Consider the following 56,425-nt stretch of genomic DNA (forward strand, 5'->3'; position numbering starts at 1 on the left):
CGAGTTTCCCAATCTTCGTTGGTTTCACGACCTCCATGAGTGGGTGCGCGGTCTGGACAACATCGATCCCGGCATTTGGTCAGTGGCGAAAGCTCATGAGAATCAGTTCGTCGAGGCTGCCGACGTGCTGTTTACCGTGGGCGACGAAATTGCGGACATCTATCGGGAGGACTTTAACTTACCTGTCGGCCCGACCGTGATTCACAATGCTCCATATCGCAAAGTCCAAAAAACCGGTGATGAAGACATAAGGTCTGCGCTCAAGTTAGGTGGTGACGATAAGCTCGCCGTATATTGTGGGCAAGTAAAGGAGACGCGGGGAGTACACCAATTCATCCCGGTTCTAGAAGAGTTTCCAGACCTGCATATTGCTTTTGTGACGAACAATGGCGGTGCTTATGTGGATAGCTTGCGTGAAGAAGCCAAAAAGCACGGAGCGGAAGGCAGGATCCATTTTCACCCATATGTTTCTCCTGAAAAGCTTCCCCACTTTCTAAGCAGTGCAGACTTTGGCTTCCATACTATGCCCATCTATGGCAATGGCGATGTGGCGCTGCCGAACAAGCTTTTCGAGTATGTGCAGGCGGGAATACCAGTTGCGGTGTCCAATGCTCGAGTGATGCGAGAGTTTGTAGAACACCAGGGAATCGGAACGTGCTTTGATTCCGAAAATGTTGAGACGATCATCGCTGCGATTGGGGAGATCTTGGCATCACCGAACCGTTTCAAGCCGAACCAAAAGCTTCGCGATAAGTTCTGTTGGGAGAACGAAGAGAAGAAGATATTAGGCCATTATGCGAGCGCGCTGTCTGTCGGGAAAATTATCGGGCGGGGCGAGTTCAGGTCCGCTTCTCGACGGTTAAATGCGGGCGGCGTTCGTTCGCGCCAGCGAAAACGAATATGTCATGGCCCGTTGGGATCCGCTGGCCAGCCCTCAGCGATTGCTAAGGCTCTTCGCTCTTCTAGCAAGCGGTACACCGGAGAGAGCTTGCTGAGTGTGATTCCCAAATTTGGGTACTCAAGCGACCTCTATCTCTCTCTACGTAACCTTTCGAATGCAGATAGGGTGGCGGCGCTCGACTATCTTGTCGCTCGGTATGACGCTTTCCATTTTCACAGCGCGTCACAACTATGGTCACCTCCCGACTGGATTCACCCTAGTTTTCTTGACTTGTTCTATTTGAAAGCACGCGGGGCAAAGATAGTTTTTCATTTTCGCGGCACGGAGGTTCGTTCTCCAGAATTATTCGCGAAGTTGAATAAGTACTCGTATTCAGATTCGGATCCCTATGGTTTCAAGAAAAAATACAACGCAGAAAGCCAAGAGAAAATGCTCGCGGCGATCCGCGGCGTTGCTGACGAAATATGCGTTGTTGATCCGGAATTGCAGACTTATGTTCCGGACTCGGTGATCTTGCCGAGGCTGCTCTCTGGCAACTGGAAGGCAACAACCAAAAATGGTTCAAGTGCCCCCCCTCTGATCGTGCACGCTCCGTCTCGTTCTGAGATTAAGGGAACCAATTTTCTACTGAAAGCCGTTGAGGAGCTAAAGGCTGAAGGTCTCGATTTCGAGTTCGAGCTTGTCGAGGGCAAACAGCATGTGGAAGCGCTCGAAATTTACCGACGCGCGGATATCATCGTGGATCAGCTCTGCATAGGCTGGTACGGCGTTCTTGCTATTGAAGCCATGGCGCTTCAAAAGGCCACCGTAGTCTATATTCGTGATGATCTTAAAGCATCGTTTGGAAGCCAGCTGCCCATTATTGATGCAAATCCTGACAACATTAGGGATCGCCTGCGACTGGCTATATCGGACCGTAGGTTTCGCGAAGAGATGGCTGCGCGTGGACGAGAGTTCTATGAGAATTGGCATTCGACGGGTGCGATCGTGCCGCAGCTCGAAGGTATATATGACCGAGTGTTTAGTCAGCCAGCTTCAAGTGACCCGTTGATGATTGCTCAACTCGCTCTTTCTGCGCCGATCAACAACAAACCAGCGGGAGGAGGTGGTGGCAAACCAACTGTTGCGATCTCTGCTCTTACGGCCAAAGTAAAGGAGTTGAAGGCTGAGAAGGTCGCGCGTGATGTGCGCCTCAAACGATCGAAGCAAATAGCTGAAAGGGTCATAACTGACGTTGTGGCTGGCAACGTTGTCACGGGGCGAAGTCGAGCTGCTAGTGATCTTGTGAAGCTGGGAACGATATTAGAAGCGAACAGTAAGGTTGTTTCTCGCCTGAAGAAGACCCATGTCAAAAGCCGGACTGGAAGCCAAACGCTGCAGCCTGGGCGCCTCGGCCCATTGGTCGCGACGCCCGAGAGTGATCTTGATTCACCTCGCGCTCGGGTGGGTGACGACAAGAATAGGAGCTCAGTTTCGATCCGTTACTTGATTAACCAACTCGTATGCGAAATCGGCCACAGATTCGGACTGAAATTTGAACCTAGCAACGTGAACTCGAATCCGGTTACTCGAACTCGAAGCTCCGGATCATTGCCGGGTATATGCGAGGAAATTGGCCTGAAGCGAGACTGGCGTGTACTCGATGTTGGGGGGGCTGCATCCGGCGGCGAGCAAACGCTTGGGCCACTTGAGGGGCTGCTCGATCAGATTAGGGTGGCTGGAGTAGATGAGAAGGTCATTGATGCCCTAAATATCGCCTACCCTGGATACCAGCGTGTTCTGCCTGAAAGTGACGATCTCAACGAGAAACACGAACTGATTATCTTGTCACCTGTAACAGCCAAAATACCTGACCTGCTGAACGCTGATCATCTGAATTCCTGGTCCGATAGATTGGCTCAGGGCGGCTACTTAGTCGCGCACTTTGTCAGAGATGATTGTTCGTTGGAACGCATTCCTCGCCATTTGCACGGTTTGAGAGGCGAGTGCATTTTTGATGAGAATGGCAAACTTGTTAGCCTACCAGATGTCATAGCAACTAAGTTCGATCTAATTTCCAACACTGCACGTCGATTTGGGTCTTCCTCGTTTATCAGCTGGCTGGTTTTGCGATCTCGTAGCTCGAAATGAAGGTTAGCAGAGCATTCAGCAACACTCTCGGAGTGCCACTATTTGGCCATCTATTGCCGAAAAAGTCGTCTCTCAATTAGGGCTCAGGCGTTAAGTGCATTCGCGGCTATTGACACCTTCGCGCCAGGGATGGGGTTCGATAAGTACAGTCCCAGTGTGCCAGTTAACCATGCTATGGGGTATGGCCTTCTCGCGTCTGCTGCGTCTGCGCTTCGGCTCGCTGATGAAGCTGAGCACGCCAGTCGTTGGTTGGTCCTCAATGATTCCCCTCGTGCCGGTGTGTGCGGCTGGGGGCTTCCGTTTGAGTGGGACGCGTTCCAAAATGGACAACTGAATTCTGCCGATACAGTGTATGGAATAACCACCGCGCTGTGCGTAAACGGTTTGCTTGATGCTTTTGAGTTGCTCGGCGTTTCGCAGTATCTGGATCATGCTACCAGAGCCTTGGAGTACTATTCTCAATTTCGGTACTCGGGCCCAGACGGTTATTGCTTCTACTATTCGGATCAAGCACCTGACAGATATCGAGTGCACAATGTGTCAATGATGCTTGCGGGTCAATATGCCCGACTGGGGCATCTGACAGGTCGCGCTGACTTTCTTGAGGTGGCCGTGCAATGCGCCAATTTCTCACTCACGGAACTCAAGCATTGTAGGAATGGCGACTACTGGAATTATGCTGTAGAATTTCCGCGCCCCAATGATCTTGTTCATGCTGCGTATTCCGTGTTCGGGCTTCTTTTGGTGCAGAAGCATGCAAATAGAAATGTCGAATTAGGCGCAACCTTAAGTTATTTGCGCAAGTTTCTGAGGGCGGGAAAGCTGTATGAATATGTCAGGCACCGGGAGCTTGACCCCATGCTTCTGCCGATTAAGGCAAGGGCTTGGGGGCGGGAATGCTCCTGTGGGTTTCGTGTTTGTCAGGTGATGAAGCCGTGGCAAAAGGCGTTCGAGGTGCATTACCGCGATATAGTAACGGTTCCTCAAGGTACTACGTGGAAACAACGCAGAAGTCGTTCGAGATGCGGCATCACCTGCATATAGTCGCCGGACTGGCGTTCTGGGCGAAGTTTGTATCGCCCAGCTCAGGAAATGCGTTTGGTTTTGAAACGAGCTAATAGACGGTTAGGGGGGCAGATGAAGCTTATTCGGGAACTGGCGGATGCTCGCCGGCGTTGGGGGTATTGGCTATTCTTGGGCGCGCGCGATGTTTTTTCCCCTTACCGCAGAAGTTCGTTGGGTATTGCGTGGCTATACATCCAAAATGCTCTTTGGTTTTCGCTGATAGGTGTGATTTTCGTTCCGATGTTTCGGGATGTCGAGCCCAACTATCTGAGTTACTTTTCAACTGGGTATGTGCTTTTTCAATACATCTCGGCAAGTTTGTCGGGGGCGGCAAACTTGTTCGTAGCAAACCGATCTTTGTTGTTAAGCGTACCTATTTCACCTCTAAGTGTATTGCTTCGCCACTCTGTATCGAACGCCATCAATATGGTGATGACAGCGCCGTTATTGTTTGTTGTGTTTTTTATTGACGGCATTAATCTTGATGCAGTTCTAATCTGGTCATTGATTGGGCTTGTTCCCTTGATACTTGCAACTCTTCTCTCTAGCATTGTTTTTTCTTATATTGGCGCGATCTGGGGAGACTTTTCATTTTTGGTCCAGTCAGCGATGAGAATTTTGTTTTTCGGCACACCGATAATTTGGTTGGTAGAGCAAAGGAGCGGTCTGCGCCGGATGATCGCGGAGGTGAATCCGATCAATCATATGATCAACCTCGCGCGGCAGCCTATAGTCGATCAGTCAGTTGCGGTGGACTCCTATATAGTCGTGGCTGGCGTTAGCGTGGGCCTCGTTGTGTTGTCGATCACCGTGGTCGAGTTGCTGCGAGACAAAATTATGATGAAGATCTGATGAGCGGAATTTTTCTGCAAAATGCCTGCCTTTGGATACCGGTTCCGAAGACAAAGACGAAGTCCAAAGCGGGTGAAGTTGGTGCTCCTATCGTTTCTCGAGGAGCAAGTGATTTTGCATCAATCCTTGAGGATGTGAACCTTGAGCTTGGCCACGGAGATCGAGTTGGGCTGATCGGCCACAACGGATCCGGTAAGACTAGTCTATTGCGAATGATGGCTGGAATTTACCCGCCAACTTCGGGCAGCGTTAGGATTGATGGAAGCGTTGCCCCGATGCTGACGAGTGGAGTGGGGCTCTCTCAAGACTTGTCGGGAATTGAGAATATCCTAGTCGCTTCTCGTATTTTTGGGGTCCCTCATTCGCGGTTTCAAGATTTAGTTGAGGATGTGAGTGAATTTAGTGAGTTGGGGCCGTATCTCGATAGGCCTTTGCGCACTTACTCAGCCGGAATGAAGGCTCGCCTCAGTTTTGGCCTGATAACTGCAATCGATGCCTCAATTTTGCTGATCGACGAAGTTATTGGTGCGGGTGATCCCAGTTTTCGAAAGCGATCCGCTGCTCGGCTGCAGAAAAGAATGAAGTCGGCAAGTTTGATGGTGCTGGCGACCCATTCTTATAGTCTTCTGGAGGCATTTTGCGATCAGCTTATTTGGTTGGACCGGGGGCGGATCCGCCGTTTTGGCGGGCTTCGAGATATCTACGGCGAATATCTTGAACACCAGGACAAGAAAAACAAAGCTGAGCTGGCTGCTCGTAAGGTGTCAGAGGAGGAATCCAGAATTCGAAATGAAATTCGTAACGAACGAAAGGCCCGAAAACGCATAGCTGAAGAATCAGGAGAAGACAGTTGAGCGCGCGGAGGCCCCCATTCACCCTGCATCGCAGTTGGTGAATTCAGCCAATCTGTGTGCAATCAATTTCGGGCTTCTCTCTAACCGGGGGCTATGACCTAGCGATTACGTTTGCGATTAGCTGTGCTGCTGTACCATCACCATAGTCCAGAATTTCGCTCCTTCTGGGGCGGTCCGAGTTGGACGTCCAGAGCTGGTTCCAGCCTGATGAAACTGTTTCAACCCACTCCGTTTCGTCACGTAACGTCGTACAAGGTACCTTGTGGAAATAGGCTTCTTTCTGCAAGCCACCGGAATCTGTGTAGATGTGTTCGGCATTATTAGCCAACCAGCACATATCGATGTAGCCGAGTGGTTCGATAAGTTGAATACCACGTGGAGCTATATTGTGGCGTTCCATTGTTTTGCGGGTTCGTGGATGAACCGCCATTATAATTTCGGTCTTCTCAGACCTTTCTTCCAAATAGGCGATAATTCTCTTAAAACGCGCAAGGTCATCCGTGTTTTCAGCACGATGGATTGTTGCAACTGCATAAGTTTTAGGTTTCAGGGCGAGTTGGTCAAGCACTCGAGAGTGCAATGCTGCCCTTCGGGTGGCGGCAATTGTTGCATCAAACATGACGTCGCCTGAGAGGTGTACACCATCTGTAATTCCCTCGCGATGGAGATTGTTTATCGATTCTTTGGTGGGGCAGAATAATGCGGAGCTCAAATGGTCCGTCAAAATTCTGTTTGTCTCTTCTGGCATGGCGCGATTGAACGACCGTAAGCCGCTCTCGACGTGCGCGATGGGTATGCCTAGTTTGGAGGCGCTCAGGGCTCCTGCCAAAGTTGAGTTCGTATCACCGTACACCAGCATCATATCCGGGGTGTCCTCGAGAAGCAGATGCTCGATCTGCTCCATCATCCGTCCGGTCATCGCCCCGTGAGGTAGGTTGTTAACTTCTAGATGAAAATGAGGTTTCGGAACGTTGAGCTCTTCGAAGAACACTTGCGACATGTTGGTGTCAAAGTGTTGGCCTGTATGAATAATTTTTTCCTCGATGCCAGAAGCTTCCAATGCTGAGCTGAGAGGCGCCGCCTTTATGAATTGTGGTCTTGTTCCAATTACGGTCATGACGCGCTTTGACATTGATCGACAATCCTAGATCTGTTTTGTGGAAGTGGGCGCGGTCTAACAGCAATGTCGTCCCGGTCCGTTGAGATGCCTTAGGTAGACCACTAGCAGGAACTTGGGTTTTTAAGCGTCTGGTTGTGCCTGATCAAGTGCAGCTCGATGAATTGGTGTGGGTTTTGGCCTGTCAGTGAGCGGTAGGGGTGCTGCGCTCGCCTGCTTCTGGATGAGCAGAGAGATGAACGCTCGGATCTATGGTTTCGGACGAACTATAGTTGACGCTTGATCTGACCCGGGGGGCAGAACGCCAGAAGTTCCTCGTGCTAACGTGTGGAAGAAATCAATATTCATATTCAGGTGTATAGATTGCATATCGCATTGAGGATATTGCACACAAAGCCGATTATGGTGACCAGATCAAAAACGTGAAGAGCTTCTGCTTTTAGGCCTTACATATTCGGGTGCCGAGGCTCATAGTGGTGTAAATGGTCCGGTCGGCTACGGGCTACAGTTTGATAAATATGCGTGATGGGTTTAGGGCACTTGGAGCGCATAAACGAAGAGTAGCCAAATCGTGACCGGATCAATCCAGTCTTCAGTGAAAAGCTATGCCGCTCGCTTCAAGCCGAGTGGCCAGTATGCGCGTTCGCGCGCACAGAGTGCGCATCTGCGCGCCCTGGAAGCCGAAAGTATCCACATCATGCGTGAGGTGGTCGCCGAGTTCGATCATCCCGTCATGCTCTATTCCATTGGCAAGGACAGTGCAGTGATGCTGCACCTGGCGCTGAAGGCTTTTTATCCTTCGGCCCTGCCATTCCCGCTCCAGCACGTCGACACGACGTTCAAGTTTCGCGAGATGATCGAGTTCCGCGATGCGCTGACCGAGGCGCTGGGGCTGGAAATGCGTGTCGAGATCAATGAGGACGGCCTGGCGCGCGGTATCAATCCGTTCGAGCACGGCTCCCAGTTGCACACCCAGGTCATGAAGACCGAGGCGCTGCGCCATGCGATGGAGCGCCACGGTTATGACGCCGCCTTCGGTGGCGCGCGCAGGGACGAGGAAAAATCGCGAGCCAAGGAACGTGTCTTCTCCTTCCGAGATGCCAGGCAGGTCTGGGACCCGAAAAACCAGCGGCCCGAGCTCTGGCGCAATTACAACACGCGTATCACCAAGGGGGAGTCGATCCGCGTCTTCCCGCTCTCCAACTGGACCGAGCTGGATATCTGGCAATACATCCAGGAAGAGGACATCCCGATCGTGCCGCTCTATTTCGCCGACGAGCGCCCGGTCGTGGAACGTGATGGCCAGCTGATCATGGTTGATGATGACCGCCTGCCGCTGCAGCCGGGCGAGACGCCGCATCGGCGTATGGTGCGTTTCAGAACTCTGGGCTGTTACCCGTTGACGGCAGGTATCGAGTCCTCCGCGCAATCCCTCGATGAAATCGTGCTGGAAATGCTGACTGCCCGCACCTCCGAACGCTCCGGTCGTCTGATCGATCATGACGAGGCCGGATCGATGGAGAAGAAAAAGCGTGAGGGGTATTTCTGATGACGCACCAGGAAAGAACCTCGCGGGCGGTCGAAAATGGCTCGGCTGCAGGCACACGAGGTGTGCTGCGCTTTTTGACCTGCGGCTCGGTTGATGATGGCAAGTCCACCCTGATCGGTCGTCTGCTCTATGATTCCAAGCTGTTGTTCGAGGACCAGGTCAACACGCTGGAACGTGACAGCCGCAAACATGGCACCACGGGCGAGGAGATCGATTTCGCGCTGCTGCTCGACGGGCTTGAGGCTGAGCGCGAGCAGGGCATCACAATCGATGTGGCCTACCGCTTCTTTGCGACCAGTAAGCGCAAGTTCGTCGTCGCCGACACGCCCGGCCACGAGCAGTACACGCGTAATATGGCCACCGGTGCTTCGACTGCCGATGTCGCCGTAATCCTGGTGGATTCCCGCAAAGGTGTGCTGACGCAGACGCTGCGTCATACCTATATCGCGCGCATGATGGGCATTCGCCATGTCGTGCTGGCGGTTAACAAGATGGATCTGGCCGGACATTCCAGCGGTCGTTTCCACGAGATCGTCGCCGCCTATCTGAAGATTGCTGAAGGTCTCGGCTTCGACAGCATCATCCCGATCCCCATGTCGGCGCGTTATGGCGACAACCTGACCCGCAAGACCGAATCGATGACCTGGTATACCGGCCCGACACTGCTGGAATACTTGGAAGAACTGGACGTCTCCAGCAGCGTGTCGGCGGAGGCCTTCCGCATGCCGGTGCAATGGGTGAACCGTCCAGATCTTAATTTCCGGGGGTATTCCGGATTGATTGTTGCCGGCACGGTTCGGGTCGGAGACGAGATTATCGTCGCTGCCTCCGGCACGCCGGCGCGAGTGGAGCGGATTGTCACCGCCGACGGGGACCTCGACCAGGCCGAAGCTGGCGAAAGTATCACCCTGGTCCTGGACCGCGAAATTGATGTGTCACGCGGTGATGTGCTGGCGTCCGCGGAAGACCGGCCGGAAGTGTCCGACCAGTTCGCCGCCGAAATGTTGTGGATGAATGAGGATCACCTCCTGCCGGGGCGGAGTTACCTGCTCAAGATCGGCGCCACGACGACACCGGCCTCGGTCTCTGCTCTCAAGCACAAGATAGACATCAATACGTTCGAGAAACAGCCCTGCACCAAGCTCGAGATCAACGAGATCGGGCTCTGCAATATCGCCTGTGCCCGGTCTGTGGTGTTTGATCCCTATCACCAGATCCGTGACATGGGGGCCTTCATCCTGATCGACCGCTTCAGCAACCAGACGGTGGGTGCGGGCATGATCCGCTTCGGCCTTCGCCGGGCCTCGAACATTCACCGCCACGCCATGGATGTGGACAAGGAGGCACGCGCCCGCATCAAGGGGCAGACGCCGTCTGTCTTGTGGTTCACCGGGTTGTCCGGTGCCGGCAAGTCGACGGTGGCCAATATTGTCGAACGCAAGCTGACCGAGGCGGGCCTCCACACCTATTCGCTGGACGGGGACAATGTCCGCCACGGCCTCAACCGGGATCTGGGTTTCACTGATGTGGACCGGGTGGAGAACATCCGACGGATCGGCGAGGTCGCCAAGCTCTTTGTCGATGCCGGTCTGATCGTCACCTGTTCCTTCATTTCGCCCTTCCGTTCCGAACGCCAGATGGTGCGCGAGCTGCTGGACGAGGGCGAGTTCGTCGAGGTCTTCGTCGATACGCCTATCGAAGTGTGTATGGAGCGCGATCCGAAGGGGCTCTACAAGAAGGCCAGGTCGGGTGAGATCAAGAATTTCACCGGCATGGACAGCCCCTATGAAGCACCACAGGAGCCGGAAATCCGCGTCGACACATCGCGTGTCTCGGCCGAGGAAGCGGCGGATGAAGTAATTGCGTATCTCCTCGAGAGACACCGGGCAGGATAGGGCATGACATCAATGCGCAAGTTGGATCAGAGCCGGGACGAGCTCGCCCTGGCGTTCGGGCAGTTGTGCAGTGACGCTGCCGTGCCGGTGATGGAGATCTACGCCTCCGATTTCGAAGTGCGTTTCAAGGGTGACAATTCTCCGGTTTCAGCCGCTGACGAAGCGGCCGAGCTGGTAATCCTGAAAGGACTCAAAACCCTTTTGCCGGATGTTCCGGTGATCGCGGAGGAGAGCTATGACGAGCGGACCGCCCCCCAGATCGGTTCGCGCTTCCTGCTTGTCGACCCCGTCGACGGAACGCGGGAATTCATCAAGCGCAATGGCGAGTTCACGATCAATATCGCCTTGGTCGAGGATGGTGTTCCGGTGGTCGGGGCGGTCTATGCCCCGGCGATTGGCAAGCTGTTTATCGGCGGGGATACGGCGAGCATTTTCTCGGTCTCGGCCGGTGAGGCCGTTCAGCCGTCGGAAGCGAAAACCCTGCAAGGTCGTCCGCGCCCCGACACCGGCCTGACAGCGGTGACCAGCCGCTCGCATCAGGATGAGCAAACGTTGAAGTTCCTCGATGAGCTGGCCATTGAGGAAGCTATCAGCGCCGGTTCGTCCCTGAAATTCTGCCTGCTGGCCCAGGGGCTGGCGGATGTCTATCCGCGTTTCGGGCCTACCAAGGAGTGGGATGTGGCAGCCGGGCACGCTGTCCTGCGCGCTGCGGGTGGCGATATGACCCTGCCGTGCGGCGAAGCCTTTCCCTATGGCAAACAGGCGGACGCCTATCTCAATGGCGCGTTCATCGCCTGGGGTGCTGCATCAAGTTGAGGCGACGGGCATTACATCCTTGATTGCGCGGGCATCTGCCGATAACGGGTGAACGTGACGAGGGAGACAAAGATGAGTTACTGGAAACACGAGACCGCTGTTGTTGACGAAGGGGCCGAGATTGGTGAGGGCACCAAGGTCTGGCACTTCGCACACGTGCTCCCCAACACCACCATCGGTCGCAACTGCTCGCTGGGGCAGAATGTCATGGCCGGGCCGGGCGTGACCATTGGCGACAAGGTGAAGGTCCAGAACAATGTCTCCCTCTACAAGGGTGTGCACCTGGAAGACGGTGTCTTTTGCGGCCCGTCCTGTGTTTTCACCAATGTCCTGACGCCGCGCGGTTTTGTCGAGCGCAAGTCCGAATTTGGTGAGACCATTGTGCGCCGCGGCGCGACGATTGGCGCGAACTCGACGATCGTCTGCGGTAATCCGAACGGCAGGACCGAGTTGGGTGAATATTGTTTCATCGCTGCTGGCGCGACAGTGACCAAGGACGTCAAGGCGTTCGCCCTCATGGCGGGTGTGCCGGCGCGCCGGATCGGCTGGGTCAGCCGAGCTGGTGAAGTCCTTCGCGAGGACCTGGTTTGCCCACGCACCGGCGAAGCATATGAAGAAGTCGATGGCGAACTGCGCATTGTCAGCGAAGTCGCACAGGACGAGCCGCACCTCGTCTGATCTGGATCGGCAGCTGCGAGACCCGGGGTGAGGATGGCAAACGCTGAGTATTCTGTTCTCATTGTCGCCTATCGCAGTCGCGAAACAATTCAGCGCTGTCTGGATGCGCTCGCACAGCAGACATTGAAGCCCATCCAGGTTCTATTGTTGGAGAACGGGTCTCCGGAAGGGGAGCGTCTGATAGCTGATGACGTGCCCGACTGGGTGAGTTTTGTTGCGTCCGACAAAAACCTGGGGTTCGCCGCTGGAAACAATAAACTCGCACGCGAAGTAAAATCCGACTGGGTGGTTCTGCTCAATCCCGATGCCTTTGCACATCCGGACTGGCTGGAGCGTATCGACGACGCTGTTGGTTTGTACCCGGAAACCAGTTTCTTCGGGTGCGCACAATTTGCGGCCGACCAGGACGGCATTCTTGACGGCACTGGCGATGTCTATCACGCATTCGGCCTGGCCTATAGATCCGGTTATGGAAAGCCGTTTAAACGTCCGCTGGAAACCGGGCAGGTCTTTGGCGCCTGCGGTGCTGCCATGGCGGTTCGTACCTCGACCTGGCGGAAGCTGGGTGGGCTGGATGAAGGCCTGTTCTGTTATAATGAGGACGTTGACCTGGCATATCGCGCACGATTGCGGGGTTGGGGAACGATCCAGTTGGCCGACGCTCGGGTTGATCATCTTGGCTATGGTTCGTCGGGGCGGCGGTCGGAGTTTGCGACATATTACGGCGTGCGCAACCGGCTCTGGGTCTTTCTGCGCAATACGCCGGGATGGGCCTTTCCTATGCTGCTACCCTTCCATTTAGCAGTGACTCTGGTGCTTTGGTTTTCGGCAGCGCGGTTCGGGCATTTCACGCTTTTTGCCCGCGCGATCTGGGCGGCGCTGCGCAAATGGCCCCAAATAATGGAGCAGCGCAAGGCGTTACAGGCAGAGCGTACCGTGTCGGTGAGAGCGATACTCGCTGCTATGACCTGGAATCCGCTGGCACTGTTGACCCGGGCTTCGGATACCCGACCGCTCTAGCTGCAATCGGCCGGGGCGCCCACGATCACTTCGATACGCACGACATCGATCGAATTGCCGCCATCATCCCAGTCCGGCCACATGCCGGCCCAGCCGAAATCCCACGCACAGGCAGGCGGAGTCAGCTCGAAATCGACATCCTGAAACGCACCGTCCACCTCGGTGTACTGCCAGTCATTCTGACTCATCCCGGGCACAAAAAATGCCGTTCGCAGCCCCGCGGCACCATCGGTCGGAGAGCGGCGGACGCGGTATCGGATCGTCAGATTGTAACCTTGAAGTGCTTCCAGCTCGTTCGGCGCCAAGGTGATGAAAGCACCGGCAGATTGCGGACCGTCCAGCGGCCCGCGGTCAGCGATGATGCGCGCGATGGTCCGGTTTCCGTCATCCAGGAAAGTGGCGGCTAGTCCCGGGCCGGTAACAATGCCTTGCAACAGGTCGCCCTCGACGACAATGCCCTCGGCCAGGATCTCCTCGGTAGAGCGCTGGCTGTCGCTGCCGAATTGCAGCGCGGAGTAGACCATTGCTGCAATGACCAATGCAGACAGGGGAAAGAAGGCCCAGTCGGGCAGGCTCGGAAGCTTCACGGTGCACTCGCTTTCTGGATGCTTGGACTGTTTGGCCGAGTGCGCGCAGGGCGTCAACCATGAGCCTTGGCTGCAAGACGTGACAATCCTGCCCAATTTATGCCGAAGATCTGGCTAAGCTGGTTTTCAAACGCGGTTGAGATTCAGCAGGAAGGCTCCTGATCCTGCCGCTCCACTTGAACTTTTGTGCGACGCAGTTGATTTTATGCGCATGAACAATGCCCGCAGCCCCGATCACGATACGCTTGTACTGGCGCTTTCACGCTTTGACGGTGCGATGACGCGTGTCGAAGGTTTGGCCGCCAAGCTTGTAGATCGTGTCGAGCGAGCCGAGAACGCGATCGGTGACAGCGCTGATGCGGATCTGGACCGGGCGCGACTGGCCGAGGCGCTCGATCATGCCAAGTCCCGCGAGGCGGACCTTCAGATGGCGGCGCAGGAAGCGGCCGCAGCGCTTGACATGGCCATCGACGACCTGCGCACCCTGGTGACGGAGGAATAGATGTCCAAGGTCACTGTGTTTCTGAATGGGCGAGAATTCACCATCGGCTGCGAGGAAGGCCAGGAAGCTTATCTCAAATCGCTTGCATCCTATCTTGATGAAAAGGTTCAGGGGATCACCGAACAGGTTGGTCAGATAGGCGATCTTCGCCTATTGCTGATGGCGTCCCTGGTGGTGGTCGACGAGCTCAAGGAAGCCGAGCGCCAGTCGGAAACGCTCGAGGCGCATGTCGATCAGCTGCGCTCTCGTTCGGTCGGCGAAAACACGCACAATGAGCAGCAACGCGAGCAGTTGGCCCGGACCATCACGGCACTGGCCGATCGCATGGAAATGCTGGCGGACAAGCTCGACGGCAAGCCTGACACTCCGGCCAGTTCGGCTGAGGAGAAAACGTCTCTTGAGCAGGTACAGGCTTGAGCTTGAGCGCATTTGTCGCCACATAGGTGGCGGCGGTTATCTGCAGCGTGCGATGAGACGTTCATCCTACCGACCGTACATCACCACTCGGGAACTGCCTCTGTTCGGGACCGTGGTCCCTTATACGCGGTGCCCACCTGACTTGTCGGGTCTGTGGGGATACACACGCCTTGCCGGCGCAGGCGGAGCCGCCACATGACCCCTTCTTCCGACAGGCTGTGCGAAAGCAAACAGGTCCTGCGCCAGCGCGCGGGCCAGTTGCGCGACATGGCGGCGGCCGGGAATGCACAGCGCGATCTGGCGGAAATGACTGAAGCGCTGGGCGCGATCCTTCGCCGTAACGACTGCCGTGTGTTGGGCGGCTATCATCCCATCCGCAGTGAGTTTGATGTCCTGCCGCTGGTGGACATGGCCTGGCAAGCAGGCCTCCAAACGGCTTTGCCGGTTGTGACCTCGCGAGATCAGCCGCTGGAGTTCCGGCGGTGGCGTGTTGGCGAGCCAGTGCGGCAGGGGCGTTTTGGCGTCGCTGAGCCACTGGGGGATGCGCCGGTCATTGTTCCGGATGTGCTCCTGGTCCCCGGCTTGGCGTTTGACAGCCACGGTGGGCGATTGGGATATGGTGGCGGTTTCTATGATCGGACGATTGCCGCATTCGACGAGCAGGGGCGAACGGCGCTGACCATCGGGGTCTGTTTCAAGGAACAGTTGTTTGAGGCAGTGCCCCGGGAGACTCACGACAGGCGTATGGATTGCATTTTGTTCGCCTAGTTCACAAAATGCGCGTGCCCAGAGTTCACATCGATGCGAGTGTAGTGGTATAACAAAACCAACGGCGATCAGAGCCTTGTGAGGATGATTTGACGTATCGGGTTGAGTTCGAGGCCGAACATGGATCGGCAGAACTGACGCATTTCGAGACCGTGGACCTTGCTGAGATCCACGCTTCGAGGCTTGATCTGGCACGCAAGGCGAATGAGAAAGCTGCCCGCGGGGCCATTATAAATATCGTCGGTTCCGAGATCCTGGCGTCGCCTGCGCAGATTATCGATGAAGTGAAGGGGCTCATCAATGACCTCCGACCCGGCTGTAAGTTGGCTTTTGTTGCGCGTCCCGAGGCGCAGGACGTTGTATCAATGATCGTGACGACTGTTGCTCATGGCGAAGGCGCCAAGGTTTCCGGCTTTGCGGACCTCGACGTCGCGCGATGCTGGATCAGGGAGCCCAAGGCCGTGGCCCGTAGATGCGGCTGCGAACCAAGGGAAGCTGGATAAAAAAAACGCCCAGTCAATGACAGGGCGTTTTTGTTTGTTGGGCCAGCCCTAGTAGCGGTAATGCTCGGCCTTGTACGGACCCTGTTGCGGCACGCCGATATAGTCAGCCTGTTCCTCCGAGAGTACGGTCAGCTTGGCGCCCAGCTTGTCCAGGTGCAGGGCAGCGACTTTCTCGTCGAGATGTTTCGGCAGGATGTATACTTCGTTTGCGTACTTATCGCCATCCGTCCACAGCTCGATCTGCGCCAGAGTCTGGTTGGTGAAGGACGAGGACATCACGAAGCTCGGGTGGCCCGTCGCATTGCCGAGGTTCACCAGACGACCTTCGGAGAGCAGGATGATGCGGTGTCCTTCCGGGAAATTCACCAGGTCGACCTGCGGCTTCACATTCGTCCACTGGTAGTTCTTCAGGCTTTCGACCTGAATTTCGTTGTCGAAGTGGCCGATGTTGCAGACGATCGCCATGTCCTTCATGCCGCGCATGTGGTCCACGGTGATGATATCCTTGTTACCGGTTGCGGTAACGAAGATGTCCATCTCGCCAATCACGTCCTCGATGCGGACAACCTCGAAACCGTCCATACAGGCCTGAAGGGCACAGATGGGGTCGATTTCGGTGACATACACACGCGCACCGGCGCCTGCCAGGGACTCCGCGGAACCCTTGCCCACATCGCCATAACCCAGCACGAGGGCTTTTTTGCCGGACATCATCACATCGGTGCCGCGGCGGATGGCGTCGACCAGGCTTTCGCGACAGCCATAGCGATTGTCGAACTTGGACTTGGTGACGCTGTCATTGACGTTGATGGCCGGGAAGGGCAGTTCGCCGCGCTTCTGCATCTGATAAAGACGCATGACGCCGGTGGTGGTTTCCTCGGACACGCCCTTGATGGACGCCTTGGCCTTGGCGAACCAGCCCGGCGTTGCGGCAATACGCTTCTTGATCTGCGCGTACAGAGCGGTTTCCTCTTCCGATTTCGGGTAGTCGAGAATGGACGGGTCATTCTCGGCCTTTTCGCCGAGGATAAGGTAGAGGGTCGCGTCGCCACCATCGTCCAGGATCATGTTGGCGGTCTCGCCGTCTGCCCAATGGAAGATCGCGTCGGCGTAGTCCCAGTACTCTTCCAGCGTCTCGCCCTTGGTCGCGAAGACCGGAACGCCGGTTTCAGCGATCGCGGCAGCGGCCTGGTCCTGGGTGGAGAAGATGTTGCACGACGCCCAGCGGACTTCCGCGCCCAGCGCCGTCAGCGTTTCGATGAGCACGGCGGTCTGGATGGTCATGTGCAGGGAGCCGGCGATGCGTGCGCCCTTGAGCGGCTGGGCGTCCTTGTATTCTTCACGCAGAGCCATCAGGCCCGGCATTTCGATCTCGGCCATGTCGAGCTCTGTGCGGCCCCATTTGGCGAGCGACAGGTCTTTGACGACGTACGGTTTGTTGGCGGATTCCGTCATGATCTTTCGATCCTTCTTGCGGTCTGTGTATGTGCGAGGGGCCGGATAACCGGCCCCTGGATTTCTTGTTTGGTTTAGATGAGCGATTTCAGCTCATCGACCAGATCTGTCTTCTCCCAGGAGAAGCCGCCATCGTTATCCGGCGTCCGGCCGAAATGACCGTAGGCGGCCGTGCGAGCATAGATCGGGCGATTGAGTTGCAGGCGTGTGCGGATGCCTCGCGGGGAGAGGTCGGCGATCTGCATCAGCGCGTCTTCCAGCGTTGCTTCCGCGATATTGCCTGTGCCGTGCAGGTCGACATAGAGCGAGAGCGGCTTGGCCACGCCAATCGCATAGGAGACTTGGATGGTACATTTCTTGGAGAGCCCGGCAGCAACGACATTCTTGGCCAGCCAGCGGCACGCATAGGCAGCAGAGCGGTCAACCTTGGTCGGATCCTTGCCGGAGAAGGCACCGCCACCGTGCGGTGCAGCACCGCCATAGGTGTCGACAATGATCTTGCGACCGGTCAGGCCGGCATCACCGTCGGGTCCGCCGATCACAAAATTGCCGGTCGGGTTCACGTAGAATTCCTCTTCCGGCGGGAACCAGCCCTCGGGCAGGACGTCCGCGACGATCGGACGAACCAGTTCGCGGATATCGGCAGGAGAGTAGCCGTCCTTGTGCTGGGTGGATACGACCACCGAGGTCGCCCCGACAGGTACACCGTTTTCATAACGCAGGGTGACCTGGGACTTGGCGTCCGGCTCGAACTCCGGGCGATCGCCGGATTTGCGGACCGCGGCCATGCGCTTGAGGATCTCGTGAGAGAACTGGATCGGCGCCGGCATCAATTCCGGCGTCTCGTCCGTGGCATAGCCAAACATGATGCCCTGGTCGCCAGCACCTTCCTCGGTGAACGTGCCGGTGCCTGCATCAACACCCGCAGCGATGTCGGTGGATTGTTCGTGCAGGAAGTTCTGCAGCGCGGATTTTTCCCAGTGGAAGCCGGCCTGTTCGTAGCCGATATCGCGCACCGCATTGCGGGCGGCGGCCTCGATCTCGTCATCCGAGATTGCGCCGGCACAGCGCACTTCGCCGGCCAGAACGATCTGGTTGGTTGTCGTCAGGGTCTCACAGGCGACGCGTGCTTCCGGGTCCTTGGACAGAAAGAGGTCGACGATGGCGTCCGAAACGCGATCGCAGACCTTGTCGGGATGGCCTTCGGAAACGCTTTCGGAGGTGAAGATGTAGGACGTACGGCTCACTACAAGATCCTCATATAAAGATTGCTTTATGTGGCGCGGGATAGATCAGACATCTACCCAAGATGCAAGTTTTTAATTTCATGCAGCGACCATATTAACGGATCATCAAAGATGGTATATAAAGATATCTTTATGTCGTAATAATCAATGAAGCCGAGGCCTCCCCGTGGCTAATAAACGAATTTCATTCGAGTTTTTTCCGCCAAAGAGCGAGGCAATGGAGCAAACCCTGTGGGATTCCATTTCCCGACTTGAGGCTCTGGCGCCCGAATTCGTCTCTGTGACCTATGGCGCAGGCGGGTCTACCCGGGACCGCACCCACCGGACGGTGAGGCGTATTGCCCAGGAGACGGGCATTGCCCCGGCGGCGCATCTGACCTGCGTCGGTGCATCCCGGGCTGAAGTCGACGAGGTGATCGAGGATTACTGGAGTAGCGGGGTTCGCCACATCGTTGCCTTGCGTGGCGATCCGCCGGACGGCATTGGCGAGCGCTATGTACCGCACCCGGATGGTTACGCAAATGCGGCGGAGTTGGCGGCGGGTATTCGAAATATTGCTGATTTCGAGATCTCGGTCGGTTGCTATCCGGAAAATCACCCTGAAAGCCCGAGCCAGCAGCACGACTTTGATTTGCTCAAAGCGAAGATCGATGCGGGGGCCACGCGTGCGATCACGCAGTTCTTCTTTTATCCCGACGTGTTCTTCCGGTTCAGGGATGAAGCCGTCCGCGCGGGTATAACTGTGCCAATTATCCCCGGCATCATGCTGCAGCCGAACTTTGTCGGTCTGAAGCGCATCGCGGGACTGTGCGGAACAACGCTGCCTGCCTGGTTGCATGAATTGTATGAAGGCCTCGAGGATGACGCGTCCACGCGTCAGCTGGTTACAGCGCATGTGGCGGCCAACCTGGTTGAAAAATTGTCTGAAGGCGGTGTGGACGGGTTCCATTTCTACACGCTCAATCGTGCCGAGCTCGCATTGTCGACCTGCCGCTTGTTGGGGGTTCGCCCAAAGGCTCAAACCGCTCGGGAGATATCAGTATGAGCAATGCAGACCAACTCGCCCGTATCGGCCAGGATCGGGTTCTGATCCTGGACGGTGCCATGGGCACGCAGATCCAGGATCTGAAGCTGGATGAAAACGGGTATCGCGCGGAGCGTTTCGCGGACTGGCCCGTGCCGATCCAGGGCAATAACGACATTCTCAACCTGACGGCCCCGGATGCTGTGCGCGCCATTCATGCTGCCTATTTTGCAGCAGGCGCAGACATTATTGAGACCAATACCTTCTCTGCCACCCGCATTGCCCAGGCTGACTACCGGATGGAAGAACTGGCCGCAGAGATTGCCAGGGACGGCGCGCGATTGGCCCGCGAGGCGGCTGACGCTGCAGCCGAGGCCACGGGGATTGCCAAGGGTGTGGCCGGCGCGATTGGCCCGACGAACAAAACACTGTCGATTTCGCCGGACGTCAACGATCCAGGCTATCGGGACACCAATTTTGGCAAAGTCCGCGATGCTTACCTGGAACAGGCTCGAGCGATGCAGCCATTTGTTGATTTCTTCCTCGTCGAGACGATCTTTGACACGCTGAACGCGAAAGCCGCGATCAAGGCCGTGCTGGATCTGCGTGATGAGACGGGGCAGGACGTTCCAATCATGATCTCCGGCACGATCACCGACCGCTCCGGCCGCACACTATCCGGACAGACTGCCGAGGCCTTCTGGTATTCCGTGCGCCACGCCAAGCCTTGGGCGATCGGATTGAACTGTGCCCTTGGCGCGGCCGACATGCGTCAGTATATCGCTGAGATTTCTCGCGTCGCGGACACTCGCGTGCTGGCCTATCCCAATGCGGGCCTGCCCAATGATATGGGCGAGTATGACGAACAACCTCACGAGACGGCCAGCCACTTGTCCGACTGGGCGCAATCGGGGCTGGTCAATATTGTCGGTGGGTGTTGCGGCACCACGCCTGCGCACATCGCCGAGATTGCGCGCCAGGCGCGAGACGCCGCGCCACGCCAGGTCCGGGCGGCGTCTGCGAGCATGCGATTGTCCGGTCTCGAACCGTTCGAACTATCGGCCTGAGTGAAACGACGATGACCTTACTCGTCTCCACCTTCGTCAATATTGGCGAACGCACCAATGTGACCGGCTCGGCTCGTTTTCGACGGCTGATCACCGAAGGCGACTATTCCGAAGCGGTATCCGTTGCGCGCCAGCAAGTCGAGAATGGCGCCCAGATCATCGATGTGAACATGGATGAGGGCCTGCTCGACAGTGTCGAGGCCATGACCACATTCCTGCGTATGATCGCTGGTGAGCCGGATGTCGCGCGGGTCCCGGTCATGGTCGACAGTTCCAAATGGGAGGTCATCGAGGCCGGATTGCAAAACGTCCAGGGCAAGGCCGTGGTCAATTCGATCAGCCTGAAGGAAGGCGAGGCGCCCTTCCTCGAACAGGCACGCGCCTGTCTGTCCTATGGCGCCGCCGTGGTCGTCATGGCGTTTGACGAAACCGGTCAGGCCGAGACGGCGGACCGCAAGTTCGAGATCTGCCAGCGGGCCTATCGCCTGCTTGTCGATACGGTCGGTTTCCCGCCGGAAGACATCATTTTCGACCCGAACATCTTCGCGGTTGCCACCGGTATTGAAGAACACAACGACTACGCTGTCGCCTTCATCGACGCGACGCGCCGTATCCGCGCGGAACTGCCCGGCTGTCATGTCTCCGGCGGCCTCTCCAACATCTCCTTCTCTTTCCGCGGCAATGAGCCGGTGCGCCGTGCCATGCACTCGGTCTTCCTGTTCCACGCCGTGCGTGCGGGCATGGATATGGGCATCGTCAATGCCGGCCAGCTGGATATTTATGACGACATCGATCCGGAGCTGCGCGAGCTGGTCGAGGATGTGATCCTCAATCGCCGCGACGATGCGACGGACCGACTGTTGGAGACAGCCGAGAAGTATCGCGGGCAGGGCAAGGGCGCCGAGATGACGCGCGATCTGTCCTGGCGCGAGCAGGATGTTGGCCTGCGTCTGAAACACGCGCTGGTGCACGGCATCAATGAGTTCATCGTCGAGGATACCGAAGAGGCACGCCTCTCGTTTGAACGTCCGCTGCATGTCATCGAGGGCCCGTTGATGGACGGGATGAATGTCGTTGGCGACCTGTTCGGCGAGGGCAAGATGTTCCTGCCACAGGTGGTGAAGTCGGCGCGAGTGATGAAACAGGCAGTCGCACACCTCATCCCCTTCATGGAGAAGGAAAAGGCCGAAAGTGGCCAGGCCTCCAAATCTGCCGGCAAGGTCATCATGGCGACGGTGAAGGGGGATGTGCACGATATCGGCAAGAATATCGTTGGCGTCGTTCTCCAGTGTAACGGTTATGAGGTCGTCGACATGGGCGTGATGGTGCCTTGCGAGAAAATCCTGGAAACCGCGCTCGACGAGGAAGCCGATATTATCGGCCTGTCAGGCCTGATCACCCCATCGCTCGACGAGATGGTGTTTGTCGCCTCCGAGATGGAGCGTCAGAAGATCGACATCCCGCTGCTCATCGGTGGCGCCACGACCAGCCCAGCGCACACAGCGGTGAAGATCGACCCGAAAATTGATGTCGCACCGGTCGTGCACGTACTCGATGCCAGCCGAGCGGTTGGCGTGGTTTCAACCCTGTTGTCGGACCGTCGCGATAGCTATGCGGCGGATGTTAAGGCGGATCTCGCCAGGATCCGTGAGCGCCGTCTGGCGGCACGGACGGCCAAGTCCCGCCTGAGCCTGGCCCAGGCGCGCGAAAAAGCCTGGTCCTGTGACTGGGCCAGCTATCAGGCGCCAGCTCCGAAACAGCCGGGCGTGCAGGATTTCGACATCCCGGTCAGCACGCTGGTCGACTATATCGACTGGACGCCATTTTTCTTCACCTGGGAGCTCAAGGGCACCTATCCGGCGATCCTGGAAGATCCAAGGCGCGGTGAGGCAGCCCGCAATCTTCTCGCCGACGGCCAGCGCATGCTTCAACGCATCATCGACGAGGGCCTCCTCGCCCCCAGGGGCGTCATCGGCTTCTGGCCGGCCAATCGCGAGGGCGATGATGTTGTGCTTTACGCCGACGAGAGCCGTGCGAGCGAACGGGCGCGTTTCCATGGCCTGCGCCAGCAGATGAGCAAGGAGGGCGACAAGCCCAGCCTCTGCCAGTTCGATTTTGTAGGGCCCAAGGGCGTAGAGGATTTCATGGGCGGGTTTGCCGTCACCGCAGGTGACAATCCCGAATTCGTGGCCTCGCTTGATGCCCAGCAGGACGACTACTCCTCGATCATGTTCAAGGCGATTTCCGATCGTCTGGCGGAAGCCGCGGCAGAGTGGCTGCATGAACAGGTGCGCACAAAGCACTGGGGGTATGCGCAACGCGAGCGCTTTTCCAATGCGGAGCTGATTGCCGAAGCCTATGACGGCATCCGGCCGGCGCCGGGTTATCCTTCACAGCCAGACCATTCCGAAAAACGCACCTTGTTCAGCCTGCTCGAAGCGCAGACGCGCATCGGTATCGGGCTCACCAACAGTTTTGCGATGACCCCGGCCTCGTCGGTGTCGGGGCTCTATCTGGCGCATCCGGACAGTCACTATTTCGCAGTTGGGCGTATACAGCGCGACCAGGTCGAGGACTATGCCCGCCGCAAGGGCTGGACGCTGGCGGAGAGTGAGCGGGCGCTGGGGCCGATCCTGGACTATGAGCCGGCCTGAGGCGCGCGCAACTGAATCAGTGTCAACAGGCTGACATGATAGCCAGCCCAGACGAAGAGGCCGTAGAACTTCAGCCCGTCCTCCAGCACGACGGCCGTGGTAGAGCGGTCGTACACGACAAGGTCGAGGCCCAGGCTTCCAGCAACGGCCATCAGTGCGATGGCCAGCAGCCACCAGTCACTGCGCAAAAGAATGCGCACGCCTGACAGCACATAGCCCACGCCCAGCACCACATAGGACCCCAGCACCACATACTGGTGAATGCCCAGGCCTGGCAGGATGCTTTCGTGCAGCAGCAGGGCATCGTCCAGGGCCAGCCAGCCATTGAGCAGGCCTGCAAAAAGGGCCAGCGCGAAATAGCCTCCGCGTTCACCTCGCACCCAAAGAATGAGCGCGGTAAACAGTCCAATGGCCGCGACGCAGGCCCACAGCAGTATGCCCAGCTGCGACATGGCTCCAAAGGTGACGTGGCAGCACTCCTCCGCCTCGCGGGCGGCCGCGATCACATCCAGATACATCCATTTGGGATCGACCATTGGCTGGAGCATGGTGATCGCAATCAGGATTGCTGGCACCGTCAACAGAAACACTGCCACGAGCGCGAGCGTCCTTGGTGGAAGTTTCAGGGAGATAGGCGCGCTGTCACTGAACATGCTGGATCAGACCATGTAAACGGAAGACGCGGCCAACTTAGTGTCGCCGTGAGGCTTTTTGCAAGTTCAGGCGGCGAGGGGTGTATGAGAGTGCCCTGATTGACTTGGCCTTTACCCGATCAGGGTGCATATCCTTTGATCAGGTTTCTGGAGCATCACGATGCGGATTGCGTTTTTCGGAGATATTGTCGGCAAGGCAGGGCGACGGGCTGTGGAGGAACACCTTCCGCGTCTCAAGGGCGAGCTTGCGCTGGATTTTGTCGTCATCAATGCCGAGAATGCGGCAGCTGGATTCGGTGTTACCGAACGCATCTGCAACCAGCTTTTCGATTATGGCGCTGACGTTTTGACCCTGGGCAACCACGCCTGGGACCAGCGCGAAGCGCTGACCTATATTGAGCGCGAGCCGCGTTTGTTGCGACCGGCCAACTATCCGGTAGGCTCGACACCGGGACGTGGCGCCAACCTGTTCCAGACGGCCAAGGGCGAGAGCGTGCTCGTGGTCAATGTCATGGGCAATCTTTTCATGGAGACGCTGGACGACCCGTTTGCAGCGATTGAGCGCGAACTGGCTGCAGCGCCGATGGGCGTTGTGGCCGATGCTGTCCTGGTCGACATGCACGCCGAGGCCACCAGCGAGAAAAATGCCATGGGGGTTTTCTGCGATGGCAGGGCGAGCCTGGTCGTTGGCACGCACACACATATTCCCACGGCCGACACGCGCATCCTGCCGGGCGGCACAGGCTACCAGACTGATGCTGGCATGTGCGGTGACTATGACAGCGTCATCGGCATGGACAAGGAAGAACCGGTCCGTCGTTTTACTACACGCATGCGCTCTTCGCGTTTCGAGCCGGCAACCGGAGAGGCGACGCTTTGCGGCGTGATGGTCGATACAGGGCCGGATGGTCTGGCGACCGCCGTTTCGCCCATTCGGGTTGGCGGACTGCTCGCAACACACGTTCCCGATTGAAACACATGTAGAAATATGTGTTTAGGCTCGTTTTTCGCCACAAGTTGTTGACCTGTCTGACGCGCTGTGGACTATTTCCGCCGGACTGTGCCTGGGGGAAAAACACATGACGCAAAAGACCGCTCTTGTTTGTGGAGCCGGCGGATTTATCGGCGGCCATCTCGTCAAGCGACTGAAGGACGAGGGCTTCTGGGTTCGCGGTGTGGACGTGAAATTCCACGAGCATGCGGACACTGTGGCCGATGACTTCATGATTGGGGATTTGCGGGACCAACGTGTGGTGCGTGAGGTGATCGACCGTCGTTTTGACGAGGTCTATCAGCTGGCGGCCGACATGGGTGGCGCCGGCTATATCTTCACCGGTGAAAACGACGCCAACGTCATGCACAATTCGGCGACGATCAATCTCAACGTTCTGGACGCCTGCCACAAGCGCAATATCAAGCGGGTCTTCTACTCGTCGTCCGCCTGCATGTATCCGGAGCATAACCAGCTCGACCCGGACAATCCGAACTGTGCCGAGCACAGCGCCTATCCCGCCAATCCGGACAGCGAGTATGGCTGGGAGAAGCTTTTCTCCGAGCGGCTTTACCTGGCGTACAACCGCAATCACGGCATGGAATGCCGGGTGGCGCGTTACCACAATATCTTCGGCCCGCTGGGGACCTGGGATGGGGGCAAGGAAAAGGCTCCGGCCGCCATGTGCCGAAAGGTGGCACTGGCCGCGGATGGTGGCGAGATCGAGGTTTGGGGCGACGGCCTGCAGACGCGTTCATTCCTCTATATCGATGAGTGTCTGGAAGGTTCGATCCGTCTGCTGCGCTCTGACTTTGAAGGCCCGGTCAATATCGGCTCCGAGGAGATGATCTCGATCAATGATCTTGCACGCATGGTCATCGACATTGCTGACAAGCCCGTGGATATCCGCAATATCCCGGGGCCGCTGGGCGTTCGGGGGCGCAATTCCGACAATCGCCTGATTGCCGAGAAACTGGGCTGGGCACCGTCGCAGAGCCTGCGCGAGGGCATGGAAATCACCTATGAATGGATCAAGGGCGAGATCCAGCGCCAGCACAATCAGCGCTAGTCGCGCAATTCCGCTGGAAGCTCCATGCGGCCGATGACGTCGGCCGTCAGCGAGCCGAGCCAGAGATTGCCCTCATCATCCGGGACCGCATTGGCCAGCAGGCCGAAGCGGCCGTCCGGATCGTGGAAACTGTCGAGGTAATTGCCGTCCTCGTCGAGCACCAAGACGAAGGCGCGCGGGGCGCCGGCGCGGATCCAGACATCATCGGGAAACTTGGTGATCAGACGGGTCAGGAATGGATTGCGGTGCAAGAAGCGCAGCAACGGGACACGCTGGGTATCCATGGCGATAAAGAGTCGGCCCTGGCCATCGCCCATGACCCCGTCCGGAATGCCTGGCAGATTGTCCGCCACCAGCTCCAGCTGACCCGCTTGCGGCCCTTCAAGCCAGTAGCGCGAAAGGCGATAGCGATAGGTTTCCAGCACAAAGACCGAGCGACCGTCCGCTGACATCGCGACACCATTGGCGAAGTACATTTCGTCGGCGAGGATCTCGGTTTCCCCGGTCTGCGGGTCCAGCGAGACCAGCGCTCCATAAGGCCGGTTTTCAGCCATGTCATAGGCATAGGTGCGCAGGTGCGGATCATTAGCCCATTTCCAGCTGGCCTCGGTGAAATAGATCATGCCGTCCGCAGCGATATCCAGATCGTCAGCGAAACCAAGCGGGCGATCCCCGGCTGTCAGGGTCAGGGTTTCCACCTGGTCGGATCCGGGGGTTACGGCGTACATGCCATCGGACGCGGCCACGATCAGGCGGCCTTGCGCATCCCATTGCAGGCCAAGAGCGGGCAGGGTGGAGACCTGGACTCGTTCAGCGACCTGCCAGCTGCCGTCACGGTCACGGGCTAAACGCACGACACTGCCATCATGCTGTGAGGCCCAGACTGAGCCGTCGTCGGCGAGTGCGATATCCTCGGAATTGCTGACTATGCCACGCCCGATCTCCTCGATGCCGGCGAGGCGGCCCCTCGGCTCCAGCACGCCTTCGAGCGCTGGTGGTTCGCTTTCGTCCCAATAGGCGGGGTCAAACCGGGCTGGCCAGAGCAATAGGATCGCCACGAGAATGCTGACGATTGCAAAGATGAAGACAAGAGTGCGCATGATTTCCCCCAACCCGCTCGTCCAGCAGTGAACCGGAACGGGCCCGGTCTGTCCACTCGCAAGCGGTTCCCCTCGTCGGAGAGTCGTGATTAGTTTGCGCCAAGCCATTGCCGTGCCGCGGTAATTGTCGTTCCCGGAAGGCCAGAAAACAAACGATCGAAAAGGCAGATTCAATGAGCGAGATCGTCCCCGTCATCATGTCCGGAGGCGCCGGTACGCGATTGTGGCCGCTCTCCCGCGCTGCGCGCCCGAAACAGGTGCATGCACTGTGAAGTGGTCCCGGTTTTCCGGACAGTTTGGCGGCTGAGTTAAGGTGTATCCGGGATTGTTGTCATGCCGCCTGTTTTTCGTCTCTTGAGCCCCAGTATGCCTCTTGCGGCGTACGCCGCAAGAGGGCGGAATGAGGCCGCTCTGTGTTGTAGAAGATCATCCAGTTTTTGATGGTCCGATGCGCAGCGAAGCCATCGTTCAGCTCCTCAAGATAGATCGCCTCCTGCTTTAATGACCGCCACAGTCGCTCGATGAAGATATTGTCCATGCAGCGGCCGCGGCCATCCATCGAGATCTGGACCCCGGCCTCACTGAGCGTGGTGATCCAGGCCGCCCCGGTGAACTGGCTGCCCTGATCCGTGTTCATGATCTGCGGTGGGCCGAAGCGGGCGATGGCGTCTTGCAGTGCCTCGACGCAGAAGTCCGCATGCATCGTGTTGGAGAGCCGCCAGCTCAGGACCTTGCGCGTCGCCCAGTCCATGATCGCCACCAGATAGAGGAAGCCGTGGCGGACCGGGATGAAGGTGATGTCGGCACACCAGGCCTGGTTGGCCCGTTCGACCGCCATGCCCCGGAGCAGATACGGATAGATCCGATGGTGGGGATGCGGCTGGCTGGTTCGCGGCCGCTTGTAGATCGCTTCCAGCCCCATCTTCGCCATCAACCGCCGCACCCGGTGGCGTCCAACGATGATCGCTTCCCGGCGCAGATACGCAGCGATCTGGCGCGACCCGAAGAAGGGATACTTCGTGAACACCCGGTCGATCGACTTCATCACGTCCAGCGTCACCGCGTCGATACCAACCGGTTCATAATAGAAGGATGACCGGCTCAGCTTCACCAGCCGACACTGCTGGCTGATGCTCAGCGCTTCATGGTCGCGGCGGATCAACGCTTTCTTCTCCGCAGGGCTCATCGCTTGAGCCCTTGTGATAAAAAATCGTTCTCCACCGCCAGCCTCCCGATCTTGGCGTGCAGCTCCTTGACCTCCGCCTCGCTTGGCCCGTCAGTCTTGCCGCCACGCGCAAACACGTCCGCCATGCCCTCGACAGCCTGACGTTTCCACATGCTCACCTGGTTCGGGTGAACCTGGTGCCGAGCCGCTATCTCCTGGATCGTCCGGTCCCCACGCAGCGCCTCAAGCGCAACCTTCGCTTTGAACTGATCTGTGAACTTCCGACGTCTCGTCATCTCGTATCCCTCCATGCGGGTCGGGATACACCTTAGCAACCTGTCCGAATTTCTAGGACCACTTCACTGGTCTCTGATATCTCCATGATCGAGGCGACGGTGCGGCGAGCACAGCAAGGCGATGAAGTGGCATTTCACCCACCGGTGATCGTCCTCGGTGGTGACCAGCTCGACGGTGCTCGCGACCTGCTTGGCAAGGATCGGGACGATATCTCCTACGTGGTAGAGCCGATGGCGCGCAATACAGCGGCTGTCGCAGCCGTCTCGGCGGAGATGGTGGCGCAGAACCATGGCGATGACGCTCTGGTCTTGCTCATGCCAGCCGATCACCACATCAAGGATGAGGAAGCTTTCCGCGTGACGGTTTCGCGCGCAGCCAACCTGGCCGCAGCAGGCAATATCGTCACTTTCGGTATTCGCCCGACGGGTCCTGCGACGGGATTTGGCTATATCTGCCGCGGCAGGGCGCAGGGCGAGGGTTACAAGGTCGAGGCGTTTACTGAAAAGCCGGACCTGGCCACGGCCAGGAAATTCCTCTCGGACGGTCGCTATTACTGGAATGCAGGGATTTTTCTGTTCAAGGCGAGCACGATGCGCGCCGAGCTGGAGAAGCTGCAGCCGGAGATCCTGTCCGCCTGCCGACGGGCGCTTGGCGATGCGAGCCGGGAGGAAATTGTATCGCGTCTCGACGCTGATGCCTTTGCCGCCTGTCCGTCAGATTCCATCGACTATGCCGTGATGGAGAAAACTGATCGCGCCGCGGTCGTGCCGGCCGATTTCGACTGGTCCGATGTCGGTTCCTGGTCTTCACTTTGGGATGTCAGCGAGAAGGATGAGAGCGCCAATGTGATGATTGGCGATACGCATCTGATCGATACCCGGCGCAGCCTTGTTTATTCGACGGGTGCGCGTGTGGGTGTCATCGGCTGTGATCGCATCATGGTGGTCGCAACCGAGGACGCGGTCCTCGTGGCTGACATGGCCAATGACCAGGACGTCAAGAAACTCGTGGAGACCCTGCGGACCGAGGGGCGACTCGACCTGCTCTGACGCGGCAATCAATGTGATCACCCGGTAGCCATAAATTGGCGGAGCCGGTATTAAGCGGACAAAGACTGTTACACAAAGGGATTGTACAATGGCCGGACATTCCAAATGGGCGAATATCCAGCACCGCAAAGGTCGTCAGGACGCGGTGCGTTCCAAGCTGTTCTCGCGCCTCTCCAAGGAGATCGCGATCGCTGCGAAACTGGGTGGCCCTGATCCTGATGCCAATCCGCGTCTGCGCCTGGCTGTTGCCAACGCCAAGGGCCAGTCCATGCCCAAGGACAATATCCAGCGAGCCATCGACAAGGCGTCCGGCGGTGATGCGGATACGTATGAAGACATCCGTTACGAGGGTTTCGGGCCGGCCGGTATCGGGGTGATCGTGGAAGTCTCCACGGACAACAAGAATCGTGCAGCCGCCGAAGTCCGCACCGCCTTTGCCAAGAATGGCGGAAACATGGGCGAAACAGGCTCCGTGGCTTTCATGTTCGATAATGTCGGCGAGATCCGCTACCCGCTGTCCAAGGCTGACGAGGACACGATGATGGAAGCGGCCATCGAGGCCGGCGCCGAAGATGTTGCATCCGAACAGGGTGATGAGGAAAACGAGGGCCAGCACGTCATCTTCACGGCGCGTGAAGATCTGATGGAAGTTGTCTCCGCGCTTTCCGAACAGTTCGAGGACCCGTCTTCTGCCAAAATCATCTGGAAGCCGCAGAACCTGATCGAGGTTCCAGGTGACAAGGTTGATACCTTGATGAAGATGATGGAAGCGCTCGAAGACTGCGATGACGTCCAGAATGTTTACGCAAATTTCGACATTTCCGACGAGGACATGGCTAACGCTTGATTGTCCAGCTGAGATCGGGGAGTGGGATGGACACTGTAAAGGCACTGGCTGACTGGGGTGTTCATTCATTCTTCCCGCTTTGGCGCGAGAAATCGCTCGATCCCGAGACCGGCGGCTTTTTCGAAGTCTTTGACGCTAGGGGCGAACCTCGACGCGATGCTGACCGACGAGTTAGGGTTCAGGCACGTCAGATTTACACGTTCGCCCGGGCTCACCTTCGCGGCTGGTGTGATGGACTGGAGGCCGCTCAGTCTGGCTGGGACTATCTGCAAAAACATGCGCGCCATCCCGATGGGGGCTATGCCCATCGTCTGAATGCCCGTGGCGAGATTATCTCGGACCTGCGTGACCTCTATGATCACGCCTTCATTCTTCTGGCTGCAAGCTTCCTGGCCGAAGTCACCGGTGATCCCAGATATCTGCAGGACTGCGACGATTTGTTGGAGTTTCTGGACACGCGCATGTGCCATCCCACAGGCGGATATATCGAAGCGGTCGGGGCGGGGAATGTACCCAGGCGGCAGAATCCACACATGCACTTGTTCGAAGCGCTGATGATTTTCCGGCAGGCGGGAGGCAAGGGTGGACTGGCGCGAGCCACTGAAATCCACGCTCTCTTTCATCAGAGATTTTATTCGAAAGATCACGGCGTTCTCTTCGAGTTTTTCGAGAGTGATCTGAAACGCCTGTCCGCCGAAACCGGGCCGGTTGCCGAGCCCGGGCATATGTTTGAATGGGTGTGGCTGCTGAACAAGTACGCCCTGCTGAGTGGCGAGGATATCAGCCCTGCTGCCGAGCATTTGTTCCGAAATGCCATGAGGATGGGGATAAATCCGTCGAGCGGGCTTTTGATCAGCTCAATGGACGAGACGGGTGTTGTGTCCGAGCACGGAACCCGCACCTGGATGCAGAATGAGTGGTTCCGCGCGGCCTGTGTGGCGAAGACACGGGGATTTGAGGGAGCTGACGTGGCCCTGGAAATGGCGGGGCGGGCCATGCTGGACAAGCACTTCGCTGTATCCTTGCCCGGCGGGTGGATCGAGCATTTTGACGGCGCCGGAAATCCGGTTGGCGACGACATGCCTGCGAGCACGCCCTATCACATTATCGGTGCCCTGATCGAAGCCGACAAATTACTCGACTCAGATCTGTGTTAGCGTAAACATGTCGTTGTCGCCTGAGCGATACGCCTGAGTTTTACCGAATTGACGAGGTAGTCCCCCATGTCTCTCGACGCCCTGAAAACCCATGCAGACCGTCTGGCTGGCGGCTCCCTTCGTTCCATCGTGGACGGGCGGGGCGACGCGCTCTCCGACTGGGTGTTCAACGCAGCAGGTGTCGAACTGGATCTGACGAAGCAGTGTCTCGATCCGGCCGCGCTGACGGCATTGCTGGACTTCGCCGAAGGCTTGAACCTTTCCAGCCATCGCGATGCTCTGCTGTCCGGCGGCATCGTCAATGCGACCGAAGGCCGGCCGGCGCTGCACATGGCCTATCGTGAAGGCGCGAAAATCGACGGTTCTGATGCCGCCGAACTGGTTGAGCGTACCCAGGCCCAGACACGTGAATTTGCTCGTGCGGTAAGGGCAGGAGAGTATCAGCCGTCCGGCAAGGCGATTTCCCGCGTCGTCAATATCGGTATCGGCGGCTCTGATCTGGGTCCCCGGCTGATTGCGGATGCCCTGGCCGAGTTCGCTGATGGCGGACCGGAAATGCGATTTGTCGCGAGCCTTGATCCCAGTGATCTTCGCCTCGCGGTCGAGGGTGCGGATCCGGAGAGCATTCTTTTCATCGTCGCGTCCAAGTCTTTCTCGACCCAGGAAACCCTGATGGGGGCAGAGGCGGCTCGCGCCTGGTTGTCCGCGTATGTCGCTGAAGACCGGCTCGGGGGACATTTCGCTGCAGCATCCGCGGCGCCGGACAAGGCGGCGGCCTTTGGCATTCCGGCGGAGCGCGTGTTTGACTTCCCGGATTGGGTGGGCGGTCGCTATTCTGTCTGGAGCGCGGTCGGGCTGAGTCTGGAAATTGGTCTGGGGCCGGAAGTCTTCGCAGCTTTCCGCGAGGGTGCCCGACAGATGGATACGCATTTCGCCACAGCTCCCCTTGCCCAGAACCTGCCGGTGTTGAAAGGCCTGGTCGATGCGTGGAACCGGGTCGCGCTGGGTTATCCCAGCCGCTGTGTTGCGGCCTATTCCGCTCGTCTTGGGAAGCTGGCGGATTATCTCCAGCAGCTGGAAATGGAATCGCTGGGCAAGTCCGTGACCGTGGACGGAGAGCCCGCACCAACTGCGGGTGGCGCCCTGGTCTGGGGGGGAGCCGGTACCGAGATCCAGCACTCCTTCTTCCAGTGGCTGCACCAGGGCAAGGATATCGTTCCCGTCGACTTCATCGGCGTGAAACGTCACTTCGCCAGCGAGGATGCCCGCGAACGCGCACTGGCAGCGAACATGGCGGCCCAGGGCGCAGCGCTCCTGGATGGTCGCCAGCTGGACACGGCAGACGAAGGCGAGCTGGCGAGCCACAAATCCATGCCGGGCGGGCGCCCCTCCGCTATGCTGCTGCTGGACGATCTCAATCCGGCGACGTTGGGCGCGCTGATTGCCCTGCACGAGCATAAGGTATTCGTTGAAGGTGTTGTCTACGGAATTAATCCGTACGACCAGTGGGGCGTCGAGCTCGGGAAAGTCCTGACAACGGGTATTCTCAAAGGCGATACGAAAGAGTACGACGCGTCCACAAAAGCGTTGCTGGACCGGACCGGTTTTGGGGGCCGGTAAGGCTTCATCCCACTCCGAATCCCGCTACACGGACAGCGGATCTTAAAGAGGCGATCATGAGCACGAATATCGGTTCGCAATACACTGACATGGCCAATGCAATCCGCGCCCTGTCGATGGATGCAGTGCAGGCGGCTAATTCCGGACATCCGGGCATGCCGATGGGTATGGCAGATGTGGCCACCGTGCTTTGGGCGCGCCACATGAAGTTTGACCCGGCCGCGCCGGGCTGGGCTGACCGGGATCGGTTCATCCTGTCTGCCGGCCACGGCTCCATGCTGATCTACTCCCTGCTGCACCTGACCGGCTTTGAAGACATCACGATGGATGAGCTTCGTAAATTCCGTCAGATGGGATCGCTGACCGCCGGACACCCGGAATATGGTCACACACCGGGTGTGGAAGCGACCACAGGCCCGCTGGGGCAGGGCATTTCCATGGCGGTCGGCATGGCGCTGGCCGAGCGCATGCTGAACGCGGAATATGGCGATGACCTCGTTGATCACCGTACCTGGGTTATCGCTTCCGATGGTGACCTCCAGGAAGGCATCAGCCATGAAGCCATCTCGATTGCCGGTCATCTCAAGCTGAACCGTCTCTGTGTGCTCTGGGACGACAATGAAATCTCCATCGATGGTGCGACCAGCGTTTCGGAGTCCACCGATGTTCTCAAGCGTTTCGAGGCCGCGGGCTGGGCGACGGCGCGCGTTGATGGCCATGACATGGACGCGATCGACCAGGCGCTCTCCGAAGCGCGCCAGAGCGACAAGCCGGTACTGATCTCCTGTCAGACCACGATCGGTTTCGGTGCGCCGACCAAGGCCGGCACAGCTGGCAGCCACGGTGCGCCGCTGGGCGAGGAAGAAATCGCAGGCGCACGCAAGGCGCTGGGCTGGAATCACGCGCCGTTTGTTGTCCCGGACGAGGTCTATGAGAACTGGCGTGCTGTCGGATCCCCGGAAGCTCATGAAGCCTGGCGAGATCGCCTGGCGTCCACCGACAAGGCCGACGAGCTGGTTGCCCAGCTTTCCGGTGAGCCGGGCGAAGCGGGTCTTGAAGCGCTTTCCGCCTGGCGCAAGCAGGTGGCAGAAGAACGTCCCGATCTGGCGTCCCGGGCGGCTTCGGGCAAGACGCTGGAAGCGATCATCCGCAGCTGGCCAGGCCTGATTGGTGGGTCTGCGGATCTGACCGGGTCCAACCTGACCAAGACCACCCATGGCGGTGCTGTTTCTGCTGATGATTATGCCGGCCCGTACATCCATTTCGGTGTGCGCGAGCATGGCATGGCAGCGTGTGCGAACGGTATGGCACTGCATGGCGGTGTCACGCCTTACGTCGCGACCTTCCTGGTCTTTGCCGATTATTGCCGTGGCTCCATGCGCCTGTCCTCGTTGATGGAACAGCCGGTAGTCTATGTTCTGACCCATGACTCCATCGGTCTGGGCGAAGATGGGCCGACCCACCAGCCGGTCGAGACACTGGCGTCCCTGCGCGCTATTCCAAACATGCACGTCTTCCGTCCGGCCGATGCGCTGGAGACCGCGGAAGCCTGGGAGCTCTCACTCAAGCGCGACAATGGTCCGAGCGTTCTGGCACTGTCGCGTCAGAAACTGCCCTTCCTGCGTGAGGATGACGGTTTTGAGAACCTGTCCAGCCGCGGGGCCTATGTCCTGCGCGATGCGGACAACGCCAAGGCGGTTATCGTGGCGACCGGTTCGGAGGTTTCACTGGCTGTTGAAGCCCAGGCCAAGCTGGCCGAGGAGGGAATTGCCGTTCGGGTCGTATCCGCGCCGTGCCTGGATATCTTCCACGATCAGGATGCGGCCTACCAGGACGAGGTGCTGGGAACAGATCTGCCGGTGATCGGTGTAGAGGCGGCTCTGCGCTATGGCTGGGACAGCATCATCGGACGCAAGGGACAGTTTGTGGGCATGTCCGGATTCGGTGCCAGCGCGCCGGCCGGCGAGCTCTACGAGCATTTCAATATCACAGCGCCGGCTGTTGCCGATGCCGTCCGCAAGGCGCTCGCCTGACGAGCGCCCCACGGCCGGTTCGTATCAGACCGGTTCAGCCAGACCGAATGCGAACAGGCGGCCAATGGTCGCCTGTTGGTCTTTGGAGTCCAGGTTGGCGAACGTCGCCAGGCTGATTTCACCACCATCCAGCAGGGTGTGCAGGCCCGGCTCGGCCTTGGCCGGGAAACGGATCTCTCCACCCGAGGTGATAATCACGATCTCCTCGCCATCCTCGGCCATGCGCCAGGGCGTATTGGCCTTCAGGCGATAGCGTTTGGACGGGTCGGTCGGCGTCTGGAAATTGGCGATCGTGCCTTCCGTCGCGGGTAGGCGCGATTGGATGAAATTGTCCACATAGATATGGAAGGCTTCGTCCAGGTCTGCTTCCTTCGCGAAGGTCGAGACCAGGTTTTTGAAGTGCGGGCGCACGCTTTCCATGTCGAAATCCGGCCGTGCGAAACCCACTGGCAGGGACTGGCGGAATTCCGGGTGGCGCAGGGCGACTTCGGAAATCACTTCCAGCATCAGATCGGCCCAGGTCTTCACGATCAGGCCCACGGTGATGTGCAGGGAGGCCTCGTCACCATGCGTCAGCGCGTCGTGCATCAGGCCTCGCGGAACATAGGCGCAATCACCGGCTTCCAGGACAAATTCCTCGACCGGGTCGCCGATCTCGTGTTCGCCGCTGCGGAAACCCTCGCCACGGAAGGGCTTGTCGACCGGCGTGTCGTAGAGGCGCCAGGATTTCGAACCGGAGACCTGCAGGACAAACACATCATGGTCGTCATAATGTGTCTTGAAGCCCTGCGCGTCCGGCGGGGTGAGATAGATGTTCGTTTGCACATGGCAGGACAGGTGCGATTCCATGGCCCGACAGAAATCTGCCAGGGTGGCGTCAACCTCATGCAGTTGTGGCAGGATCAGCGTTGCGCCCTGCTGAAACTGGCGGGCGACGCCGCCGCGGTCAATGGCGCCGGAGTTGAACGTATAGTCTTCGCGGTTCACCGGCGGATCTGCGCGGGTCATGTCCAGTGAGCCAGGTTGGAAATTGATGCTGGAGACCAGTTCATCAATCCGCTCGATCGACAACAGATCGCGGTACCGGTTTCCGTCCTTGTGTTTGCTCACCAGCGCCTTGCGCTCATGGTATTGCGCAAAGAACTCCTCCGCAGAGACCGGATCGAACAGATAGCCGAAAACGTCCTTGGCCCAGGGTTTCATGGATTCACTCCCCCATTTTCAATACCGGCATCTAAGCGTGGAAATTGATTTTGCGCACGAAAAAAAGCTTCGCGACAGATCGTCGCGAAGCCTTGTTTTTACAGTTGATACGGGGTCAGCAGCGACCGCGTCCCACCGGGTCTGCATAGCTGCCAGTATCGCTGTCGGTACAGCCGCGCCCGCGGCCATTTCCGGCACGGTCGGCATAGGTTCCGCTGTCACTGTCAGTGATGCCGGTGCGATGGCCGCCGCGGCCATTACCCGCGGGATCTGCATAGGAACCGCTATCGCTGTCCGTGATGCCCGAGCCGCCCCGTCCATTGCCTGCCGGGTCCGCATAGGAGCCACTGTCGCTGTCGGTAACACCGGAACCACCGCGGCCATTGCCAGCCGGGTCGGCATAGGCGCCTGAATCGGCATCAGTGATGCCGGAACGATAGCCGCCTCGGCCGCGACCGACCGGGTCTGCATAGGCGCCGGCATCGCCGTCTGTCACGCCACGTGATCCAGGTCCCCGGCCTCCGCCAATCGGATCGAACGGGTCTGCGTCCGTGTAGCCTGTTGTCGCGCACGCGCTGACGACGCTGCCAGCACCCAGAGTTAGGGACCCGCCCGCTACGCGCACCAGAAAGGAGCGGCGAGAGATCTTTCCACGTTTAGCCATTACCTGTCTCCACAAATGAGAACGGACTCCCGGCGGGCCGGAAGTCCGTCATCAACCCAAAGGTCTAGTAGCGGCGCGAACGTCCGCGACCGGCCGGGTCGGCACAGCCGCCCGTATCACTGTCTGTCGTGCCTGGCTGTACGTGACCGCGCCCACGGCCGCCCGGATCGGAACAGGAACCGCTGTCGCTGTCCGTTGACGAACCGCGGCCATTGCCGGCGGGGTCACTCGGATCGCTGTCCGTGACCCCGGAGCGTCCACGGCCATTGCCGACCGGGTCACTGGGGTCACTGTCGGTGAGGCCGGTGCGACCGCGGCCATTGCCTGCCGGATCGCTGGGATCGCTGTCAGTAATTCCGCTGCGTCCGCGTCCATTGCCAACAGCATCACTGGGGTCGCTGTCGGTCAGGCCTGAACGGCCGCGACCATAACCGGCGCGATCGCTGCCGCCACCTGTATCACTGTCCGTCATTCCCGTGCGGCCATATCCGGAACGGTCGGCATAAGTACCACCGTCACTGTCCGTGCGGCCGGTATAGTTCTGCGCCAGGCTACCACCGGTAACCAGGCCAACCGCACCGGTCGCCGCGACACCACCAGCCACGCTGGTCATGAAGGAACGGCGGCTGAGCTTGCCTTTTTTAGCCATGTCTTGCTCCCAATTTAGCTAGCGGGCCACAGCGGGCCCGTTGTCCCCCGCAAGATACGAAAAAGGGGCGGTTGTGCAGGCCGCCCCTTGGAATTGAACCCGACTATGCCGGGCCGCGACCGCGACCACCCGGATCGCTGCAGGCGCCGCCATCACTGTCGGTGTAGCCGGTATTGCCGCGGCCATAGCCGGACGTGTCGGCGCAAGCACCACCATCGCTGTCGGTGACACCGGTGTAGCTGGAGCCGTGGTTTGCGTAGTCATTCGGATCGCTGTCCGTGATGCCGGTGCGAGCTGCAGCATCAACCGGATCTGCATCGACGGAACGCTGAAGCATCGTCGCGCCCGCAACTGCAGCAACAGTGCCGGTAACAACCGTGCCGCCTGCAACGCGGGTCAGGAATGAGCGACGGCTCATTTTGCCCTTTTTAGCCATTTTATAGTCTCCCCAGTAGCCATAAGACCGCCCGACGCGGTCACGCATATGCTCTGGTCAGAAGACTACGCGCGGCGCGCGAGCAGGGCAAACAAAAGTTCAAGAAAAAATATCAATACGGATCAATCGCTTAACCGATGTTTTTGCGAATAATTGTCATGATATTTGCGACTGATTTTCATTGCGCTGTTACCCTTGCGAGAAAATGCCGTTTTAAATAGCCACTTTGCAGAGATTCTCTGATGTTCACGGCTTGTTCTCTTGTGCGGAGCAGTGTTTAGTCACAACCGGAGGCGCTGATGACATCAAGAACACGCTTGCTTGGGATCGATCCGGGTCTGAGATGTATGGGCTGGGGCGTAATCGACGTTTCCGGAAACCGCATGAGCCATGTCGCGCATGGCACGATCAAGCCGCCGACTGACCAGCCGCTGTCCGATCGCCTGACCGTCATTTTCCGCGGTGTGCTGCAGCTGGTCGAGGAATACCAGCCACATGAATGCGCCATCGAGGAAGCTTTCATGGCCAAGAATGCCTCCTCTGCACTGAAGCTCGGTCATGCGCGCGCCGCTGCGCTTCTCGCGCCGGCCTCCACGGACCGACCCGTGTTCGAATACGCCGCACGCCTGGTCAAAAAGGCTGTGGTTGGAACAGGTGGCGCCGACAAGACCCAGGTCTCGGCCATGGTCGGTGTCCTGCTGCCAGGCGTGAAGGCCACGGCCGATGCTGCAGATGCGCTGGCGATTGCCATCTGCCATGCCCACAACAGGAATACCCATGTGAGAGGGGAAGTCGCATGATCGGAATGCTCAAGGGTGTCGTTGACGCGGTCGGGGCGGACGAGACCGTGATTGACGTCAACGGTGTGGGTTATCTTGTGGCGGCAGGTGTACAGACCCTGGCGAGACTGGAAGTTGGCGCCCAGGTGAAGATGCACATCGAGACGCATGTCCGCGAAGATGCCTTCAAGCTGTTTGGTTTCCTGGATGAGACGGAGCGGGCCTGGTTCGTGCACCTTCAGTCTGTGCAGGGAGTGGGCGCCAAGGCTGCCTTTGCCATTCTGGATGCTGTGCCGGTATCGGAGATCGCGAGTGCGGTGGCGCTGGGTGACAAGGCCACGTTCGGACGGGCCAAGGGTGTCGGGCCGAAACTGGCCACGCGAATTGCCACGGAACTCAAGGACAAGGCGCCGCCGGTCGGGCGCAATCTGGGGATCGGCCTGCCTGCTCACGCTACTACGCCGAGCGCGACAAGCACTTCCGGCAAGGCTTCCTCCGATGACGGAGCTGTGAGGGAGGAGGCCGTATCGGCCCTGCTTAATCTGGGTTATGCAGAGACCGTTGCCCGGCAAGCCGTGGCGACAGTACAGCGTAATGGAGGTGAAGGCTTGGAGCTCGGGGAAGTCATTCGCCAGTCTTTGAAGGAGTTGGCTCCATGATTTCCGCTTTTGCCGGCGCGCTTGCGTTGGCATCTACCGTGTGCGCGACGACGGACACGACCCCCGATACTGTCCAAATTCGCCTTGTTGCCAATATGGGAGTCATGGTGAGCCAGGGCGAGAACAAGGTACTTTTCGATGCCCTGTTCACGGACGTCTACGAAGGGCGTTTTCATGTTCCCACCAGCGATGACCGCGAGGCCATGATCACTGCTTCCGGCGAGGTTGACGGCGTTGATGCCCTGTTGTTCACGCATGAACACGGCGATCATTTCAACGCCGGGGAAGCCGGTCTGGCTCTCGCCGCGAATGACGCGCTGGTGCTGATGGCTCCGGACCAGGTCAGCAGCCAGCTGAGCGCCAGCGCGACGGAGCTGCCGGACGGCCTTTCCGTGCGTGCCGTCCCGATGTTCCACATGGAGGGCATGGACAATCATGCCTTCATCATCGAGCTGGGCGGGACATCGGTCCTGCATCTGGGGGATACCAATCCCGACGAAGCCGATTTCACGGTCCTTGATGACGAGGACATTGATGTTGTGCTGTACCCGATCTGGTTCGTGCAATCGGAAACCGGACAGGCCGAGCTGAGCGGCCGGTTCGCCGGCGCGCGGCATGTTGCCGTACATGTGCCAGCCCATATTTCCGGTGAACAGATGGCCGAATATCTCGGCAAGGGGAATTCGCTGGTTGATCCGGGAGACCGGATTGTGATCAATCCCGGGGACCATGACTGAACAAGACGACCGGATAATCGAGGCTGAGATGCAGGCGGGCGATCATCGCGACAAGGCGATGCGTCCGCTTTCCTTTGGCGATTTTGTTGGCCAGAAAGCATCGATCGAGAACCTGAAGGTCTTCGTCGAGGCGGCGCGCCGCCGTGAAGAGGCGCTGGACCATGTCCTGCTTTCCGGGCCGCCCGGGCTGGGCAAGACGACGCTGGCGCAGATCGTCGCTCGTGAATTGGGTGTCGGTTTTCGGGCGACTTCAGGTCCGGTTATCGCCAAGGCCGGCGACCTCGCTGCCATCCTGACCAATCTCGAGCCGCGCGATGTGCTTTTCATCGACGAGATCCACCGCCTTTCTCCGGCTGTGGAGGAAGTCCTTTATCCGGCGATGGAGGACTTCTGCCTGGATCTGGTGATCGGGGAGGGGCCTTCAGCGCGCACCGTCCGTATCGACCTCCCGCCCTTTACACTCGTGGGCGCGACCACACGGGCCGGTTTGCTGGCGACACCTCTGCGTGACCGTTTCGGCGTGCCGGTCCGGCTGGAATTCTACGACGCCGCGGAGCTGGCCTCGATCGTGGCGCGCAATGCCGCGAAATTCGGCATCAATGCCTCGCCGGAGGGCGCGCTGGAGGTTGCCCGACGGGCGCGCGGGACCCCGCGTGTCGCCGGGCGCTTGTTGCGCCGGGTGCGCGATTTCGCCGAGGCCGAGGGCGCCGAACAGATCTCGGCCGAGGTGGCCGACCGGGCATTACGCCGGCTGGAGGTCGACAAGATCGGCCTGGACAGTCTTGATCGGCGCTATCTGCATGCGCTTCTGCATACGTTCCGGGGTGGCCCGGTCGGCGTGGAAACGCTGGCAGCGGCTCTGGCCGAGGCGCGTGATGCGCTCGAGGATGTGGTCGAGCCCTTCCTGATCCAGCAGGGGTTTATCCAGCGTACGCCGCGTGGCCGCATGGCGGCTCCGCGGGCTTGGGAGCATATGGGCATCGAGATTCCGCAGTCCGCGGACATGGATCTTTTCGGAGGTGGCAAATGAGCCTGGAGCCGACGGCTGGCGTTCTGTGCGACGACAAGGTCCATCGTCTGCCGGTTCGCGTTTATTACGAAGACACCGATTTCTCTGGCGTCGTTTATCACGCCCGTTATCTGCACTTTTTCGAGCGAGGCCGCACGGACAGTCTGCGTTGTCTGGGCATCCATCATTCTGAACTGGCACAGGCGGACGACCCGCTGGCCTTTGCCGTGCGCCGGATGTCGATCGAGTTCGCAGTCGCTGCTAGGGTGGACGATGCCCTGGTGGTGGAAACCCTGTTCCGGCCCCAGAAAGGCGCGCGACTGATGATCGAACAGCGTTTGATGCGCGGTGAGACGCTGATTGCGTCAGCAGATGTCCAGGCGGTGTGCATCTCTCTGGATGGCGCGGTCAAGCGTCCTCCCAGATCCATGGCCGCGAAATGGCAGAATATGGTTATTCCGGTAGACAGCTAACCAAAACCCGCTACGCTTTTCATATTGGCTTTGGGGGAGGCCGTATGAACAAGCAAGCTGGCTTGACTGGCGAATTGAACGAAATGCGTCATGCTAGGTATGGCGAAGAACGGCCGTCTGCGCCGCCCAATTTCCAATTCGAAGTTGTTCGATCGTTTCCGGACGACCCCTATCTGTTCATGCATATGGTCCAGTTCCCGGCGCCGGGCGTGCAATGGGTCACAATGAGCCTTTTGAGCATGGAGCCCGGGGCGACTGGTCGGATTGTCCACCAGGTGACCAACAGGCAGGTAGAGCGGGACAATCCGGACTTTACCAGAGTCGCCGGAACACGGGCTCTGGATGCTGCCGCGGATACGAAAGAGACACATGCCGCCGTGATCGGCTTCGTGTCCCAGGTGTTGTCGGGCGGCAATGTCGCTGCTTGCGCTGACTGGCTCGACCGCGATTGTTTCATCACGCACAACCCGTACATGCTGGCCGACTATCAGGGTTTCGTTCAATTCCTGGATGAAGAAATGAGCCGCGTCGATGCCTTGAGGTACGTCTGCATCTCCGATGTCGTCGCCTATCATGACTTTGCGGCCGTTTTCTCGGTCATTGACTTTCGAGGCCATGAATATCGCGCTTGTGACCTGTTCCGTGTCGAGGACGGAAAAATCGTCGAGCACTGGGACATTGCCGAACGAGCGGTCAATCAGGCACCGCCCGGGAATGACCGAAGTTTTATGCCCCTGTAACGGGTTGCATAGATTTCTTCTCGCCTCATGCGATAAGGGTCTGCAATTCAGCGCGGGTCTTGTGCTATCACATCAGAAATTTGCCGCATTCCTGCGTCATTGGCTGTCCAGCCAGGTCGCAATGCATTGGGGAAGGCGCGCGGCACGCCGGGGAGAGTTTGAAGAGTTGCGTCGCGTATCCGACGCGTTGTGACGGAACGCAGCCAAGGAATACACTCATGGAAACTAGTGTGGTTGATGTCGCCCAGGCGGTAGAGGGCTTTTCCTTCTATGACCTGTTCATGCGCGCAGACTGGGTGGTCAAGGGCGTGATGGGCATTCTCGCCTTCATGTCGATCTGGTCGTGGGCCATCGCTGTCGACAAGTCGCTGCAGATGAAAGGCCTTCACGGCAAGTCCAAGGTCTTCGAACGCGAATTCTGGTCCGGTCGTCCGCTGGACGCCCTGGCAGACCAATTTGCCAAGAACCCGCGCGATCCGTTCAGTCATACGTTTGCAGCCGGTCTGCGCGAGTGGAAGGGCACTGCGCCTGGCGGTCGTGTCGCCAAGGCCGCGGGCGCTGAAGCCAGCCGCCAGCTGAACAATGCGGAAACCGGCCTGGGCATCCTGGCGACGATCGCTTCGGCAGCGCCGTTTGTCGGCCTGTTCGGTACGGTCTGGGGCATCATGAACGCCTTCCGCGCCATCGCCGCGGAACAGAACACCAATCTGGCCGTGGTTGCGCCGGGTATTGCCGAGGCACTGTTCGCCACGGCGCTGGGCCTGCTGGCAGCTATCCCGGCGGTTATTTTCTTCAACGCGCTGTCAGCCAATATCGGCAAGTATGGCGCGCGTCTTGACGGGTTTGTCGACGAGCTTTCCGCTCTCGCTGACCGGGAAGGCAAATAGTCATGGCCGTTTCGCTCGACAGCGGCGGTGGTGGACGCGGCAGAGCCCGCTGGAAGCCCAAGGCCGAGATCAATGTGACGCCCTTTGTCGACGTCATGCTGGTGCTTCTCATCGTTTTCATGGTCACCGCACCCCTGCTGACGGTCGGTATCGAGATCGACATGCCCGAGACGGAAGCCCAGCAACTTCCCGCCATCGAGGAGCCGATCACGGTGACACTGACGGCAGAGGGTACGATCTTCCTGCAGGAAACCGAGGTCGAGCTGGGTGAGCTTAGCGCGCGTCTTCGCGCCATCGCCGCATCCGGCACGGATCACCCGGTCGCCTATCGCTGGGACGCGTCCGCCAATGGCCAGCATATCGCCCAGGTTCTGGGAGATATTCAGGCTGCGGGCTTTACGCGTGTTCAGGTGATCACGGATCCCGTGGAGGGCTAATCCGTTGCGCGGTCTTGTCGTTTCGCTTGTAGTTCATGCCGGCTTTATTGCTGCGGGCGTGATCTATCTGCCTCGGGCAGCCCATCTGCTCGAGACGACACCCTATGTGCCGATCGAGCTGGTCAGCCTGTCCGACACGACAAATGTGACCGCCGCGGCACCCGAGCCTGAACCAGAGCCGGAAGAAGAGATCATCGAGGATCCTGTCGAGGAAGAGCCGACGGTGGAAGACGCGATCGTTGATCCGGCACCCGAACCGGAACAGGCCCCGGAACCGGAGCCTGAACCTGCCGTGATCTCGCCGGATCCGGTTGAGGAAGCCGCTGAACCCGAACCGGAGCCCGAGCCAGAACCTGAGCCGGTGCGCGAAGAACCGCGCCGTCCGGACCCGGAGCCGGAACCCGAACCGGCGGAGCCCAGCTTCTTTGATTCCCTGGACGACCTGGCCGCGACGGTGGATGAAGCGCGCGACGAGCGTGCCAGCGATGCGGGCGAGCGCCGCCGTGCCGTTGGCAATGGCGAGAGTAATACCGCGACCCTGCAAGTAATCCTGCAAAACCATCTGGCACGTTGCTGGCGCAATTCGCTGGATGCACCGCATCCGGATGAGCTGGCCGTCGAGGTTGAGTTGTCTCTCAATCGCAATGGTGAACTGATGGGGCCGCCGCGCCTGGTCGACCAGGGCCGCGTGCTCAATTCCCCCAACCCCTACCTGCGTGTTGCCGGTGAGCGTGCGTTGCGCGCAGCCTCGGTGTGTGCACCTTATCCACTGCCCCCGGAACAATATTCCGAGTGGCGTCAAATTACGGCCAATTTCGCGCCGTCTTTATACGGCAACTGATTTCTGAACCGGAGCGAGATTATGATCCGCCTGCTTGCCTCAATCCTGACCCTCGTCGCGGCGCTCGCTGCTCCAATCGCAGCGCATGCGCAGGAGCCGCTGCGTGTGGACATCACCGAAGGCAATCTCGACCCGCTGCCGGTGGCGCTTCCTGATTTCATCGCTGTTGACGAGGAATTTGCCGAACGCGGCGCGGACATCACGCGTGTGATCACCAATGACCTGGCCAGTTCCGGCCTGTTCGCGCCGATCGATCAGAGCGCCTATATCGAGGACATCGAGAATATCGACTTGCGCCCGCGCTTTTCCGACTGGCGCGTGATCAATGCCTCGGCCCTGCTGGTCGGGCGTATCACTGAACAGGATGACGGGCGTTTGCTGGTTGCCTTCCGGCTGTGGGACACGCGTCTGGAAACCCAGATGCTGGGCGTTCAATACGTCACCGCGCCGGAAAACTGGCGCCGGGTGGCGCACAAGGTGGCCGACGCTGTCTATCAGCGCCTGACCGGTGAAGAGGGATATTTCGACACCCGCATCGTCTATGTCGCCGAAGGACGTGGAGTGGATGGTGAGCCGCTGCACCAGCTGGCCTTGATGGATCAGGACGGTGCCAATCCGTCATTCCTGACGGATCGTTCCTACATGGCGCTGTTGCCGAACTTTTCTCCGAGTGCGCAGGAAATCACCTATGTGTCCTTCCTCGAGGGGCAGGCGACGACCTATCTCTACGATCTTGAGACCGGTCGCCAGGAAGCCCTGTTCGCGTCCGGCGGGCGCGGTGCTGCGACCCAGATCGATCCGGACGGTCAGAGCTTGTCCGCGCGTTTCTCCCCGGACGGCAGCCAACTGGCGGTTTCCGTGGAGACCCGCAATGGTCACGACATCCACATGTTCGATCTTCGCACGCGTGAACTGACCCGCCTGACCCAGCATCCGGCTGACGACGTGGAGCCGTCTTTTTCACCGGATGGTGAACGGATCGTGTTCTCTTCCTCGCGTGGTGGCGGTTCCCAGCTCTATACCATGAATGCGGATGGTACGGATGTGCAGCGTATTACTTTTGGCGAAGGCCGCTACACGACACCGGTCTGGTCTCCGCGAGGCGATCTGATCGCCTTTACCAAACAGTCCAATGGCCGTTTCCTGCTTGGCGTCGTGCGCGCTGACGGTTCCGGCATCGAACGCATCCTGTTCGAAGGGTATTATGTCGACACACCGGCCTGGTCGCCCAATGGCCGCGTACTGCTCTTCACTCGCGGTGAACCGCGCACAAACGGCACGCGATATGAAATCTGGAGTATTGATCTGGCCGGGTTCAATCTGAGGCGGCTGGCCACAGGCGGAATGGCCTCGGATCCGGCATGGTCGCCCTTGATCGACTAGCCCTTTTCTGAGTAGGGTTCTTTCTAATGCGCGGCGCCAGTGGGGGGGCCGACAATTTTCTGCGTCTTGTTTTTGGGGCGTGATCGGGAGTACGCCAGAAAAATCTGGCTGGATGAGGGTGTTTACATCATGAAGATCAAACTGTTTGCGATTGCAGCCCTGGCCGCGTTTGCGACCGCGTGTGCGTCTACGCCGGAGCCGGTAGCGGATCCGATTCCGGAACCGCAGCCGACACGTCCGGCTGAACCGGCCCAGCCGACTGGACCGACTGCCGGTTCCGTTGATCATTTCGTACAGACTGCGGGCGACCGCGTCTTCTTCGGCTATGACCGTCATGACCTGTCGTCTGAGGCACGCGCCGTGCTTCGCGATCAGGCAGCCTGGCTGATGACCTACAGCGATGCACGCATCACGATCGCCGGCAATTGTGACGAGCGCGGCACGCGTGAATATAACCTGGCCCTGGGCGCCCGTCGCGCCAATGCGGCCCGCGACTACCTGATCAGCCAGGGTGTTGATCCGTCGCGCATCACGACGACCTCCTTCGGCAAGGAGCGTCCGATCTGCCGTCAGTCCAACGAGCAGTGCTGGGCGACCAACCGTAATGCGATCACCGAAATCACCAGCGGCTACACCAACTAAGCTGCGTTGATTTGAGTATCAGCAACGTCCGCGATCCCGCATGGTTCGCGGACGTTTCTTTTTCACAAGACCCTTGAGCGCCGCATTTTTGCCGTGCTCGTGCACTAGGTGCGCATGATGATCCGAATTCTTTGCATGTCTGTCGTCGTTACCGCGCTGGCCGCGGCCACGCCGGCCCAAGCCCAGTCCCGCCGCGAACTTGCGGAGCGTATCGACGCGACCGAAGTGCGTATCGGCGAGCTGGAAAACCAGTTCCTTGCCGGTGACCCCGTGGTGGAAACCCTGCTTCAGCGCCTCGATGCGCTGGACTATCAGATCCAGCAACTGACCGGCGCCAACGAGCAGATGCGGTTCGAGAATCGCCAGCTTCGCGAAACAGTGGAAACGCTGCAGGCGGAAATCGAAGCGTCGCGTGCCCCTGCGATTGATGATGCCACGGCCAATTGGATGACTGATGGTCTGGAAGTTGGCGGCGAAGAAGGCGGTGAAACGATCACCCAGCTGGAAAATCCGAATCTCTCGCACAGTGACCCGGATGATCCGTTCGCTGAAGCGCGTTCGGAGGCAACGGGCGTTCTGGGCGGCAATGTTGCCGACGCTACGCCTACCATCAGTCCGGAAGAATTGTTCGCAACCGGTCGCTCGCGTCTTGTCGACAATGATTTTGGTGGCGCCCAGGTGGCGTTCGAGACTTTCGTCACCGAGAACGCCGATCATCCGAATGTCGGCGAGGCCTGGTACTGGCTCGGCCAGACCTTCTACGTCCAGGACAATTTCGGTGAAGCCGCAGATGCCTATATCGCTTCCTTGCGCAACCAGCCGAGCGGTCAGCGGGCCCCGGATGCGCTGGTCCAGCTTGCGGCATCCCTGCGCGGACTTGGCCGCGTCGACGAGGCGTGTGGAACCCTGTCCCAGTTCGGACGCCAATTCCCCAATGCTCCGGCCGAGGCCCGTGACCGTGCCGCACGCGAGTCGGTTCGCGCCAACTGCCGGTGACGGCAGCGCTCGAACAACATGTTCATGATCAGCTTGACGCGCTCTGCGGTAACGCAGGGCGCGTTGCTTTGGGGTATTCCGGGGGGGTGACAGTCACGCATTGATGTTGCTGGCTGCCGACTGGGCGCGCTCGCGCGGGGTTGAGTTGCTTGCGCTGACCGTTGATCACGGCTTGCGACCGGAAAGCGCCAGCGAGGCGCAGCATGCGCGCTCCCTTGCGAGAAAGCAGGGTCTTGAGGCCCGTATGCTGACCTGTCGCAAGGATACGCTTCACAGCGCCATCCAGGAAACAGCACGTACCTGGCGCCATGACGCCCTGTCCGAGGCCTGCAATCTGGCCGGCATCACCCGGCTGTTGTTGGCGCACACGCGGGACGACCAGGCCGAGACCGTATTGATGCGTCTGCAAGCGGGTGCACGCTGGCAGGGACTGGCGGGCATGGGCGTGGATGATGTGTCACCGAGCTGGCCCCTTGGGCGGGAAATCAGGCTGGGTCGACCGCTTCTTTCGTTGCGTCGACGCGACTTGCGCGAATGGCTCACCCGGCGGGGGGAAGCCTGGATCGAGGATCCGTCGAACGACAATACCCGTTTCACTCGCATTCGCCTGCGCCAGGCGCTTCACAGGGCCGGCGATGGGCCGGGGCAGCGTCTGGCTGATCTGGCGTTCGAGCTCGGGCAGGCGCGTCACACCGTACGCAAGGCCTGCGCGGAGTTGATGCCGCAAATTGCCGAAGTGATGTCATGGGGCGGGGTGAGGCTGGATGCAGGGCGTCTGGCAAAGCTTGCTCCGCTCTATCGCCGTGGACTGCTGGGCTTGCTCGTTCAGGCCGTATCGGGTTCGACCCGCGAGGTGGGGAGCAATGCGGTCTTCCGGCTGGAAGAAGCCCTGGCCCGCTCCACGAACACCACCGCTGGCGGGATCATGTTGCAGGTCACTGGACAATCCGCCTGGATGGTTCGCGACCCCGGCGCGGTGTTGGGCCGTGTCGACCACCCCGCCAGATCAACAGCGGTCGTCACAAGTCAGAACGAGACTGTCTGGGATGGTCGCCTGCTGCATCCTTCGGACGAATGTCCAGAGCCACTTGGCCTTGATTATTCCGGGCTCGTGGAGAGGGACGCGCTGGCTGAAATTCCCGGATTTGCGCGTGCGTCTCTGCCTTGTTTCCGTCGCAACGGCCGTGTCATCTCTATTCCGGGTTTATTAGGAGCTGATAGTGTAGACTGTCGTTTCCTGGTGTTGGACCGTCTAGAGAGTCGCCTTTCGGCCTGTGATCCGTCATTCTTGTCACCTCGCACAAGTTTGATCTCGCAAGCCTGACGCTAGCTGCGTGGCTGACTCGCAATGGGCGGTGTGAATGCCCATATCTGGTCTGACCGACCGATTTGTCTGAACGGATGTGCCGTATGCAAATGAGAAATTTCCTGATCTGGGCCGTTGTGTTTGTGCTGTTGCTGGCGCTGTTCAACCTGTTGGACCGCTCTGCGACCGTGACAGAACCGACGAACGAGGTCGCCTATTCCGAATTCCATTCGCTGATTTCAAACGGGCAGATCACTGATGCCATGGTGCAGGGCGATGAGGTGATCGCCAGCCGATCCAACGGCGAGACGGTCCGGGTACGCCTGCATCCGAATGACGATACGACTGTCGACCGGATGACGGAAAGCGGTGTCAGGGTCGAAATCGCGGCGGAACAGGCCGAGGGCAATTTCTTCTTCACCCTGCTGGTCCAATGGTTCCCCTTCCTGCTCCTGATCGGTGTATGGATCTTCTTCATGCGGCAAATGCAGGGCGGTGGACGCGGTGGCGCCATGGGCTTCGGCAAGTCCAAGGCGCGCCTTTTGACCGAACATCAGGGTCGCAAGACGTTTGACGATGTCGCCGGTGTGGACGAGGCTAAGGAAGAGCTGCAGGAAGTTGTCGAGTTCCTCAAGGACCCGAGCAAGTTCCAGCGCCTGGGTGGCAAGATCCCGAAGGGCGCATTGCTGGTCGGCCCTCCGGGTACCGGCAAGACCCTGCTGGCCCGTGCCGTTGCCGGTGAGGCGAATGTTCCCTTCTTCTCGATTTCCGGTTCGGACTTTGTCGAGATGTTTGTCGGTGTCGGCGCCTCGCGTGTTCGCGACATGTTTGAACAGGCCAAGAAAAACGCACCCTGTATTATCTTCATCGACGAGATCGATGCCGTGGGCCGTTCCCGTGGTGCCGGCCATGGCGGTGGCAATGACGAACGCGAACAGACGCTGAACCAGCTTCTGGTGGAGATGGACGGGTTTGAGTCCAATGAAGGCATCATCATCCTGGCCGCAACCAACCGTCCGGACGTGCTGGACTCCGCGCTGCGCCGTCCGGGCCGTTTTGACCGCGAGATCAATGTCGGCAATCCCGATATCACCGGCCGCGAGAAGATCCTCAAGGTTCACATGCGAGATGTGCCGCTGGCCTCCGACGTGGATGCCAAGGTCATTGCACGCGGCACGCCGGGCTTCTCCGGTGCCGACCTGGCGAACCTGGTGAACGAGGCCGCTCTGCTGGCGGCTCGTCGCAACAAGCGTATTGTGTCGATGCTCGAATTCGAGGACGCCAAGGACAAGGTCATGATGGGCCCGGAACGCCGTTCCATGGTCCTGACCGAGGACCAGAAGGAACAGACCGCCTATCACGAGGCCGGCCACGCCATTGTCGGCTTGAACATGCCGCTGTGTGACCCGGTCTACAAGGCAACGATCATTCCGCGCGGTCGTGCGCTGGGCATGGTGATGAGCCTGCCGGAAATGGATCGCCTGAACTGGCACCGTGACGAGTGTGAGCAGAAACTCGCCATGACCATGGCCGGCAAGGCTGCCGAGGTCATCAAATACGGTGAGGATCACGTTTCCAACGGTCCGTCCGGTGATATCCAGCAGGCCAGCCAGCTGGCCCGTGCCATGGTTCTGCGCTGGGGCATGTCCGACAAGGTCGGCAATGTCGACTATGCGGAGACGCATGAGGGTTACAACGGCCAGACCTTTGGGGGTTCGGTTTCCGCTGCGACCAAGGAGCTGATCGAGAGCGAGGTTCGTCGGTTCATAGAGGATGCCTATGCCAAGGCGCTGAAGGTTCTCGATGAGAAGAAGGATGACTGGGAAACCTTGGCCCAGGGCCTGCTCGAATACGAGACCCTGACGGGTGACGAGATCACGGACCTGCTGGACGGCAAGCCGCCATCACGTCCCGACAGTGATTCCACAACGCCGCCGACCGCACCGGCGAGCGCTGTGCCCACGACCGAGGAAAATGCCGGTGAGGAGCCCGATGGCGGCCCCGAACCACAAGGCGCCTGACGTCAAAGAAAACCCCCGGTCATCGACCGGGGGTTTTTGTTTCAGTCTGTGTCGATACTGAGCCCGTCAAAACTGTCGAGCGAGGCGCTGACGCCCCAGCCACCAAAGGATTCCGAGACCGCCGCGGTTAGGACATTCTCGCCCCCCTGGAGACGCAATGGTACCCGGTCAACCCGCACGATCGTGCCCAGATGGCGATGATCACGCACCCGCCAGCCGGCATTGCCGGCAAAGATCTGCTCGCCATTGAGATAGAGCCGCACGCGGTCGCTATAACCAAAACTCAGCTCCCGCGTCATCGCCTCCTCGGCACTGAGCGTGACTTCCGCCAGTACGGTATTGGCGCCCTGGCTCGGCCCGGCAAGGCGAGAGAGATTGGCAATGCCATTGGGTTCGACCGCAAGGCGGGTGCGTTCGTCATCGAGTTCGGGCAGTGAATAGCCGGCATCGAGCAAGGCCTCGTCAAACGCCTCGGAAACCGCCCAGTTCCCGATCAGCGTGTCCGGCAGCGGATCGGTCTCGCGGCTCTCGCCGATCAAACGGTCCTGCGGCGTGACCGGGCGGATGGAGATATTGCTGAACCAGCTGCCGGTACCTTCAACCCAGAAGCGGTCGCTCATGTAGAAACCGATGGCGCCGCCACTGGTCTCACTGCCCAGATCCGCGATGTGCAGGAGCGGGGTCTCCATGTCGCCCACAAAGATATCCGCGGCATCGCCGATGGCCACGATGCGCACGCGGATCCATTCCCGCGCCGGCAGGTCCGTGGCCTGCGCTTCGTTCGGACCGGCATAGATCTGCCAACCGGCGATGCCGTTGAGCACCGGCAGATACTGCGCGGCGTCGGGCTGTCCGCTCTGGTGGGGGCGTACATAGAATTGTTCCAGCGCGTTCTCGTCAGCGGCGCGCCAGTTCACGCCAATGAAACCGCTCTCATCCGTCGAGGCATACTCATACTCCAGGACAAAATCCTGCAGATCCACATCGCGGCGCCAGGCCTGTGCGCGGGAAATATAAAGCGCCTCGCGACCCAGTGCCTGTTCGACACGAACCGCGCCGTTATCCGCGGCGGCGACCTGCCAGGTCTCGCCGTCATATTGCAGGGTGTCCTGCGCGATTGCGCTTGCGCCAAGGAGCAGGGCGCTGATCAGGCCGGTAGCCAGTTTTGACATGTGCTCGTCCTTTTAAAACTCACTGAAGGGCCGATCACTCTTGCCTAGGCGGTTGCAGGCGTATTGGACTTTTCCGACGCCGTGCGAAGTGTGTGAAGCCGCGCGGGAGAGACCCCCGTGAGCTTCTTGCAATCACGGATCAGGTGGGACTGGTCGCAATAACCGTTCGCGGCTGCCAGGTCCGCCCAGGCCGGGCTGGTGTTGGCATCGGCCAAGGCAATGGTCTCGGCCAGCCGGATCTGCTGCGCATAGCGCTTGGGCGTCAGGCCCAGCATGTCGTGAAAGCGGCGCTGTAGCTGGCGCTCGCTGACCTGCATGCGTCTCGCCAGTCCTGCCAGGGAAACCTGACCCTGGGAAGCGCGGATGTGGGACTGGCTGAAGGCGGCAAAAGTGTTCTCCCGCTCGCGGGAAAGCCGGTTGATGGCGTCAAGCCAGTGATGGCGGGCGAAAGCCTCGCTCTGGCCGATCAGGCGGTCAGCCAACGGGGCGAGGCGGTCTTGCAGTGCGTCAGGTGCATCATCAAACCGGTCCGTCCAGTCGCGTGGGTGCAGGCCCAGCGCCATGGCGCGCTCCGGCGACAGGGTGACGGCCAACAGGGTTTCTCCGGCGACTGGCTGGAACCAGCGTGCCTCGGTTGCCATGCCGAAGATTTCGACCCGGGAATAGCGCCCGGAATAACGCGCGACGATATTGATCTCGGCATTGGGCAGGACATAGTGCGGGGCATCATTGGCGACGGCGTGGGACCAGCAGCGCAGGATCTCGCCCGGCCCGAATTCATGCGCCACATAGCCGCGCAGGCGGTGTTCGTTCTGGAATGTCCAGCTTTCGCCGTCCGGCATAAGCTCAGCCCTCTTTCACAAGCACGCGGGCAATCGTATATCTGCGGACCCCTCACGTCGTATCAAAGCTTCGTCATGCCCCATTTTAAAGCCCGCCGAAAAACCGACCTTCCCTTTGTCATGGGCGTTTTGAACGTCACGCCGGACAGTTTTTCCGATGGCGGTGATTTTGTGGACCGGGCGGCGGCGGTCGAGCGCGGCCTGGAGATGCTGCGCAATGGCGCGGATGTGATCGATGTCGGTGGCGAGTCGACCCGGCCGGGGGCTGACCCGGTGCCGGAAGACGAGGAATTGCGCCGCGTTGTTCCGGTCATCAAGGCGCTACGCGAGCGCTCGGCTGCCCGCATTTCCATTGATTCTTTCAAGCCCGCAGTGGCCCGGGCCGCCGTCGAGGCGGGCGCCGATATCTGGAACGACGTCCGCGCCCTGCAGGAGCCTGGCGCGCTGGAGACGGCTGCAGAGCTCGGGGTGCCGGTCATCCTGATGCACATGTCCGGCAGCCCGAAAACCATGCAGGACAAGCCGCAATATGAAGACGTCGTCGGTGAGGTCTGTGATTTCCTGACCGAGCGTGCGGACCTGGCCATGGCGGCCGGTGTCACCGCCGACAGCATCTGGCTCGACCCGGGAATCGGCTTCGGCAAGACCCTGGACCACAACCTCGCGCTCATGCGAGATCTCGATCAGGTGATCCGGCTGGGCTACCCCGTCTTGTTCGGGGCTTCGCGCAAGCGTTTCATAGCGGCAATCGATGACGGGGCTCACGAGATGGAACGCCTGGGCGGCTCCTTGGCCGCTGCCATGCGTGCGGCCCAGGCCGGAGCCGCTATGGTGCGTGTGCATGATGTGCGCATGACCATGCAGGCGCTGAAGGTCCAGGCGGCGATCAAGCGCGGCAAGTCCTGACACAAGACTGTCAGCAGGGGCGGGCTAGAAGGTCTGCCCGCTGAAAGGGAAACAAGATGAGCTACACACTCCTGCGCGCCGAAGGGTTCGGTTCTGTCTGTATCGAGCTTGCCCTGGAACTGCTCGGACAGGCCTATGAGCGTGTCGAGGCGGATCCGCTTGGCAGCGAGGCGGACAAGGCGTGCATCCGTGAGATCAATCCGCTCGTCCAGATTCCTACGCTCAAACTGCCCGATGGCCGGATCATGACCGAGAGCGCGTCGATCCTGATCTATCTGGGCGATCTTGATGGCCAGTACACGCTGGCGCCGCGGCCCAATGACGTGGCCCGGGTGGAGTATCTGCGCTGGCTCGGCTTTCTCAGCGCGGGCCTCTATTCAACCTTCACCATCTCGGACGGGCCGGAACGTTTCCATCCCGATCCGGCAACCCATGACGTTTTGCTGGAACAGGCCAATGAGCGTCGCAAACAGTTGTGGATCGTTATGGAGGCAGCCTTTGCTGATAGCAAAGGGACGTTCCTGCTCGGAGACACGATGAGCCTGCTGGACATCTATGTCGCCATGATGAGCTATTGGTCGCCGCGCCGGGACTGGTTCGAGACCCATTGTCCGCGCCTGCTGGCTGCGGTGCGGGCGTGTGAGCAAAATCCGATTGTTCGTTCGGTTTTCGAGCGCAATTACACCGAAGACTTCAAACCTGTTCCGGCCTAGCCGAACGGGTCATCGATCGACTTGCTGGGTTGGGTAAACCAGCGCGGACCGTCTGCGGCCATGTAGAAATGGTCTTCCAGACGAATGCCGAACTCACCCGGCACGCAGATCATCGGCTCGTTGGAAAAACACATGCCGATATCCAGCGGTGTCCTGTCATTGCCCACCAGATAGGGCCCTTCATGAATGTCCAGGCCAATGCCATGGCCGGTGCGATGCGGCGTTCCCGGCAGCTGATAGCCCGGACCGAAGCCGCGGCGCTCGCCCTCTGCTCGGGCTGCATCATCGGCTGCTGAACAGGGCTGGCCCAGCTGGGCGGCATCAAAAGCCGCGAGCTGGCAGGCCTTTTCCACCTCCCAGACCCGGCGCTGCTGCGCCGTTGGTTCTCCAAACACATAGGAGCGGGTGATATCGGACTGATAGCCATGGATGGCACAGCCGGTATCGATCAGCACCATGTCACCGCTCTCCAGCGCCTTGGGCGTGGAGACGCCATGCGGGAAGGCGCTGTCCGGTCCGAACAGGACGATGCAGAAGGTCGAACCGTCCGGGGCACCGATCTTCTTGTGGGCGGCATGGATGAATTCGGTGACTTCCCGGGTCGTGATGCCCTCGCGCAGGATGCGCGCAGCGGCCTTGTGCACTTCCAGCGTGGCGGTCTTGGTCGCCTGCATCAGTGCCAGCTCGTTCTCCGACTTGCGGGAGCGCCCGAAAAGAATGACGTCGCCAGCATCAACCAGCTCTGCATCACAGGTCGCCTTGAGACCGGTGACCCGGAACAGTGGCATCGAGGGATCCAGCCCGACCTTGACACATCCCGCCAGCAGGCTGGCGGTGAGGGCATAGGGATCCTCATGCTCCTGCCAGCCCTCCAGCCGGGCTTCGACCGTCATGAAATCGCGGATCGTCCCGTCCTCAAAGGCCGGTCCGACATAGATGATATCGCCACTCGCAGGGATGACCGCGCCCATCAGGCGCTCGGTCTGATACCATTTGGTGCCGGTATAATAGGTCAGATTGCTGCCAGCATCGATATAGACGGCATCCAGGCCCGCGACTGACATGCGTGCCTGGAGAGCAGAGATGCGGTCCTTGTGTTCCTCGACCGGGATGGGCTGACAATGGCCGAGCATATTGTCCAGCCGGGCCAGCTCCGCCTCGGCCGTGGATCCGCCGACACCGCGTGTCATGGTCACTGTCATTGCGCACTCTCCCCATACGGTGTGTCACCGATTATTGGATCCAATCTCCACATCGGGCGATCAGATGCAAGGGGAGAGGCTAGCCGATCACAGTCGTTCCAGGAATTTTTCCAGCCGCTGCATGTCCTTGGGCATTTCGGCCTCGAAGCGCATCTGCTCGCCCGTCACCGGATGTTCAAAACCCAGTATGGCCGCGTGCAGGGCCTGGCGGCGGAATTCCTTGAGCTCGCGGCCATTGTCGCTGGAACCGATAATACCGCCGCGGCGGCTTCCATAAACCGGATCACCCAGCAGCGGACAGCCGATATGGGCCATGTGCACGCGGATCTGGTGCGTGCGTCCCGTCTCCAGGCGGCATTCCACCTTGGCCGCCAGGCCCGTGCCGATGGCGGCATTGGGGGCCTGACCGAAACGCGCGAGCGTCTGGTAATTGGTGATCGCGTGTTTGCCCGCCTCGCTGTGGGGATCGTGCGGCACCTCGAATTTCTTGCGATCCTTGGACGAGCGCACCAGCTGGGTCTCGATGCGTCCGGCCTTGGCCTTTGGCATGCCCTTGGTAAAGGCGATATAGGCGCGCTCGACCGAGTGTTTTGCAAACTGGTCGGTGAGGCCCTTGTGCGCCGCATCCGACTTGGCGACCACCATC

54 protein-coding genes and 1 pseudogene (2 of these 55 running past the window's edge) are annotated in these 56,425 nt (G+C 59.4%); 40 read left to right on the top strand and 15 right to left on the bottom strand.

Features of this window, described 5'->3' with window-relative positions:
- The 4 genes from SIC17_RS11985 to SIC17_RS12000 all read left to right on the top strand — a co-directional run.
- Positions 1-3,031 carry the 3' portion of a glycosyltransferase gene (locus tag SIC17_RS11985; RefSeq protein WP_412545503.1) on the top strand. The gene continues 374 nt to the left of window position 1, outside the view, so the window shows 3,031 of its 3,405 coding nt (coding positions 375-3,405); its start codon lies off the left edge, out of view; its stop codon occupies positions 3,029-3,031.
- Between the two features lie 249 nt (positions 3,032-3,280).
- Positions 3,281-4,075 (top strand): hypothetical protein, encoded by a 795-nt coding sequence (locus SIC17_RS11990; protein ID WP_412545504.1) that lies wholly within the window; start codon positions 3,281-3,283, stop codon positions 4,073-4,075.
- Between the two features lie 93 nt (positions 4,076-4,168).
- Positions 4,169-4,948 carry an ABC transporter permease gene (locus tag SIC17_RS11995; protein ID WP_412545505.1) on the top strand — a complete coding sequence of 260 codons (780 nt, stop codon included), beginning with the start codon at positions 4,169-4,171 and terminating at the stop codon, positions 4,946-4,948.
- Entirely contained in the window at positions 4,948-5,802 is an 855-nt protein-coding gene (locus tag SIC17_RS12000; RefSeq protein WP_412545506.1) for an ABC transporter ATP-binding protein, read from the top strand. The genes SIC17_RS11995 and SIC17_RS12000 overlap by 1 nt, the downstream gene beginning before the upstream one ends.
- Before the next feature lie 91 nt (positions 5,803-5,893).
- On the opposite strand, the gene wecB is transcribed toward SIC17_RS12000, so the two are convergent.
- Positions 5,894-6,934, bottom strand: a complete 1,041-nt coding sequence (wecB, locus tag SIC17_RS12005) for a non-hydrolyzing UDP-N-acetylglucosamine 2-epimerase (protein ID WP_412545507.1) — start codon at positions 6,932-6,934, stop codon at positions 5,894-5,896.
- Positions 6,935-7,583: 649 nt separating this feature from the next.
- On the opposite strand from wecB, the gene cysD reads away from it, so the two are divergent.
- From cysD to SIC17_RS12030, 5 genes are all read left to right on the top strand, one after another.
- Positions 7,584-8,468, top strand: coding sequence for a sulfate adenylyltransferase subunit CysD (gene cysD / locus SIC17_RS12010; protein ID WP_412546927.1), 885 nt, complete (start codon positions 7,584-7,586; stop codon positions 8,466-8,468).
- A complete protein-coding gene (gene cysN / locus SIC17_RS12015; RefSeq protein ID WP_412545508.1) occupies positions 8,468-10,363 on the top strand; it encodes a sulfate adenylyltransferase subunit CysN in 1,896 nt (631 codons plus the stop codon). Before cysD ends, cysN begins: the two co-directional genes overlap by 1 nt.
- Positions 10,364-10,375: 12 nt before the next feature.
- Positions 10,376-11,179, top strand: a complete 804-nt coding sequence (cysQ, locus tag SIC17_RS12020; protein WP_412545509.1) for a 3'(2'),5'-bisphosphate nucleotidase CysQ — start codon at positions 10,376-10,378, stop codon at positions 11,177-11,179.
- Positions 11,180-11,251: 72 nt separating this feature from the next.
- On the top strand, positions 11,252-11,857 hold the full coding sequence (locus SIC17_RS12025) for an acyltransferase (RefSeq protein WP_412545510.1): 606 nt from the start codon (positions 11,252-11,254) through the stop codon (positions 11,855-11,857).
- A gap of 33 nt (positions 11,858-11,890) precedes the next feature.
- Complete coding sequence (locus SIC17_RS12030; RefSeq protein WP_412545511.1) at positions 11,891-12,877, top strand: glycosyltransferase family 2 protein; 987 nt, start codon at positions 11,891-11,893, stop codon at positions 12,875-12,877.
- On the opposite strand, the gene SIC17_RS12035 is transcribed toward SIC17_RS12030, so the two are convergent.
- Positions 12,874-13,464: a hypothetical protein gene (locus SIC17_RS12035; RefSeq protein WP_412545512.1), complete on the bottom strand. Its 591-nt coding sequence runs from the start codon at positions 13,462-13,464 to the stop codon at positions 12,874-12,876. The two genes, SIC17_RS12030 and SIC17_RS12035, sit on opposite strands and share 4 nt — an antisense overlap.
- A 211-nt stretch (positions 13,465-13,675) precedes the next feature.
- Between SIC17_RS12035 and SIC17_RS12040 the strand changes: the two genes are divergently transcribed.
- The 4 genes from SIC17_RS12040 to SIC17_RS12055 all read left to right on the top strand — a co-directional run bounded on the left by SIC17_RS12040 (position 13,676) and on the right by SIC17_RS12055 (position 15,654).
- The gene (locus tag SIC17_RS12040) at positions 13,676-13,966 is read left to right on the top strand and encodes a DUF4164 family protein (RefSeq protein ID WP_412545513.1); all 291 of its coding nucleotides are present in this window, start codon (positions 13,676-13,678) and stop codon (positions 13,964-13,966) included.
- A complete protein-coding gene (locus SIC17_RS12045) occupies positions 13,967-14,383 on the top strand; it encodes a cell division protein ZapA (RefSeq protein ID WP_291892197.1) in 417 nt (138 codons plus the stop codon).
- A gap of 195 nt (positions 14,384-14,578) precedes the next feature.
- Positions 14,579-15,151 (top strand): 5-formyltetrahydrofolate cyclo-ligase, encoded by a 573-nt coding sequence (locus SIC17_RS12050; RefSeq protein ID WP_412545514.1) that lies wholly within the window; start codon positions 14,579-14,581, stop codon positions 15,149-15,151.
- Positions 15,152-15,240: 89 nt separating this feature from the next.
- On the top strand, positions 15,241-15,654 hold the full coding sequence (locus SIC17_RS12055) for a hypothetical protein (RefSeq protein ID WP_291892204.1): 414 nt from the start codon (positions 15,241-15,243) through the stop codon (positions 15,652-15,654).
- Positions 15,655-15,702: 48 nt separating this feature from the next.
- On the opposite strand, the gene ahcY is transcribed toward SIC17_RS12055, so the two are convergent.
- Together ahcY and metK are read right to left on the bottom strand one after the other, a co-directional pair.
- Positions 15,703-17,109, bottom strand: a complete 1,407-nt coding sequence (gene ahcY, locus SIC17_RS12060; RefSeq protein WP_291892208.1) for an adenosylhomocysteinase — start codon at positions 17,107-17,109, stop codon at positions 15,703-15,705.
- A 74-nt stretch (positions 17,110-17,183) separates the two neighbouring features.
- Positions 17,184-18,356, bottom strand: a complete 1,173-nt coding sequence (gene metK / locus SIC17_RS12065; RefSeq protein WP_412545515.1) for a methionine adenosyltransferase — start codon at positions 18,354-18,356, stop codon at positions 17,184-17,186.
- A 166-nt stretch (positions 18,357-18,522) separates the two neighbouring features.
- Between metK and metF the strand changes: the two genes are divergently transcribed.
- From metF to metH, 3 genes are read left to right on the top strand one after another with little or no spacing between them, the layout of a single operon-like run.
- On the top strand, positions 18,523-19,401 hold the full coding sequence (gene metF, locus SIC17_RS12070; protein WP_412545516.1) for a methylenetetrahydrofolate reductase [NAD(P)H]: 879 nt from the start codon (positions 18,523-18,525) through the stop codon (positions 19,399-19,401).
- Complete coding sequence (locus SIC17_RS12075; RefSeq protein ID WP_412545517.1) at positions 19,398-20,447, top strand: homocysteine S-methyltransferase family protein; 1,050 nt, start codon at positions 19,398-19,400, stop codon at positions 20,445-20,447. The genes metF and SIC17_RS12075 overlap by 4 nt, the downstream gene beginning before the upstream one ends.
- A gap of 11 nt (positions 20,448-20,458) precedes the next feature.
- On the top strand, positions 20,459-23,101 hold the full coding sequence (metH, locus tag SIC17_RS12080) for a methionine synthase (protein WP_412545518.1): 2,643 nt from the start codon (positions 20,459-20,461) through the stop codon (positions 23,099-23,101).
- Here the strand turns inward: metH and SIC17_RS12085 are convergent.
- Positions 23,086-23,697, bottom strand: a complete 612-nt coding sequence (locus tag SIC17_RS12085; RefSeq protein WP_412545519.1) for a hypothetical protein — start codon at positions 23,695-23,697, stop codon at positions 23,086-23,088. The genes metH and SIC17_RS12085 overlap by 16 nt on opposite strands.
- A gap of 217 nt (positions 23,698-23,914) precedes the next feature.
- Here SIC17_RS12085 and SIC17_RS12090 point away from each other — a divergent pair, with 217 nt between their 5' ends.
- Both SIC17_RS12090 and SIC17_RS12095 read left to right on the top strand, forming a co-directional pair.
- Positions 23,915-24,727 (top strand): YmdB family metallophosphoesterase, encoded by an 813-nt coding sequence (locus tag SIC17_RS12090; RefSeq protein WP_412545520.1) that lies wholly within the window; start codon positions 23,915-23,917, stop codon positions 24,725-24,727.
- 106 nt (positions 24,728-24,833) lie between these two features.
- Positions 24,834-25,814, top strand: coding sequence for an NAD-dependent epimerase/dehydratase family protein (locus SIC17_RS12095; protein WP_412545521.1), 981 nt, complete (start codon positions 24,834-24,836; stop codon positions 25,812-25,814).
- Here the strand turns inward: SIC17_RS12095 and SIC17_RS12100 are convergent.
- Positions 25,811-26,914, bottom strand: a complete 1,104-nt coding sequence (locus SIC17_RS12100) for an SMP-30/gluconolactonase/LRE family protein (RefSeq protein WP_412545522.1) — start codon at positions 26,912-26,914, stop codon at positions 25,811-25,813. The genes SIC17_RS12095 and SIC17_RS12100 overlap by 4 nt on opposite strands.
- Before the next feature lie 173 nt (positions 26,915-27,087).
- On the opposite strand from SIC17_RS12100, the pseudogene SIC17_RS12105 reads away from it, so the two are divergent.
- Positions 27,088-27,183, top strand: a pseudogene (locus SIC17_RS12105) (sugar phosphate nucleotidyltransferase); the annotation flags it as partial.
- A 62-nt stretch (positions 27,184-27,245) separates the two neighbouring features.
- Here the strand turns inward: SIC17_RS12105 and SIC17_RS12110 are convergent.
- Positions 27,246-28,390, bottom strand: a protein-coding gene (locus SIC17_RS12110) for an IS3 family transposase (protein ID WP_412545501.1) whose coding sequence is annotated in 2 segments (ribosomal slippage) — positions 27,246-28,102 and positions 28,102-28,390 — 1,146 coding nt in all. Because the reading frame shifts where the segments join, the coding sequence is not laid out codon by codon here.
- Between the two features lie 69 nt (positions 28,391-28,459).
- On the opposite strand from SIC17_RS12110, the gene SIC17_RS12115 reads away from it, so the two are divergent.
- The 5 genes from SIC17_RS12115 to tkt all read left to right on the top strand — a co-directional run bounded on the left by SIC17_RS12115 (position 28,460) and on the right by tkt (position 35,082).
- Entirely contained in the window at positions 28,460-29,425 is a 966-nt protein-coding gene (locus tag SIC17_RS12115) for a mannose-1-phosphate guanylyltransferase (RefSeq protein WP_412545523.1), read from the top strand.
- 88 nt (positions 29,426-29,513) lie between these two features.
- Complete coding sequence (locus tag SIC17_RS12120) at positions 29,514-30,272, top strand: YebC/PmpR family DNA-binding transcriptional regulator (protein WP_291892236.1); 759 nt, start codon at positions 29,514-29,516, stop codon at positions 30,270-30,272.
- Between the two features lie 26 nt (positions 30,273-30,298).
- On the top strand, positions 30,299-31,429 hold the full coding sequence (locus SIC17_RS12125; protein WP_291892238.1) for an AGE family epimerase/isomerase: 1,131 nt from the start codon (positions 30,299-30,301) through the stop codon (positions 31,427-31,429).
- Between the two features lie 66 nt (positions 31,430-31,495).
- Entirely contained in the window at positions 31,496-33,049 is a 1,554-nt protein-coding gene (gene pgi / locus SIC17_RS12130; RefSeq protein WP_412545524.1) for a glucose-6-phosphate isomerase, read from the top strand.
- 56 nt (positions 33,050-33,105) lie between these two features.
- Positions 33,106-35,082: a transketolase gene (tkt, locus tag SIC17_RS12135; protein WP_412545525.1), complete on the top strand. Its 1,977-nt coding sequence runs from the start codon at positions 33,106-33,108 to the stop codon at positions 35,080-35,082.
- A gap of 24 nt (positions 35,083-35,106) precedes the next feature.
- Here the strand turns inward: tkt and SIC17_RS12140 are convergent, their stop codons facing one another.
- The 4 genes from SIC17_RS12140 to SIC17_RS12155 form a co-directional block, all read right to left on the bottom strand.
- On the bottom strand, positions 35,107-36,285 hold the full coding sequence (locus tag SIC17_RS12140; protein ID WP_412545526.1) for a cupin domain-containing protein: 1,179 nt from the start codon (positions 36,283-36,285) through the stop codon (positions 35,107-35,109).
- A 115-nt stretch (positions 36,286-36,400) separates the two neighbouring features.
- A complete protein-coding gene (locus SIC17_RS12145) occupies positions 36,401-36,949 on the bottom strand; it encodes a hypothetical protein (RefSeq protein ID WP_412545527.1) in 549 nt (182 codons plus the stop codon).
- 64 nt (positions 36,950-37,013) lie between these two features.
- A complete protein-coding gene (locus SIC17_RS12150; RefSeq protein ID WP_412545528.1) occupies positions 37,014-37,598 on the bottom strand; it encodes a hypothetical protein in 585 nt (194 codons plus the stop codon).
- Between the two features lie 103 nt (positions 37,599-37,701).
- A complete protein-coding gene (locus SIC17_RS12155) occupies positions 37,702-38,034 on the bottom strand; it encodes a hypothetical protein (RefSeq protein ID WP_412545529.1) in 333 nt (110 codons plus the stop codon).
- A 299-nt stretch (positions 38,035-38,333) separates the two neighbouring features.
- Between SIC17_RS12155 and ruvC the strand changes: the two genes are divergently transcribed.
- The 14 genes from ruvC to ftsH all read left to right on the top strand — a co-directional run bounded on the left by ruvC (position 38,334) and on the right by ftsH (position 50,944).
- Positions 38,334-38,834, top strand: coding sequence for a crossover junction endodeoxyribonuclease RuvC (gene ruvC, locus SIC17_RS12160; protein WP_291892259.1), 501 nt, complete (start codon positions 38,334-38,336; stop codon positions 38,832-38,834).
- A complete protein-coding gene (gene ruvA / locus SIC17_RS12165) occupies positions 38,831-39,472 on the top strand; it encodes a Holliday junction branch migration protein RuvA (protein WP_412545530.1) in 642 nt (213 codons plus the stop codon). Before ruvC ends, ruvA begins: the two co-directional genes overlap by 4 nt.
- The gene (locus SIC17_RS12170) at positions 39,469-40,209 is read left to right on the top strand and encodes an MBL fold metallo-hydrolase (protein ID WP_412545531.1); all 741 of its coding nucleotides are present in this window, start codon (positions 39,469-39,471) and stop codon (positions 40,207-40,209) included. The genes ruvA and SIC17_RS12170 overlap by 4 nt, the downstream gene beginning before the upstream one ends.
- Complete coding sequence (ruvB, locus tag SIC17_RS12175) at positions 40,202-41,239, top strand: Holliday junction branch migration DNA helicase RuvB (RefSeq protein ID WP_412545532.1); 1,038 nt, start codon at positions 40,202-40,204, stop codon at positions 41,237-41,239. Before SIC17_RS12170 ends, ruvB begins: the two co-directional genes overlap by 8 nt.
- A complete protein-coding gene (ybgC, locus tag SIC17_RS12180; protein ID WP_291892271.1) occupies positions 41,236-41,691 on the top strand; it encodes a tol-pal system-associated acyl-CoA thioesterase in 456 nt (151 codons plus the stop codon). The genes ruvB and ybgC overlap by 4 nt, the downstream gene beginning before the upstream one ends.
- Positions 41,658-42,431 (top strand): nuclear transport factor 2 family protein, encoded by a 774-nt coding sequence (locus SIC17_RS12185; protein WP_412545533.1) that lies wholly within the window; start codon positions 41,658-41,660, stop codon positions 42,429-42,431. Before ybgC ends, SIC17_RS12185 begins: the two co-directional genes overlap by 34 nt.
- Before the next feature lie 218 nt (positions 42,432-42,649).
- Positions 42,650-43,318, top strand: coding sequence for a protein TolQ (tolQ, locus tag SIC17_RS12190; protein WP_412545534.1), 669 nt, complete (start codon positions 42,650-42,652; stop codon positions 43,316-43,318).
- A gap of 2 nt (positions 43,319-43,320) precedes the next feature.
- Positions 43,321-43,755, top strand: a complete 435-nt coding sequence (locus SIC17_RS12195; protein WP_291892279.1) for an ExbD/TolR family protein — start codon at positions 43,321-43,323, stop codon at positions 43,753-43,755.
- A gap of 4 nt (positions 43,756-43,759) precedes the next feature.
- Positions 43,760-44,596 carry a cell envelope integrity protein TolA gene (locus SIC17_RS12200; RefSeq protein WP_291892282.1) on the top strand — a complete coding sequence of 279 codons (837 nt, stop codon included), beginning with the start codon at positions 43,760-43,762 and terminating at the stop codon, positions 44,594-44,596.
- Between the two features lie 21 nt (positions 44,597-44,617).
- A complete protein-coding gene (gene tolB, locus SIC17_RS12205) occupies positions 44,618-45,979 on the top strand; it encodes a Tol-Pal system beta propeller repeat protein TolB (protein ID WP_412545535.1) in 1,362 nt (453 codons plus the stop codon).
- 129 nt (positions 45,980-46,108) lie between these two features.
- Positions 46,109-46,621, top strand: coding sequence for a peptidoglycan-associated lipoprotein Pal (gene pal, locus SIC17_RS12210; RefSeq protein ID WP_291892289.1), 513 nt, complete (start codon positions 46,109-46,111; stop codon positions 46,619-46,621).
- A gap of 135 nt (positions 46,622-46,756) precedes the next feature.
- Positions 46,757-47,617 carry a tetratricopeptide repeat protein gene (locus SIC17_RS12215; RefSeq protein WP_412545536.1) on the top strand — a complete coding sequence of 287 codons (861 nt, stop codon included), beginning with the start codon at positions 46,757-46,759 and terminating at the stop codon, positions 47,615-47,617.
- Positions 47,618-47,720: 103 nt separating this feature from the next.
- Positions 47,721-48,941: a tRNA lysidine(34) synthetase TilS gene (tilS, locus tag SIC17_RS12220; RefSeq protein WP_412545537.1), complete on the top strand. Its 1,221-nt coding sequence runs from the start codon at positions 47,721-47,723 to the stop codon at positions 48,939-48,941.
- A gap of 86 nt (positions 48,942-49,027) precedes the next feature.
- Positions 49,028-50,944 carry an ATP-dependent zinc metalloprotease FtsH gene (gene ftsH, locus SIC17_RS12225; protein ID WP_291892298.1) on the top strand — a complete coding sequence of 639 codons (1,917 nt, stop codon included), beginning with the start codon at positions 49,028-49,030 and terminating at the stop codon, positions 50,942-50,944.
- 41 nt (positions 50,945-50,985) lie between these two features.
- On the opposite strand, the gene SIC17_RS12230 is transcribed toward ftsH, so the two are convergent.
- A complete protein-coding gene (locus SIC17_RS12230) occupies positions 50,986-52,116 on the bottom strand; it encodes a hypothetical protein (RefSeq protein ID WP_412545538.1) in 1,131 nt (376 codons plus the stop codon).
- Positions 52,117-52,160: 44 nt separating this feature from the next.
- A complete protein-coding gene (locus SIC17_RS12235) occupies positions 52,161-52,958 on the bottom strand; it encodes a helix-turn-helix domain-containing protein (protein ID WP_412545539.1) in 798 nt (265 codons plus the stop codon).
- A gap of 120 nt (positions 52,959-53,078) precedes the next feature.
- Between SIC17_RS12235 and folP the strand changes: the two genes are divergently transcribed.
- Together folP and SIC17_RS12245 are read left to right on the top strand one after the other, a co-directional pair.
- A complete protein-coding gene (gene folP / locus SIC17_RS12240; RefSeq protein ID WP_412545540.1) occupies positions 53,079-53,864 on the top strand; it encodes a dihydropteroate synthase in 786 nt (261 codons plus the stop codon).
- Positions 53,865-53,920: 56 nt separating this feature from the next.
- On the top strand, positions 53,921-54,577 hold the full coding sequence (locus SIC17_RS12245; protein WP_291892311.1) for a glutathione S-transferase family protein: 657 nt from the start codon (positions 53,921-53,923) through the stop codon (positions 54,575-54,577).
- Here SIC17_RS12245 and SIC17_RS12250 read toward each other — a convergent pair.
- Entirely contained in the window at positions 54,574-55,767 is a 1,194-nt protein-coding gene (locus SIC17_RS12250; protein ID WP_412546928.1) for a M24 family metallopeptidase, read from the bottom strand. The genes SIC17_RS12245 and SIC17_RS12250 overlap by 4 nt on opposite strands.
- A gap of 99 nt (positions 55,768-55,866) precedes the next feature.
- A protein-coding gene (locus tag SIC17_RS12255; protein ID WP_291892317.1) for an RluA family pseudouridine synthase crosses the window boundary here: on the bottom strand, positions 55,867-56,425 show its 3' portion. The gene runs 452 nt beyond the window's last position; only the last 559 of its 1,011 coding nucleotides appear in the window; its start codon lies beyond the right edge, outside the window; it ends in the stop codon at positions 55,867-55,869.

This window comes from Maricaulis sp. MIT060901 (assembly GCF_047123815.1).
Lineage (GTDB): Bacteria > Pseudomonadota > Alphaproteobacteria > Caulobacterales > Maricaulaceae > Maricaulis.

What these genes read in the sequence shown, in the direction of transcription:
- SIC17_RS11995 (WP_412545505.1), top strand. Translation starts at nt 4,169, where the DNA reads ATGAAGCTTATTCGGGAACTGGCGGATGCTCGCCGGCGTTGGGGGTAT.
- SIC17_RS12000 (WP_412545506.1), top strand. Translation starts at nt 4,948, where the DNA reads ATGAGCGGAATTTTTCTGCAAAATGCCTGCCTTTGGATACCGGTTCCG.
- wecB (WP_412545507.1), bottom strand. Translation starts at nt 6,934, where the DNA reads ATGTCAAAGCGCGTCATGACCGTAATTGGAACAAGACCACAATTCATA.
- cysN (WP_412545508.1), top strand. Translation starts at nt 8,468, where the DNA reads ATGACGCACCAGGAAAGAACCTCGCGGGCGGTCGAAAATGGCTCGGCT.
- cysQ (WP_412545509.1), top strand. Translation starts at nt 10,376, where the DNA reads ATGCGCAAGTTGGATCAGAGCCGGGACGAGCTCGCCCTGGCGTTCGGG.
- SIC17_RS12025 (WP_412545510.1), top strand. Translation starts at nt 11,252, where the DNA reads ATGAGTTACTGGAAACACGAGACCGCTGTTGTTGACGAAGGGGCCGAG.
- SIC17_RS12030 (WP_412545511.1), top strand. Translation starts at nt 11,891, where the DNA reads ATGGCAAACGCTGAGTATTCTGTTCTCATTGTCGCCTATCGCAGTCGC.
- SIC17_RS12040 (WP_412545513.1), top strand. Translation starts at nt 13,676, where the DNA reads ATGAACAATGCCCGCAGCCCCGATCACGATACGCTTGTACTGGCGCTT.
- SIC17_RS12045 (WP_291892197.1), top strand. Translation starts at nt 13,967, where the DNA reads ATGTCCAAGGTCACTGTGTTTCTGAATGGGCGAGAATTCACCATCGGC.
- SIC17_RS12050 (WP_412545514.1), top strand. Translation starts at nt 14,579, where the DNA reads ATGACCCCTTCTTCCGACAGGCTGTGCGAAAGCAAACAGGTCCTGCGC.
- ahcY (WP_291892208.1), bottom strand. Translation starts at nt 17,109, where the DNA reads ATGACGGAATCCGCCAACAAACCGTACGTCGTCAAAGACCTGTCGCTC.
- SIC17_RS12075 (WP_412545517.1), top strand. Translation starts at nt 19,398, where the DNA reads ATGAGCAATGCAGACCAACTCGCCCGTATCGGCCAGGATCGGGTTCTG.
- metH (WP_412545518.1), top strand. Translation starts at nt 20,459, where the DNA reads ATGACCTTACTCGTCTCCACCTTCGTCAATATTGGCGAACGCACCAAT.
- SIC17_RS12090 (WP_412545520.1), top strand. Translation starts at nt 23,915, where the DNA reads ATGCGGATTGCGTTTTTCGGAGATATTGTCGGCAAGGCAGGGCGACGG.
- SIC17_RS12095 (WP_412545521.1), top strand. Translation starts at nt 24,834, where the DNA reads ATGACGCAAAAGACCGCTCTTGTTTGTGGAGCCGGCGGATTTATCGGC.
- SIC17_RS12100 (WP_412545522.1), bottom strand. Translation starts at nt 26,914, where the DNA reads ATGCGCACTCTTGTCTTCATCTTTGCAATCGTCAGCATTCTCGTGGCG.
- SIC17_RS12115 (WP_412545523.1), top strand. Translation starts at nt 28,460, where the DNA reads ATGATCGAGGCGACGGTGCGGCGAGCACAGCAAGGCGATGAAGTGGCA.
- SIC17_RS12120 (WP_291892236.1), top strand. Translation starts at nt 29,514, where the DNA reads ATGGCCGGACATTCCAAATGGGCGAATATCCAGCACCGCAAAGGTCGT.
- SIC17_RS12125 (WP_291892238.1), top strand. Translation starts at nt 30,299, where the DNA reads ATGGACACTGTAAAGGCACTGGCTGACTGGGGTGTTCATTCATTCTTC.
- pgi (WP_412545524.1), top strand. Translation starts at nt 31,496, where the DNA reads ATGTCTCTCGACGCCCTGAAAACCCATGCAGACCGTCTGGCTGGCGGC.
- tkt (WP_412545525.1), top strand. Translation starts at nt 33,106, where the DNA reads ATGAGCACGAATATCGGTTCGCAATACACTGACATGGCCAATGCAATC.
- SIC17_RS12140 (WP_412545526.1), bottom strand. Translation starts at nt 36,285, where the DNA reads ATGAAACCCTGGGCCAAGGACGTTTTCGGCTATCTGTTCGATCCGGTC.
- SIC17_RS12145 (WP_412545527.1), bottom strand. Translation starts at nt 36,949, where the DNA reads ATGGCTAAACGTGGAAAGATCTCTCGCCGCTCCTTTCTGGTGCGCGTA.
- SIC17_RS12150 (WP_412545528.1), bottom strand. Translation starts at nt 37,598, where the DNA reads ATGGCTAAAAAAGGCAAGCTCAGCCGCCGTTCCTTCATGACCAGCGTG.
- SIC17_RS12155 (WP_412545529.1), bottom strand. Translation starts at nt 38,034, where the DNA reads ATGGCTAAAAAGGGCAAAATGAGCCGTCGCTCATTCCTGACCCGCGTT.
- ruvC (WP_291892259.1), top strand. Translation starts at nt 38,334, where the DNA reads ATGACATCAAGAACACGCTTGCTTGGGATCGATCCGGGTCTGAGATGT.
- ruvA (WP_412545530.1), top strand. Translation starts at nt 38,831, where the DNA reads ATGATCGGAATGCTCAAGGGTGTCGTTGACGCGGTCGGGGCGGACGAG.
- SIC17_RS12170 (WP_412545531.1), top strand. Translation starts at nt 39,469, where the DNA reads ATGATTTCCGCTTTTGCCGGCGCGCTTGCGTTGGCATCTACCGTGTGC.
- ruvB (WP_412545532.1), top strand. Translation starts at nt 40,202, where the DNA reads ATGACTGAACAAGACGACCGGATAATCGAGGCTGAGATGCAGGCGGGC.
- ybgC (WP_291892271.1), top strand. Translation starts at nt 41,236, where the DNA reads ATGAGCCTGGAGCCGACGGCTGGCGTTCTGTGCGACGACAAGGTCCAT.
- SIC17_RS12185 (WP_412545533.1), top strand. Translation starts at nt 41,658, where the DNA reads ATGGCAGAATATGGTTATTCCGGTAGACAGCTAACCAAAACCCGCTAC.
- tolQ (WP_412545534.1), top strand. Translation starts at nt 42,650, where the DNA reads ATGGAAACTAGTGTGGTTGATGTCGCCCAGGCGGTAGAGGGCTTTTCC.
- SIC17_RS12195 (WP_291892279.1), top strand. Translation starts at nt 43,321, where the DNA reads ATGGCCGTTTCGCTCGACAGCGGCGGTGGTGGACGCGGCAGAGCCCGC.
- tolB (WP_412545535.1), top strand. Translation starts at nt 44,618, where the DNA reads ATGATCCGCCTGCTTGCCTCAATCCTGACCCTCGTCGCGGCGCTCGCT.
- pal (WP_291892289.1), top strand. Translation starts at nt 46,109, where the DNA reads ATGAAGATCAAACTGTTTGCGATTGCAGCCCTGGCCGCGTTTGCGACC.
- SIC17_RS12215 (WP_412545536.1), top strand. Translation starts at nt 46,757, where the DNA reads ATGTCTGTCGTCGTTACCGCGCTGGCCGCGGCCACGCCGGCCCAAGCC.
- tilS (WP_412545537.1), top strand. Translation starts at nt 47,721, where the DNA reads ATGTTGCTGGCTGCCGACTGGGCGCGCTCGCGCGGGGTTGAGTTGCTT.
- ftsH (WP_291892298.1), top strand. Translation starts at nt 49,028, where the DNA reads ATGCAAATGAGAAATTTCCTGATCTGGGCCGTTGTGTTTGTGCTGTTG.
- SIC17_RS12230 (WP_412545538.1), bottom strand. Translation starts at nt 52,116, where the DNA reads ATGTCAAAACTGGCTACCGGCCTGATCAGCGCCCTGCTCCTTGGCGCA.
- SIC17_RS12235 (WP_412545539.1), bottom strand. Translation starts at nt 52,958, where the DNA reads ATGCCGGACGGCGAAAGCTGGACATTCCAGAACGAACACCGCCTGCGC.
- folP (WP_412545540.1), top strand. Translation starts at nt 53,079, where the DNA reads ATGGGCGTTTTGAACGTCACGCCGGACAGTTTTTCCGATGGCGGTGAT.
- SIC17_RS12245 (WP_291892311.1), top strand. Translation starts at nt 53,921, where the DNA reads ATGAGCTACACACTCCTGCGCGCCGAAGGGTTCGGTTCTGTCTGTATC.
- SIC17_RS12250 (WP_412546928.1), bottom strand. Translation starts at nt 55,767, where the DNA reads ATGACACGCGGTGTCGGCGGATCCACGGCCGAGGCGGAGCTGGCCCGG.